The 55,119-nt window shown below is 63.8% G+C and carries 60 protein-coding genes (1 of these 60 only partly in view); 22 read left to right on the plus strand and 38 right to left on the minus strand.

Annotated elements, in window-relative coordinates; genetic code table 11:
• On the plus strand, positions 1-520 hold a 520-nt coding region (locus AC1D1Y_RS03605), incomplete at its 5' end, for a sulfite exporter TauE/SafE family protein (protein ID WP_477681139.1).
• A gap of 18 nt (positions 521-538) precedes the next feature.
• Here AC1D1Y_RS03605 and AC1D1Y_RS03610 read toward each other — a convergent pair.
• From AC1D1Y_RS03610 to cysC, 3 genes are all read right to left on the minus strand, one after another.
• Positions 539-3,235, minus strand: a complete 2,697-nt coding sequence (locus AC1D1Y_RS03610) for an ATP-binding protein (RefSeq protein ID WP_477681140.1) — start codon at positions 3,233-3,235, stop codon at positions 539-541.
• Entirely contained in the window at positions 3,216-4,319 is a 1,104-nt protein-coding gene (locus tag AC1D1Y_RS03615) for a sulfotransferase family protein (protein WP_477681141.1), read from the minus strand. Before AC1D1Y_RS03615 ends, AC1D1Y_RS03610 begins: the two co-directional genes overlap by 20 nt.
• 108 nt (positions 4,320-4,427) lie before the next feature.
• Positions 4,428-5,135, minus strand: a complete 708-nt coding sequence (cysC, locus tag AC1D1Y_RS03620) for an adenylyl-sulfate kinase (RefSeq protein ID WP_477681142.1) — start codon at positions 5,133-5,135, stop codon at positions 4,428-4,430.
• A 559-nt stretch (positions 5,136-5,694) separates the two neighbouring features.
• Between cysC and AC1D1Y_RS03625 the strand changes: the two genes are divergently transcribed.
• The 5 genes from AC1D1Y_RS03625 (at position 5,695) to AC1D1Y_RS03645 (ending at position 7,729) form a co-directional block, all read left to right on the plus strand.
• The gene (locus AC1D1Y_RS03625; protein WP_477681143.1) at positions 5,695-6,024 is read left to right on the plus strand and encodes an ArsR/SmtB family transcription factor; all 330 of its coding nucleotides are present in this window, start codon (positions 5,695-5,697) and stop codon (positions 6,022-6,024) included.
• The gene (locus tag AC1D1Y_RS03630) at positions 6,021-6,455 is read left to right on the plus strand and encodes an SRPBCC family protein (RefSeq protein WP_477681144.1); all 435 of its coding nucleotides are present in this window, start codon (positions 6,021-6,023) and stop codon (positions 6,453-6,455) included. Before AC1D1Y_RS03625 ends, AC1D1Y_RS03630 begins: the two co-directional genes overlap by 4 nt.
• Positions 6,456-6,476: 21 nt before the next feature.
• Positions 6,477-6,926: a DUF1801 domain-containing protein gene (locus AC1D1Y_RS03635; RefSeq protein WP_477681145.1), complete on the plus strand. Its 450-nt coding sequence runs from the start codon at positions 6,477-6,479 to the stop codon at positions 6,924-6,926.
• Between the two features lie 31 nt (positions 6,927-6,957).
• Complete coding sequence (locus AC1D1Y_RS03640; RefSeq protein ID WP_477681146.1) at positions 6,958-7,362, plus strand: DUF1801 domain-containing protein; 405 nt, start codon at positions 6,958-6,960, stop codon at positions 7,360-7,362.
• A gap of 160 nt (positions 7,363-7,522) precedes the next feature.
• Positions 7,523-7,729, plus strand: coding sequence for a DUF3606 domain-containing protein (locus AC1D1Y_RS03645; RefSeq protein ID WP_477679367.1), 207 nt, complete (start codon positions 7,523-7,525; stop codon positions 7,727-7,729).
• Between the two features lie 14 nt (positions 7,730-7,743).
• Here AC1D1Y_RS03645 and AC1D1Y_RS03650 read toward each other — a convergent pair whose 3' ends face one another.
• Positions 7,744-7,992 carry a hypothetical protein gene (locus tag AC1D1Y_RS03650; RefSeq protein WP_477681147.1) on the minus strand — a complete coding sequence of 83 codons (249 nt, stop codon included), beginning with the start codon at positions 7,990-7,992 and terminating at the stop codon, positions 7,744-7,746.
• 221 nt (positions 7,993-8,213) lie between these two features.
• Here AC1D1Y_RS03650 and AC1D1Y_RS03655 point away from each other — a divergent pair, with 221 nt between their 5' ends.
• From AC1D1Y_RS03655 to AC1D1Y_RS03665, 3 genes are all read left to right on the plus strand, one after another.
• Complete coding sequence (locus tag AC1D1Y_RS03655) at positions 8,214-8,402, plus strand: hypothetical protein (RefSeq protein WP_477681148.1); 189 nt, start codon at positions 8,214-8,216, stop codon at positions 8,400-8,402.
• Positions 8,403-8,410: 8 nt separating this feature from the next.
• Entirely contained in the window at positions 8,411-8,794 is a 384-nt protein-coding gene (locus AC1D1Y_RS03660; protein WP_477681149.1) for a VOC family protein, read from the plus strand.
• A 179-nt stretch (positions 8,795-8,973) separates the two neighbouring features.
• On the plus strand, positions 8,974-9,375 hold the full coding sequence (locus AC1D1Y_RS03665; RefSeq protein WP_477681150.1) for a GFA family protein: 402 nt from the start codon (positions 8,974-8,976) through the stop codon (positions 9,373-9,375).
• Between the two features lie 51 nt (positions 9,376-9,426).
• Here the strand turns inward: AC1D1Y_RS03665 and pdxR are convergent, their stop codons facing one another.
• A complete protein-coding gene (pdxR, locus tag AC1D1Y_RS03670) occupies positions 9,427-10,869 on the minus strand; it encodes a MocR-like pyridoxine biosynthesis transcription factor PdxR (protein WP_477681151.1) in 1,443 nt (480 codons plus the stop codon).
• Positions 10,870-10,898: 29 nt separating this feature from the next.
• Between pdxR and AC1D1Y_RS03675 the strand changes: the two genes are divergently transcribed.
• Positions 10,899-11,582, plus strand: coding sequence for a LysE family translocator (locus AC1D1Y_RS03675; protein WP_477681152.1), 684 nt, complete (start codon positions 10,899-10,901; stop codon positions 11,580-11,582).
• 36 nt (positions 11,583-11,618) lie between these two features.
• On the opposite strand, the gene AC1D1Y_RS03680 is transcribed toward AC1D1Y_RS03675, so the two are convergent.
• The 8 genes from AC1D1Y_RS03680 to mltG form a co-directional block, all read right to left on the minus strand.
• Positions 11,619-12,302, minus strand: coding sequence for a hypothetical protein (locus AC1D1Y_RS03680; protein ID WP_477681153.1), 684 nt, complete (start codon positions 12,300-12,302; stop codon positions 11,619-11,621).
• 109 nt (positions 12,303-12,411) lie between these two features.
• A complete protein-coding gene (locus tag AC1D1Y_RS03685) occupies positions 12,412-12,681 on the minus strand; it encodes a hypothetical protein (protein WP_477681154.1) in 270 nt (89 codons plus the stop codon).
• A 31-nt stretch (positions 12,682-12,712) separates the two neighbouring features.
• Positions 12,713-13,381, minus strand: a complete 669-nt coding sequence (locus AC1D1Y_RS03690; RefSeq protein ID WP_477681155.1) for an ankyrin repeat domain-containing protein — start codon at positions 13,379-13,381, stop codon at positions 12,713-12,715.
• Positions 13,378-14,178 carry a TatD family hydrolase gene (locus AC1D1Y_RS03695; RefSeq protein ID WP_477681156.1) on the minus strand — a complete coding sequence of 267 codons (801 nt, stop codon included), beginning with the start codon at positions 14,176-14,178 and terminating at the stop codon, positions 13,378-13,380. The genes AC1D1Y_RS03690 and AC1D1Y_RS03695 overlap by 4 nt, the downstream gene beginning before the upstream one ends.
• Before the next feature lie 110 nt (positions 14,179-14,288).
• Complete coding sequence (locus tag AC1D1Y_RS03700) at positions 14,289-14,669, minus strand: PilZ domain-containing protein (protein WP_436154617.1); 381 nt, start codon at positions 14,667-14,669, stop codon at positions 14,289-14,291.
• A 60-nt stretch (positions 14,670-14,729) separates the two neighbouring features.
• Complete coding sequence (locus AC1D1Y_RS03705) at positions 14,730-15,833, minus strand: DNA polymerase III subunit delta' (protein WP_477681157.1); 1,104 nt, start codon at positions 15,831-15,833, stop codon at positions 14,730-14,732.
• Positions 15,830-16,522: a dTMP kinase gene (gene tmk / locus AC1D1Y_RS03710; RefSeq protein WP_477681158.1), complete on the minus strand. Its 693-nt coding sequence runs from the start codon at positions 16,520-16,522 to the stop codon at positions 15,830-15,832. Before tmk ends, AC1D1Y_RS03705 begins: the two co-directional genes overlap by 4 nt.
• A gap of 2 nt (positions 16,523-16,524) precedes the next feature.
• A complete protein-coding gene (gene mltG / locus AC1D1Y_RS03715; RefSeq protein WP_477681159.1) occupies positions 16,525-17,532 on the minus strand; it encodes an endolytic transglycosylase MltG in 1,008 nt (335 codons plus the stop codon).
• Between the two features lie 84 nt (positions 17,533-17,616).
• Between mltG and ygfZ the strand changes: the two genes are divergently transcribed.
• Together ygfZ and AC1D1Y_RS03725 are read left to right on the plus strand one after the other, a co-directional pair.
• Positions 17,617-18,555: a CAF17-like 4Fe-4S cluster assembly/insertion protein YgfZ gene (gene ygfZ, locus AC1D1Y_RS03720; protein WP_477681160.1), complete on the plus strand. Its 939-nt coding sequence runs from the start codon at positions 17,617-17,619 to the stop codon at positions 18,553-18,555.
• Positions 18,555-19,376, plus strand: a complete 822-nt coding sequence (locus AC1D1Y_RS03725) for an NRDE family protein (RefSeq protein WP_477681161.1) — start codon at positions 18,555-18,557, stop codon at positions 19,374-19,376. Before ygfZ ends, AC1D1Y_RS03725 begins: the two co-directional genes overlap by 1 nt.
• Here the strand turns inward: AC1D1Y_RS03725 and AC1D1Y_RS03730 are convergent.
• Entirely contained in the window at positions 19,363-20,220 is an 858-nt protein-coding gene (locus AC1D1Y_RS03730; protein ID WP_477681162.1) for a YbgC/FadM family acyl-CoA thioesterase, read from the minus strand. The two genes, AC1D1Y_RS03725 and AC1D1Y_RS03730, sit on opposite strands and share 14 nt — an antisense overlap.
• A gap of 13 nt (positions 20,221-20,233) precedes the next feature.
• A complete protein-coding gene (locus tag AC1D1Y_RS03735) occupies positions 20,234-21,190 on the minus strand; it encodes an alpha/beta hydrolase (RefSeq protein WP_477681163.1) in 957 nt (318 codons plus the stop codon).
• 157 nt (positions 21,191-21,347) lie between these two features.
• Between AC1D1Y_RS03735 and AC1D1Y_RS03740 the strand changes: the two genes are divergently transcribed.
• Together AC1D1Y_RS03740 and AC1D1Y_RS03745 are read left to right on the plus strand one after the other, a co-directional pair.
• A complete protein-coding gene (locus AC1D1Y_RS03740; RefSeq protein WP_477681164.1) occupies positions 21,348-22,484 on the plus strand; it encodes an iron-containing alcohol dehydrogenase in 1,137 nt (378 codons plus the stop codon).
• Positions 22,485-22,808: 324 nt separating this feature from the next.
• Positions 22,809-23,912 carry a porin gene (locus AC1D1Y_RS03745; protein WP_477681165.1) on the plus strand — a complete coding sequence of 368 codons (1,104 nt, stop codon included), beginning with the start codon at positions 22,809-22,811 and terminating at the stop codon, positions 23,910-23,912.
• Positions 23,913-23,975: 63 nt separating this feature from the next.
• On the opposite strand, the gene AC1D1Y_RS03750 is transcribed toward AC1D1Y_RS03745, so the two are convergent.
• The 4 genes from AC1D1Y_RS03750 to AC1D1Y_RS03765 all read right to left on the minus strand — a co-directional run bounded on the left by AC1D1Y_RS03750 (position 23,976) and on the right by AC1D1Y_RS03765 (position 29,524).
• On the minus strand, positions 23,976-24,878 hold the full coding sequence (locus AC1D1Y_RS03750; protein WP_477681166.1) for a hypothetical protein: 903 nt from the start codon (positions 24,876-24,878) through the stop codon (positions 23,976-23,978).
• 192 nt (positions 24,879-25,070) lie between these two features.
• Entirely contained in the window at positions 25,071-25,895 is an 825-nt protein-coding gene (locus AC1D1Y_RS03755) for a hypothetical protein (protein WP_477681167.1), read from the minus strand.
• Between the two features lie 96 nt (positions 25,896-25,991).
• Positions 25,992-27,077 (minus strand): patatin-like phospholipase family protein, encoded by a 1,086-nt coding sequence (locus tag AC1D1Y_RS03760; protein WP_477681168.1) that lies wholly within the window; start codon positions 27,075-27,077, stop codon positions 25,992-25,994.
• Between the two features lie 80 nt (positions 27,078-27,157).
• Positions 27,158-29,524 (minus strand): Tex family protein, encoded by a 2,367-nt coding sequence (locus tag AC1D1Y_RS03765; RefSeq protein ID WP_477681169.1) that lies wholly within the window; start codon positions 29,522-29,524, stop codon positions 27,158-27,160.
• Positions 29,525-29,711: 187 nt separating this feature from the next.
• Here AC1D1Y_RS03765 and AC1D1Y_RS03770 point away from each other — a divergent pair, with 187 nt between their 5' ends.
• The 8 genes from AC1D1Y_RS03770 to serA all read left to right on the plus strand — a co-directional run bounded on the left by AC1D1Y_RS03770 (position 29,712) and on the right by serA (position 34,923).
• Positions 29,712-30,230 (plus strand): hypothetical protein, encoded by a 519-nt coding sequence (locus tag AC1D1Y_RS03770; protein WP_477681170.1) that lies wholly within the window; start codon positions 29,712-29,714, stop codon positions 30,228-30,230.
• An 88-nt stretch (positions 30,231-30,318) separates the two neighbouring features.
• Positions 30,319-31,086 (plus strand): DUF1223 domain-containing protein, encoded by a 768-nt coding sequence (locus AC1D1Y_RS03775; protein WP_477681171.1) that lies wholly within the window; start codon positions 30,319-30,321, stop codon positions 31,084-31,086.
• Between the two features lie 44 nt (positions 31,087-31,130).
• Complete coding sequence (locus AC1D1Y_RS03780; protein ID WP_477681172.1) at positions 31,131-31,625, plus strand: GNAT family N-acetyltransferase; 495 nt, start codon at positions 31,131-31,133, stop codon at positions 31,623-31,625.
• 65 nt (positions 31,626-31,690) lie between these two features.
• The gene (locus AC1D1Y_RS03785; RefSeq protein WP_477675413.1) at positions 31,691-32,035 is read left to right on the plus strand and encodes a GlpM family protein; all 345 of its coding nucleotides are present in this window, start codon (positions 31,691-31,693) and stop codon (positions 32,033-32,035) included.
• A 12-nt stretch (positions 32,036-32,047) separates the two neighbouring features.
• Positions 32,048-32,560, plus strand: coding sequence for a hypothetical protein (locus tag AC1D1Y_RS03790; RefSeq protein ID WP_477651855.1), 513 nt, complete (start codon positions 32,048-32,050; stop codon positions 32,558-32,560).
• 33 nt (positions 32,561-32,593) lie between these two features.
• Positions 32,594-33,079, plus strand: a complete 486-nt coding sequence (locus AC1D1Y_RS03795) for a rod shape-determining protein (RefSeq protein ID WP_477651856.1) — start codon at positions 32,594-32,596, stop codon at positions 33,077-33,079.
• Entirely contained in the window at positions 33,076-33,594 is a 519-nt protein-coding gene (locus AC1D1Y_RS03800) for an MOSC domain-containing protein (RefSeq protein ID WP_477681173.1), read from the plus strand. The genes AC1D1Y_RS03795 and AC1D1Y_RS03800 overlap by 4 nt, the downstream gene beginning before the upstream one ends.
• 99 nt (positions 33,595-33,693) lie before the next feature.
• Complete coding sequence (serA, locus tag AC1D1Y_RS03805; RefSeq protein WP_477681174.1) at positions 33,694-34,923, plus strand: phosphoglycerate dehydrogenase; 1,230 nt, start codon at positions 33,694-33,696, stop codon at positions 34,921-34,923.
• 2 nt (positions 34,924-34,925) lie between these two features.
• On the opposite strand, the gene AC1D1Y_RS03810 is transcribed toward serA, so the two are convergent.
• From AC1D1Y_RS03810 to AC1D1Y_RS03900, 19 genes are all read right to left on the minus strand, one after another.
• Complete coding sequence (locus AC1D1Y_RS03810) at positions 34,926-35,522, minus strand: DsbC family protein (protein WP_477681175.1); 597 nt, start codon at positions 35,520-35,522, stop codon at positions 34,926-34,928.
• Between the two features lie 45 nt (positions 35,523-35,567).
• Positions 35,568-36,407: an alpha/beta fold hydrolase gene (locus tag AC1D1Y_RS03815; protein ID WP_477681176.1), complete on the minus strand. Its 840-nt coding sequence runs from the start codon at positions 36,405-36,407 to the stop codon at positions 35,568-35,570.
• On the minus strand, positions 36,407-37,312 hold the full coding sequence (locus AC1D1Y_RS03820) for an SDR family oxidoreductase (protein ID WP_477681177.1): 906 nt from the start codon (positions 37,310-37,312) through the stop codon (positions 36,407-36,409). The genes AC1D1Y_RS03815 and AC1D1Y_RS03820 overlap by 1 nt, the downstream gene beginning before the upstream one ends.
• A gap of 83 nt (positions 37,313-37,395) precedes the next feature.
• Positions 37,396-37,851: a GNAT family N-acetyltransferase gene (locus AC1D1Y_RS03825; protein ID WP_477681178.1), complete on the minus strand. Its 456-nt coding sequence runs from the start codon at positions 37,849-37,851 to the stop codon at positions 37,396-37,398.
• A complete protein-coding gene (locus AC1D1Y_RS03830; RefSeq protein ID WP_477681179.1) occupies positions 37,848-38,786 on the minus strand; it encodes a glutathione S-transferase family protein in 939 nt (312 codons plus the stop codon). The genes AC1D1Y_RS03825 and AC1D1Y_RS03830 overlap by 4 nt, the downstream gene beginning before the upstream one ends.
• Before the next feature lie 27 nt (positions 38,787-38,813).
• A complete protein-coding gene (locus AC1D1Y_RS03835; RefSeq protein WP_477681180.1) occupies positions 38,814-40,454 on the minus strand; it encodes an isovaleryl-CoA dehydrogenase in 1,641 nt (546 codons plus the stop codon).
• A 177-nt stretch (positions 40,455-40,631) separates the two neighbouring features.
• Complete coding sequence (locus tag AC1D1Y_RS03840; RefSeq protein ID WP_477681181.1) at positions 40,632-41,648, minus strand: NADP-dependent oxidoreductase; 1,017 nt, start codon at positions 41,646-41,648, stop codon at positions 40,632-40,634.
• A gap of 52 nt (positions 41,649-41,700) precedes the next feature.
• Positions 41,701-42,156 (minus strand): PaaI family thioesterase, encoded by a 456-nt coding sequence (locus AC1D1Y_RS03845; protein ID WP_477681182.1) that lies wholly within the window; start codon positions 42,154-42,156, stop codon positions 41,701-41,703.
• 5 nt (positions 42,157-42,161) lie between these two features.
• Entirely contained in the window at positions 42,162-42,953 is a 792-nt protein-coding gene (locus tag AC1D1Y_RS03850) for an SDR family oxidoreductase (protein ID WP_074574258.1), read from the minus strand.
• 192 nt (positions 42,954-43,145) lie between these two features.
• Positions 43,146-43,376, minus strand: a complete 231-nt coding sequence (locus AC1D1Y_RS03855; protein WP_477681183.1) for a hypothetical protein — start codon at positions 43,374-43,376, stop codon at positions 43,146-43,148.
• On the minus strand, positions 43,376-45,199 hold the full coding sequence (locus AC1D1Y_RS03860) for an acyl-CoA dehydrogenase (protein ID WP_477681184.1): 1,824 nt from the start codon (positions 45,197-45,199) through the stop codon (positions 43,376-43,378). Before AC1D1Y_RS03860 ends, AC1D1Y_RS03855 begins: the two co-directional genes overlap by 1 nt.
• A gap of 91 nt (positions 45,200-45,290) precedes the next feature.
• Positions 45,291-46,466, minus strand: coding sequence for an acetyl-CoA C-acyltransferase (locus AC1D1Y_RS03865; RefSeq protein WP_477681185.1), 1,176 nt, complete (start codon positions 46,464-46,466; stop codon positions 45,291-45,293).
• Between the two features lie 48 nt (positions 46,467-46,514).
• A complete protein-coding gene (locus AC1D1Y_RS03870; protein WP_477681186.1) occupies positions 46,515-48,623 on the minus strand; it encodes a 3-hydroxyacyl-CoA dehydrogenase NAD-binding domain-containing protein in 2,109 nt (702 codons plus the stop codon).
• A gap of 205 nt (positions 48,624-48,828) precedes the next feature.
• Positions 48,829-49,524 carry an ABC transporter ATP-binding protein gene (locus AC1D1Y_RS03875; RefSeq protein WP_477681187.1) on the minus strand — a complete coding sequence of 232 codons (696 nt, stop codon included), beginning with the start codon at positions 49,522-49,524 and terminating at the stop codon, positions 48,829-48,831.
• Positions 49,524-50,309 (minus strand): ABC transporter ATP-binding protein, encoded by a 786-nt coding sequence (locus tag AC1D1Y_RS03880; protein ID WP_477681188.1) that lies wholly within the window; start codon positions 50,307-50,309, stop codon positions 49,524-49,526. Before AC1D1Y_RS03880 ends, AC1D1Y_RS03875 begins: the two co-directional genes overlap by 1 nt.
• The gene (locus AC1D1Y_RS03885; protein WP_477681189.1) at positions 50,306-51,598 is read right to left on the minus strand and encodes a branched-chain amino acid ABC transporter permease; all 1,293 of its coding nucleotides are present in this window, start codon (positions 51,596-51,598) and stop codon (positions 50,306-50,308) included. The genes AC1D1Y_RS03880 and AC1D1Y_RS03885 overlap by 4 nt, the downstream gene beginning before the upstream one ends.
• A gap of 11 nt (positions 51,599-51,609) precedes the next feature.
• A complete protein-coding gene (locus AC1D1Y_RS03890; RefSeq protein WP_477681190.1) occupies positions 51,610-52,563 on the minus strand; it encodes a branched-chain amino acid ABC transporter permease in 954 nt (317 codons plus the stop codon).
• 83 nt (positions 52,564-52,646) lie between these two features.
• Entirely contained in the window at positions 52,647-53,900 is a 1,254-nt protein-coding gene (locus AC1D1Y_RS03895) for a branched-chain amino acid ABC transporter substrate-binding protein (RefSeq protein WP_477681241.1), read from the minus strand.
• A gap of 330 nt (positions 53,901-54,230) precedes the next feature.
• On the minus strand, positions 54,231-55,119 hold the 3' portion of the coding sequence (locus AC1D1Y_RS03900) for a 3-(methylthio)propionyl-CoA ligase (RefSeq protein WP_477681191.1). Its footprint extends 740 nt past the window's final position; 889 of the gene's 1,629 nt are visible here — the last part of the coding sequence; its start codon lies off the right edge, out of view; its stop codon occupies positions 54,231-54,233.

Consider the following 55,119-nt stretch of genomic DNA (forward strand, 5'->3'; position numbering starts at 1 on the left):
CTATTCCACCGCGGGCGCGGCGGCGACGGCGGTGCAAAGTTTTGCCTGGATGACGGAACAGGCCGCCGTGGTCAAGCCGCTCTGGGTGCTGTTCCACCTGGCCGTTCTGGGCTGGGGACTGATGCTGGTGGTCAACGCCAGCCAGCCGGCCTGGGCCGACCGGGCAGGGCGATCGGCCTGGTCCCGGGTGGGAGCCGTGGCCGCTTCGCGCGGCGGCATGTTTTCGGTCGGCGCGCTGTGGGCCTTCATGCCTTGCAGCCTGCTGTATTCGGCGCTGCTGGTGGCGTCGTTGAGCGGCGGGCCGTTGCAAGGCGCGCTGGCCATGGCGGCTTTTGCCGTGGGCAGCGGCATCACGCTGCTGCTGGCGCCGCAACTGCTGGCAGGGCTGCGGCGTGCCGGCAACGGCCTGGGCGGGCAACTGGGCGTGCGCCTGGCCGGCGGCGTGCTGGTGCTGTCAGCCGTGTTCGGCCTGTGGGGCGACATGACGCATCGCATCGCGCAGTGGTGCGGGCTGGCGTGAGGGATATCAGGCTCGCCCTCAATGTAAAAAATGCGGCGGGGAGGGGCCGGCATGGGTCTGCACGGGGCTTGGGACGGCGGGAGGGTCTGCGGGAATCTGCAGAATACGCCGGATGGTACTTAACAGCTCAATGTTGGAGGTCCGGACCTTGAACAGGACAGCCTCGGCCTGTTTGCTTACCGTCAGGTCCGCGGCGCTGGGCGAAAACACGATCACCGGCGGCCGCGGATCGAGCGCATCAATGTCCTCCACCAGGTCCCAGCTTGACTCCTTGCCCAGCCCGAGGTCCAGCAGCACCAGGTCAAAGCGCTGCTCTTGCAGCAGGGCACGGGCTTCGTCCAGCGTAGCGGCAAATTTGAAGATGGCAAAATCCTGGGCCACCTCGGCAACGATGCGCTGGATATCGAGATCGTCTTCCACATGCAGTATGCGCGGCTTGCCGACCGGCATGCCGGCGACGGCCCGTCGTACGCTCTGGATCAGCAGGTCTTCATCAATCGGCTTTTGCAGCCAATCCGAAACCGTGAGCGGTTTGTGGTTGAACTGCAGCTGTCCTTCCTCGGCCAGGGCCGAGATCACCACGACCGGCAGCTTGCGTGTGCTTTCGTTGTCGCGCAGCGCACTGATGAAAGCCATGCCGTTCTGGCCCGGCAGTTTCAGGTCCACGGTCACGGCATCGTAGCTGCTCCGCGCAAGACAGGCCAAAGCTTGTTCCGCGCTATACGCCATCTCAGCCTCAAATCCGGCCTTGGCCAGCATCATGCTGATGAGCCTTGCCACGTCGGGGTCATCCTCGCAAATCAGGATGCGCGGCTGGAAGGCGTCAGCCTTGGCCCGGAACGGCTGCAGCAGCGGCACCGTGTTCTGCCATTCGGGCAACTCGAAGAAGAAGGTGGTGCCCGTTCCCACCGCGCTGCTAAAGCCTATGCTGCCGCCCATCTTCTCGATGAGCGCCTTGGAAATGTTGAGCCCGAGACCGGTCCCGCCTTTTTGCCGGGTGTCGGAAGAATCCGCTTGCGAAAATTTCTGGAAAATGCGGCCGCGAAACTCCTCCGGAATGCCGGGGCCGCTGTCCACCACTTCGACCCGAACACTCTGGGCCAGGCACGATACCCGCACCTCCACCGCCCCGCCCGGCGGCGTAAATTTCACTGCATTGGACAGCAGGTTGGTCAGCACCTGGATCATGCGGTCCCCGTCAATGCGCACCTGCAGCTGCGCATCGGGTGCCTGCAGCCGCAAGGTCACGCTGTATTGGCCCGCGAAACCCTCGTTGGCGGCCAGCACCTGCTGGACCAGCGGCCTGATGTCCATGACCTGCAGGTCCAGGCGCATCTTGCCGGACTCGATCTTCTCGCTGTCCAGCATGTCGTTGATCAACCGGATCAGGCGCTCACAGTTGCTCTTGGCGATGCCCACCAGGTTCTTCACGGCCTCAGGCAACTCACCGCCCACGCCGCCGAAGATCAGCCCGAGCGAGCCGCGGATGGAGGTGAGCGGGGTCCTCAATTCGTGCGAGACCGTCGAAATGAATTCGTTCTTCATGTTTTCGACCTTCTTGCGTTCTATCAGGTCGTAGGCAACGCAAAGAAAACCAGTGAGCGCGAGCTGCTCATCCCTCAGCGCCGTGACCGATACCATGACGGGCAAACGGCTGCCGTCCTTACGGATATAAGTCCATTCCCGCTCGTCTGCCGAGCCGCCGCGCGCCCTCGCAACGAGCGTTTCGAAACCGGCCTTGACCGGCTGTTTCAGTTCAATGCTTAGTTGTTGCGCTCGCTCTTCCATTTCGGTTTGGTCATGCAACAAGTCAGGCGTATGCCGGGCGAAGACCTCGTCGGCCGAGTAACCCAGCATGCGATGCGCGCCGTTGTTGAACAGCCGGATCATGCCCTTGGTATCGGTCGAGATGATGGAGAAATTGGCGCTATCCAGGATTGCCTGTTGCAGTTCCGTGCTTTCCGACAGCTGATGATTCAGCGCGCGCTCGACCTCCCGGGAGCGTTTGCGCACCACCAACCAGAACAGCAGCGCCAAGCCGAATGCGGTGGAGGTGGAGGCTGCAACGATGAATCGCGCCTGCTCCGACTGTGCATTGTTGCTCGCGACCAATTCTTGCATATTCGCGACCTGCTCGTCGGACAGCTGTTGTACCGCGGCCTGAAAGCCGTTCTGTGCATACATCAGTTCCTGCTCAATGATGCGGCTGACTTCGCGCTCGTCGCCGGCCATTTTTGCCCGGAATGCGTCGCTACGGATCTTCTGGTATTGCAAGCGCCGTTCGGTCGCCGCGAAAAAGGTTTCCGCAATCGGCCCCTCGTGCAAGGCTGCATCCAGTTTGCGCAGGATACCGTTGACTTTTTTGACCGTTTCGTCGATCTCGACCCGAACTTCCTTTTCAAGTACCGGGTCATTGATTTTGAGCAGAAGCAGCGTCCGCAAGGTGTTGGCCCGCGTCAAGCGATGCCATTCCTTGATCTGCCGCTCCACCGTCAGTCCCGCGTCCACGACCTCATCGTTGACGCGCTCCAGCTTCATGATCCACCACACTCCGGTGATGGCGATCAACGCGGTGAATGCCAGCATGGAGCCCAAGCCGACAAGGAGCTTTCCTTTGATGCCGCCGAATTGCCAATGTTTCATCGCAGTTTCTTTATTTCGCATCCAATTTCGCCATGTTCGCCATAGAGGAATTTCACGCAATGCGTGCCGCATCGCGGACCTTGGCTGCATCGGCGATCGGCAAATTTTCCAGGCGATTGCGCACCTGCTGCAGATAGTCCAACCGGAAACGGCGCAAAATGAAATCCCGGTAATCGTTGTGCTCCAGATCGCGCCAGGCGCACCGCTTCGCCACCTCGGAACATTCACGGGAGCGCGCCATCATGCTGTCGCTGATCACCGCCTGTGCATCGGTCATCCGTTCATAGCCATACAGCGCCATGTAGTCGCGCGCCAAGGTTTCGATCACTTCGATTTCTTTCATCGACAGTTGCGTTTTGAACTTGTCCGTGTTGGCGGCTATCGGCGCGAAACAATTCGAAGCCCAGAGCGCCGACATGTGGGATAGCTGTTGCGCCTCGTGCGAACGCGTTACATCCAGCATTTGCGGCAGGTACTCGATGCCGAAAAAGCGGCAGACCTTGCGCAGCGTGCTCTCTTGATCGGCAAGAAAATCTTCATAGCGGACGGTAAGCACCCGTTCCGGATAACGCTCGGCCAGTGACAGCGCCACACGATACGCATCAACCCATGCCTTCGCGTTCAGGGTGGTATCGAAATCGTGGATGATGGCGCGGGTCATTGAGGCGACCTGCGCGCGCGGATCTCGCACGACATTCAGGAACAGCAGCTGCGGAAACAGGCTCATCAACTCGTCCGCGTAGTGCACGCTGTCGAGCGATTTATCCATGACAATTCCTGCGTCATGCTGCTCCCCGGCGCGTAGCAGCAACTCCCAGACGATGCGATGCACGCTGCGCCGTTCGTGGCGTATCGCCTCGAATATCTGCCTCGGGTCAAATGCCACGTTTGACCACTTTACCGGGCTTGCTGCCTGCAAGCCCACCACATCCACCACCATGCGGAAGTAAGCCTGGTCATCGGAAAGATCGCCATAGAGCGGCACCAAGGCCATGAAATCCACGATATGCAGCGGATAGGGCGAGTAAAAATGTGGATTGAAGTTCAGGCGCAAGCGCAAAGCATGGCTGCCGCAGCGCCGCAGCGGAATCATCAGTACCGGCCGTGGGCGAGAGTGCACAGCGGCGCCGACGTCCTTTGCTCCTGCTACTTCCATATGCCTGCTCCCGTTATTGTCTATATTGAATGTGGTGAAGTATTCAACATAAAAAGGCCAAAGAAATTTCCGGCCAATCAGCCATGAGGACCGCTCTGTGTTGCTGGCTCATGTGAAGCAGCGCTCCGAAACAAGGTCGAGCAAGGTCTGGGTCGAATCTTTCAGGGGCAGTGCGTCGGTGTCGAGCACCAAATCAGGTATTAGCGGTGTTTCGTAGGGAGACGAGATGCCGGTAAATTCCGCAAGCTGTCCGGCGCGAGCCCGTACATAGAGTCCTTTCGGGTCGCGCTGCTCGCAGACTGTTGCCAGCGTACTGACATGGACTTCAATGAATCGCGCATCGCCGATGATGGCTTGAGCCATTTTCCGGTCGTCCCGGAACGGCGAAATCAAGGCGGTGATCACGATCAATCCGGCTTCATTCATCATGTGCGCGACTTCGGCCGTGCGTCGAATGTTCTCACGTCGGTCCGGCGCGGAAAATCCCAAGTCTTTGCTCAGTCCATGCCGGAGGTTGTCGCCGTCCAGAACGAAGCAAGGATGGGCAAGATCCAGCAGCATTGTTTCCAATGCGTATGCGATCGTGGACTTTCCCGCGCCGCTCAATCCGGTCAACCAGATCGTGGCCGGCGCGTGCCCGAGCAAGGCTTGCCTGCAGTGCTCGGTGACTGTGCCGGAATGGTAGAAAATATTTGTGCCAGGCAGGCCGCCGCCCTGTACTGAAGGCTGTACGGCTACTGCAGCAACGTCAGTCGCGGAGTCCTTCGTATGCATAGACGTTCCCATGCTGGGAGTTCCTCGTTTGAATGCGTTCATCCAATCTGGATGTTGCGCAAGCGCAATATCGGCATGTCAATATCGGACAGCAACGCGAAAAATCACAAAAGCAAAACAAAGATACTCTGCGATCGTTATTAGTCAATACTACCTTCGTCTATGTGGAAGCTTGAATTGCGCTGAAGGCGCACAAGCTGAGCATCAAATCTCGCAGGCGCTTCGTGCGCACCACCAACAGCGATCATGACTCGCGCAATACGCGAGCGACACACATACCGGCGAGCACTGCGGAAGCCCGGACTTCGCGGCTCAATGAGTGCACCGGCCAATCCGCACCACAAGGTACGGGCCGGGAGCTTCATGAAGACAGTACTACCTTCGTCTACGTGAAAGTTGTTAGGCAATATTACCTTCGCGTTTTCGGCCTGGTATCCCCTTAAACCGGACCGCTCATCATCGGAGACTGATCGCGGGCGAGGCCTTCACCCCCCGCAGTGCCGTCGTAGTCACGGAAATCCAGCCGGCCAAATAAGCCGGTTTCCCTGCCGGCCTTCTGCCGGGGTTGACAGATCAATAACCATCGAGTTATGCTTTCGACATGCCAACAGCAACCATCGCGGACGAAGTTTTCAAGGCGCTTGCCGATCCGACACGGCGGGCGATTTTTGAACGCCTGGCCCGTGACGGTACGCAGACCGTGCGCGCCTTGACGGACCGCGCGGGTGTGTCGCAGCCGGCCGTATCCAAACACCTGCGTGTCCTGAAACAGGCGCGGCTGGTGAACGACAGGCGCGATGGGCGCGAGACGCACTACAGCGCCGAACCRCTGGCGCTTGCGCCGCTGCGCGACTGGATGAGCGACTACGGCGCGTTCTGGCATGACCGTTTTGATGACCTTGAATCATTATTGAAAAGGATGGACCAATGAGCGCAACCCAAACCCCGATCCAAAGCCAGGCTTCCACTGAAACCCGCTCCGTCGTTGTCGAGCGCGAGATCCCGTACCCACCGCAAAAGATCTGGCGCGCACTCACGCAGCCGCAGCTGATCGCCGAGTGGCTCATGAAAAACGACTTCCAGCCCGTGGTCGGCCACGGCTTCAAGCTCAGCGCCGACTGGGGCGCCGTCGACTGCGAGGTGCAGACTGTTGAGCCCGAGAAAACGCTGTCCTATACCTGGGCGGCCTATGGCCTCGAGAGTGTGGTCACCTGGACCTTGACGCCCACAGGCACGGGCACCCGTTTGCGCATGGAGCAGGCGGGTTTCCGGACCGACCAGGAACAGGCCTACCAGGGCGCAAAACACGGCTGGCAGCAGTTCTTTGCCCAGCTGGAGCAGGTCCTGGCACGCCCAGCCTGAGCTTTGACGCGAGGCCCTGAAATGAACGCCATGGCCAGAAAGACAGCCGGTGCGCCAGCCAAGTCCGCGAAGCCCGTCCTGCTCTCGGGCGGCAACCCGCAGATCGCGAAAGGCGAGGGCGACGCTCCCGTGCAAGCCTATATCACGGCCATGCCGGGATGGAAAAGCGATGTCGGGCGCCGCCTCGACGCGCTGATCACGCGCACCGTCCCCGGCGTGCGCAAGGCCGTCAAGTGGAATTCGCCGTTCTACGGCCTTGAAGGGCAGGGCTGGTTCCTCAGCTTTCATTGCTTCACGCACTACGTCAAGGTGGCCTTCTTTCGCGGCCTGTCGCTGCGTCCCGTACCGCCTGTCGAATCCAAAAGCCAGGACACGCGCTACCTCCACATCCAGCAGGACGGGCAGTTCGACGAAGCCCAACTGGCCGCCTGGATCCAGCAGGCCAGCGAATTGCCCGGCGAAAAAATGTGAACGGCACAACCCAGAAGAAAGCGACATCACCATGAAAAAAGCGATGGCGAGCGATACGGCGCAAGACAAGGACGGCGGTTCCGTCTCCGCGCAGATAGACGCAAAGATCAAGGCCCTCGACGACTGGCGCGGCGAGACGCTCGCGCGTATCCGCAAGATCATCCAGCAGGCCGTGCCTGAGGTGGTCGAGGAACTCAAGTGGCGCGGCGTTCCGGTGTGGTCGCACGGCGGCATCATCTGTACCGGCGAGACCTACAAGAGCGCCGTGAAGATGACCTTCGCCAAGGGCGCCAAGCTCGAGGACCCTGCAGGTCTTTTCAATTCCAGCCTCGAAGGCAACACCCGGCGCGCCATCGATATCCATGAAGGCGACAAGATCGATGAAAAGGCCTTGAAGGCGCTCATACGCGCCGCCGCGGCGCTGAACAAGCCCTGATCCGACCCGGTTTACGTCGCATCCCGGCCTGCGTCTCCTCTAATTAGAGGATGCGACACCGCCCAAAAGATAGGAAAGTCGCGTAAAAGGATTAATCCTTGACTGGCAACGGCCAAGGCCACCCTCGGCATCCTGTAATTTCCCATCTGAAGGGAGAAACATGACGGCTTCGCGAGTTCCCCCAACAGCCGACGCGGGCAAGCGCATCAGCCTGCTGGATCCGCTTGCCGTGCGCGACTGGTGCGCCGAGCTGCAATGCACGGAGCTTGAACTGCGGGCGGCTGTCTATGCCGTGGGCAGCGAGCCCGAAGAGGTCCGCCGCTACTTTGGTCGCGGCCGGAAAACGCCGGCGGTGATCGAGGACTGAGAGCCTTCAGTCCGTCAGTACCGGGAGTCGTCCCGGGCGTCCGGCGACCACTCGGGGATGCCGGCTTCGAGCCGGCGCAGCGCGAGGCGGTGTTCCACGTCCTCGCACCATTGCTGGAATTCCTCGGGCGCGGGCCCTGCTCCCTTCTGGAAGGCAGCCATCTTTTGCATAAACACCTGGTAGCGCCGTGTGCGTTCGAGCTCTTCATGCTGCTCAACTCTCACAGCGGCGCGCAGCGTTTCCATGACTTTGGAATTAGCCATACGCCCCTCCTGGGCAGTCAAGAAACAGATAAGAAAACACCGTTGGAACTGGGATTTTCTAGAGAAGGTCAATAGGGTTGCAACCGGAAAATTGTGAAAAAGTTTTTCTTTCTATGGGGAAGGGCTCCTCCATTTGGAGGTTTTTTTTGTAGGTTCCGGCTGAGCCGGTAAAACGTTTTTCGCCGACAAAACGAACTACTTTAGTTTGCGAATGATGCGGCATGAATACTTTATTCCACCCCCCTGTCATCGAGGTCCCCGCGCCCGAGGAGCAGCAGGAAGCGTCCAGCACCGCTGAACTGCTTCTGGCCCTGGCGTTGGGTGTGTGTGCTCTCGCGGCGGTACGCCTGGCGGGGTTCGCGGCATTTGCCATCGCGCAGCTGCTGGGACAGCTGTGGGGCCGGGGTTAGGGGACAAAATGCACAGAAGCCGGCTGGCCACCATCGTCATCGATTGCCAGTCCGAGGAACCGGATGCGGCGGCCGCCTTCTGGTCCAGGGCCTTGGGCTGGACATCGGAAAAACTTCCCGATCCCGAAAACGCGAACTACCGGCAGCTGGCCACGCCGCCGGGTGAGGTCACCGTGCTGGTGCAGTCCGTCAACCATCCCAGCCGCGTGCACATCGACATCGAGACCGACGACATCGAAGCGGAAGTCCAGCGCCTGGAAGGCCTGGGCGCACGCCGCGTCGCGCACATCAAGCGATGGTGGGTGATGGAAGCGCCGACCGGCCAGCGCTTTTGCGTGGTGCGCCCGCAGCGCTCCGACTTTGAGCGCAATGCCAATGTCTGGGACGACTAGCCGGAGTGCCCCCAGCCCCTGCCATCCGTTTTTCCGGATGCGGCTTTTTCCTACATGGCGCGGCCCGGGTGCTGGCTATATTGGGTTGGCGATTTGATCCGATCGCACTCTCATTTGGAATGAGAAATTTCCGGCCCGGACCATCCGGGCTTTTTTTTGGGCGTCAGGCCGGAGCAGCCATGCAGGTTCATGGAAGTTGCCATTGCGGGGACATTCGCTACGAAGCCGAAGTGGCCCCCGAAGAGACGGCGATCTGCCATTGCACGGATTGCCAGAAGCTCACGGGTTCCGCTTACCGGGTCTCCGTGCCCGCAAGAGGGGGTTCATTCCAGCTCGTCGCGGGCGAGCCCAGAATCTATGTCAAAACCGGCGACAACGGTGCAAGGCGGGCCCAGGCCTTTTGCCCGCGATGCGGCTCGCCGCTCTACACCTACGCGGCCGACGATCCCGGGATTTACGGGCTGAGGGTGGGTTGCATCGCCGAACGCGAAGCGCTGGTTCCGACGGCGCAGAAATGGTGCCGCTCGGCGCTGCGGTGGACCGAAAACATTGCGGGCGTGCCAGGGCGGGAAGGGGACTAAAACTAGAGGGTCGAAGGCCGCGCCAAAAAGCTCACCTTGGGGCAGGGCGGTTTAGCTCAACAGCTTCACCAGCGCCTGTACCCCGGGGACCACCACCTCGTCGTCGCCGATCAAGCCCAGCCCGAAGGTTAAGCCGTTGTAGCGAAGCCGCCGCTGGCCGGAGCGGTCCAGCGCTTCTACCGCTATCCCCGCCTCGGTGGCCACCCGTGCCGTCTCATACGCTTCGAACTGCGGTGCGAGCATCGCGCTCACGTGCAACCCGGCCGACGACGGCAGCGGTATCAGCAAACCTTCCGCATGCTGCTCGATGGCCTGCAACAAGGCGCCGCGCCGCCCAGCATAGACGCGCTGCATGCGCCGCACATGCCGTGCGAGATGCCCTTCGCGGATAAAGGCGGCCAGCGCCAGCTGGGTCAGCAGGGGCGGCGCGCCCTGAGTGGCGTGCAGCGCCGCGGCGAGCCGCTCACGGGCCCAGGGCGGCGCCACCACGAAGCCGACGCGCAGGGCAGGGAACATCACCTTCGAAAAAGTGCCGACATAAAACACCAGGCCCTGGTCATCGAGCGAATGGAGAGCATCGAGCGGACGGCCGCCGAAGCGGAATTCCCCGTCGTAGTCGTCTTCGATCACGACGGCCTGGTGTTGCCGCGCATGTTCAAGCAGTTGCGAGCGGCGGGCCAGCGACATCGCGGTGCCGACCGGGAACTGGTGTGAGGGCGTAACGCAGATCACGCTGGCCTGCGGCGGCAGGCGGTCGACGCGCAAGCCTTCGTGATCGAGCGGGACGCGCTGCAGTTGCGCGCCGCGAAACGCCATGGCCGCGTGCAAGGGCGCATAGCCCGGGTCCTCGACGGCTACCACCRTGGCCTGCGGCGTGACGAGCACGTCGGCCAGCAGGGCGAAGGCATGCTGTGCGCCCGAGGTGATAAACACGTCGCCGGCGCTGCAGGCCACCGCGCGCGACAGGGATACATGGGCGGCTATCGCTTCGCGCAGCAGGGGGTCGCCGGCGGGATCGGTATAGGCCCGGGGCGCACGCGCGAAGTCGTGCTGGGCGCGGGCGCAGAGGCGGCGCCAGGTGTCCCAGGGCAGCTGTGAGTGGTCCGGCAAGCCGACCCTGAAGTCGAAACGCGGCCCGGTGGACATGGCCTCGGTGGACCACGGTGCCACCTTTTGCCAGGCGTCGGGCAGGTCGGCCCAAGCCAGGGCAGGTGAGTCGGATGGCTGCGCCGCGGGCACGCGCGCCGGCACCGCGGCCGCGACAAAGGTGCCCGCACGCTGGCGGGACAGCAGATAGCCTTCGCTCGCCAGCTGTTCGTAGGCGGCAACCACGGTGTTGCGCGACACACCGAGCCTGGCTGAGAGTTCGCGCGTGGTAGGCAGGCGCAGGCCCGCGRCCAGTCGGCCGTCGATGATCGCGGCCCGGATCTGGCGGTGCAGGGCGGCGAAGCGGTCCCGGGACCCGGCCGCCGGCATGTCGATGTTGAATTCCATGCGTGTTATGGACCTGGTAAATTTCAGAATTGTGGATCTTCAACGGTACCATATTCGATGCCATCCTCGGCCCCAACAAGGAAGGTGATGCATTGATGGATACCGCGCTCGTCCTGCTCTCGCTGTTCGTGATCGACAGCCTGGCCATCGTCAGTCCCGGCCCGAACATCCTGCTGGTCGTGCATGCGGCCGCCGAACGTGACCGGCGCGGCGCTTTGCTGATAGCAGTCGGCCTGGCCAGCGCCGGCGCGATGTGGGCGCTGGTCGCGGTCACGGGCCTGACGGCGGTTTTCGAGCTGGTGCCATCGCTGCAGACGGCGATCCGCATCGCCGGCGCGGCCTACCTGCTTTACATTGCCGTCCGCCTGTGGCGTTCGCACGCGGGACCCAAACCCACGGTGACCATTTCCGGACGCGAGGCGGAGCCGGCACACAAGGCGCTGCTGCGCGGTGTTGCCACCGGCCTGCTGAACCCAAAGTCGCTGGCTTACTTCGGCAGCATCTTCGTGCTGCTGGTGCCACCCGATGCCGGCTGGCCGCTGCGCGCCGCGGCGGTCGCGCTGGTGCTGTTTGATGCGCTGCTGTGGTACAGCCTGGCCGCCTGCCTGTTCTCGACGCCGCGCGTGATCGAGGGCTATATGACGCTGCGCCGGCCGATAGACCGCGCCTGTGCCGCGCTGATGGCGGCGTTCGGGATCAAGCTGATGCTGTGAACTATCCGGAGTACGGGCTGGGGTAGCGGGGCCCGCTCACTCGAAGAACACGGTGCAGGCCGACCAGCTCACCACTTCCGGGGAGGAGGAAGCCGGCGTAGGCGTGCCGACCAGCGAAGTCAGGTGCAACACAGGCCATTTCGAGCCGGGAAGTGCTTGCCCGTGCACCTTGGCCACTCGTATCCATCGCTTGCCGGGGTCGTCGCCAACCGTCGTTTCGTTGTAGTCCAGGCGGCCAAGGGGGCGTGAATCCGAAGGCTGGCCTGCCGGGCGCCGGAGCTGCCGAGGCATGTTCACGTCAGGGCCCGCATCGTAGCTGGACGAACGTGTGTGTTCCAGGATATGTCCGGCGAGGCGCAGATCGCCAGGCTCACGCTTCAGCGGCCTGGAATCCACAAGCCAGAGGTCCGCGGGCGCATCACGCAGGACGTTGGTCGGCGAATGCGGCGAGGCCGCGTGCAGCCTGAACACGCCCTGAGCCTTCCCGAGATAGCTCACAGTGAAAGGCATGCGGCGGATGGTGACCGACGCGCCGTTCGATTCCACGGGACGGTCGTTCTGGCTTAGCTGGATATCACCGCAGCGCGTGTTGACCGGCTCGGGGCGATCAGAGGCGCAACCGGCAACAAGCGCCACGCAAACAGCGATCAGGCTGGCCGTCCTTGCCGTCCTGCCAGGAAACGCGGCCATCTGTGCCGGCCAAAGTAGGGTGCGATTCATGCGGACCTTTCGGGGCTTGGGTTGTACGTCGTGTCGATCTGAATAAGACTTAACATAATATACATCGTGGAATCTAAAGGAATGCACAAAGGCTTCACCCAAAGGCTGTCTACGGCTTGGACCTTGCTGGCTGGCCATGGCCTTGCCTGGCCGCACGAATCGCAGCGGCCCGCTTGCGGATCGAATGGATGCAGGCGAAAACACCTCCTATGGCCAGAAAGAACTGGAACCAGAAAGCGAACCAGAACCAGCCGGGGTCATTGGCAAGGCGGATGATCCTTGTGGACCGGCCAAAGCCTATCTCCGTGGTCATCAATGAATTCAGGCAGGCGTAGCCCAGCCAAAGCATCGCGGCGAGCATGACCAGGTCACCCAGCATGGCCAGCGCCTGCCGCCACGTCATCGCCAGTTCACCATTGCCCGGCCGGCCGCTTGGCGCGGATCGCGGCGGCTATCGCTTCGACCGAGTCCGGGCGGTTGCCGCGCTCGGCGAACTGCACGGCGGTCAGGCCTTGCTGGTTCTTGAGCTGCGGGTCGGCGCCTTCCTGCAGCAGCAGCTTGACGGCCGCGGCCGTGCCGTACATGGCGGCCATCATCAGCGGCGTCGTCCCGTTGGGCGATTCAGCGTCGATGTAGGCGTTGTTTTCCAGTAGCAGGCTGATGAGGGCCAGGTGGCCGTTGGTGGCGGCGTAATGCAGAGGCGTCCAGCCGGTCTTGTTGACGTCGGCGCCCTTCTTGATCAGCTTTTCCGCCAATGCCTGGTGGTCCTTGAGGACGGCCAGCATGAGGGCGCTTTCACCCTTGCTGTTGAGGGCGTTGACGTCGATTTTCGGCCAGTCGATCAACACCTCGGCGGAATTGAGCGAAGGCTCGCGCAGGGCGATGAACAGGCCGGTCTGGCCGTTGGGATCGACCGTATTGGGGTCAAACCCGCGCCGCAGCAGGTTCTGGATGACGGCGGGATTGTCCTGTTTGATGGCCAGGAAGAAGTCTTCATAGGAACCGGCGTTCGAAGAAGAAAATCCAGCAATAACAATAAGATAAATTATCTTCTTAAAGTGATGAATGAGGTTTTTCATGGTGCTTTGACCCCATTGAACAGCTGCTCGAAGTTGCGGCTGGTGGCTTCGGCGATGGCCTCCAGCGGCTTCTGGGTCAGTTCGGCGATCTGTTTGGCGACGAAGGGCACGTAAGACGGGTTGTTGGTTTTGCCGCGGTAAGGCATGGGCGCCAGGTAGGGGCTGTCGGTCTCTATCAGCATGCGGTCCAGCGGCACGAACTGGGCGACTTCACGCAGGTCGGCTGCATTCTTGAAAGTCAGGATGCCGGAAAACGAGATGTAAAACCCGAGGTCCAGGGCCGCGCGGGCCACGGCCAGGGTTTCGGTGAAGCAATGGAAAACGCCGGTGGCGGCACCGGCCTGCCCCACGCTCCCGCCCTCCTCTTTCAGGATGGCAATCGTGTCGTCGGAAGCGCTGCGGGTGTGGATGACCAGCGGCTTGGCGGTCTGCCGGGCCGCGCGTATGTGGACCCTGAAGCGTTCGCGCTGCCATTCCATGTCGGCCACGGTGCGCTCGCCCAGGCGGTAGTAATCGAGCCCGGTTTCGCCGATGCCGACCACCTTGGGCAGGGCGGCGCGCTCCAGCAGGTCGTCCAGGCTGGGTTCGCGCACGTCCTCGTTGTCGGGGTGCACACCCACGGTGGCCCAGAAGTTGTCATAGCGCGTGGCCAGGCCGTGGACGGTCTCGAACTCTTCCAGGGTGGTGCAGATGCACAACGCCCGGTCGACCTGGGCGTCCTGCATGGCCTGGCGGATCTGCGGCAGCTGGGCCTGGAGCTCGGGAAAGCTTAAATGGCAGTGGGAGTCGGTGAACATTTCCGGAATGGCTCCAGGCTCTGGATAGGTGCTGCTGCCCCTCTATATATACAGAGGAACAGAGTTTGAATGCATGAAAACCGGGGCGGCCGGCGCAGCCGCCGGCTGGCTTAAATCGTCTGCGTGGGCCTATCGGAGGCCAGGTGCGCGCCGAGGATTTCTTCGATCTTGATCTTGAGCAGGCGGGATTTTTCGTCGGACGGAAAACGCACGCCCACGCCCTGGGTGCGGTTGCCGGCCGCCCTGCCTGGGGTGACCCAGGCGACCTTGCCGGCCACCGGGTAGCGCTGCGTGTCTTCGGGCAGCGTCAACAGCACGTAGACGTCGTCGCCGAGCTTGTAGTCGCGTGCCGTGGGGATAAAAACGCCGCCTTCCTTGAACAGCGGGATGTAGGCGGCGTAGAGCGCCGCTTTTTCCTTGATGGCCAGCTGGACGACGCTGGGCCGGGCGCCGGCGGCTGCGGGGGAACTGGCGGGGGGCAGTGTGCTCATGGCTTTAGTTTATCGGTTTGGGAGGGGCGATGTCCGGAATTGCAGCAAGAATGGCCGGCTTTATTTGGCGTTGAGCGCCTGCCGGGCGCGGCTGACCAGGGATTCGAGCATCAGGCCCGGGTTGTAAGGATGCTCGACGGTGCGGGCAATGGCCGACAGCTCGCGTGACCAGCTGGCCAGCGCATACAGCCCGGCGCCGGCCTTGCCGGCAGCGGCGGACAGGTCGGCGGCATTGAAAAACCGCGGTGCGGCGCCCATGCGCACGGCCAGCACGTCGTGGCAGAGCTTTTGCAGGGCGTCAACCGCCTGCGCGGGCGCCCAGTCCGACAGGGCGCTGACATCGCCGCGCGCCATGGCTTTGGGCAGGGCCTGCCAATGCTGGGCGGATTCGCCGGGCGGGCTCTCCTGCGCCCAGGCCAGTGCATCGGCGGGGCGCCCGCCGGCCGCGACCAGCAGGGTTTGAAGGTCGGCCGGCTTGGGCGCTGGTGCGGCTTTTTTGGGGGCACCGCCCTCGCCCGCCTGGCTGGTCTCCTGCTGGAGCCAGCCCAGTGCCAGCTCAAAGTCCGGCCAGACCATGGTGTGGCCCAGGCAGCGGCTGCGTATGGTGGGCAGCAACTGGTGCGCCGCGTCGGTGGCCAGGATGAACTTCACGGCGCCGGGAGGCTCCTCAAGTGTCTTGAGCAGGGTGTTGGCCGTGACGTTGTTCATGCGCTCGGCCGGGAACACCAGCACCACCTTGGTCGTGCCGCGCGAACGCGTGAACTGGGTGAAGGACACGGCTTCGCGCGCGGCGTCGACCTTGATTTCCTTGCTGGGCTTGCGCTTCTTGCTGTCGAGCTCGTCCTGGGTTTTTTCGTCCAGCGGCCAGCCCAGGGCCAGCGACAGGGTCTCGGGCATCAGCATGCAGAGGTCGGCATGGGTGTGCACGTCGACCGCGTGGCAGCTGCCGCAATGGCCGCAGGCGCCCTGCGGCGTGGGCTCCTCGCAAAGCCAGGCGCGGGCAAGCGCCAGCGCCAGTTCGAATTGGCCCAGGCCGGATGGCCCGCTGAGCAGCCAGGCGTGGCCGCGCTGGGCCAGCAGGCTTTCAAGCTGGGTTTGCAGCCAGGGCGCCAGCGGCGGGTTGTTTGATTCAGCCGGGGCGTTCACGGTATCGCTGTCGCTCATGGCAGCCAGCCCTTGGCCATGAAGACCTGGCGCACCGCCTGCCAGACCTCGTCGCGGCTCTTGGCGGCGTCGATGCGGGCGAAACGTTCGGGGTGGTTTTTCTGCCGGTCGGCATAACCTTGCGCCACCCGGCGGAAAAACTCCACCGGCTGGGCCTCGAACTTGTCAGGCACGCGCGCGCCGGCCAGGCGCAAGGCGGCTTCTTCAGGCGCCAGGTCGAACCAGACGGTCAAATGCGGCTCGATCACGGTTTCGACTTCGGGCTTCATGGGCGAGTTACCGGCCGGGTCGCCCAGCAGGCCTTCGTCGGACTGCACCCATTGCTCCAGCGTGGCCAGCAGCTTCAGGTCAAAGCCGCGCCCTGCGCCCTGGTAGGCAAAGGTGGCGTCGGTGAAACGATCGCACAGCACCACGTCGCCGCGCAGCAGCGCCGGGGCGATCACGTTGACGATGTGGTCGCGCCGCGCCGCGAAGATCAGCAGTGACTCGGTCAGCGGGTCCATGGCCTCGTTGAGCACCATGGCACGCAGCTTCTCGGCCAGCGGCGTGCCGCCAGGCTCGCGCGTCGGCGTCACCGCCCTGCCCTCGGCCCTGAAAGCCTCGGCCAGGCCGGCGATGTGCGTGGACTTGCCGGCGCCGTCTATGCCTTCGAAGCTGATGAAGAGGCCGCTGAGAGGTCTGGTGCTCATGGTCACTGGCCTCTTATGTACTTGTTGACCGCACGGTTGTGCTCATCGAGGCTGCCGCTGAAATGGCTGCTTCCGTCGCCGCGCGCCACAAAGTAGATGGCTTTGGTCGGCGCCGGCTGCACGGCTGCCAGCAGCGCGGCCCGGCCCGGCATGGCGATCGGCGTGGGTGGCAAGCCGGCGCGGGTATAGGTGTTGTAAGGGGTGTCGGCCAGCAGGTCGCGCTTGCGCAGGTTGCCGTCGAACTTGCTGCCCAGGCCATAGATCACGGTCGGGTCGGTCTGCAGCAGCATGCCCAGGCGCAGCCGGTTGGTGAAAACGCCGCCTATCTGCGCCCGGTCCGACGGCTTGCCGGTTTCCTTTTCGACAATGCTGGCCAGGATCAGCGCCTCGTCGGGGGTTTTAAGCGGGGTGTCCGGGTTGCGCAGGGCCCAGGCGGCGTCCAGGCGTTTGTCCATGGCGCGCGCCGCGCGCTTGAGCACGGCCAGGTCGCTGGAGCCCTTGGCATAGGTATAGGTGTCGGGGAAAAAGCGGCCCTCGGGGTGCACGCCCGGTTTGCCCAGTTTTTCCATGATGGCCTCGGGCGCCAGGTTGAGCGTGTCGGGCGACAACTGTTCGGCCTTCTGCAGCGCCGCGCGCACCTGGTTGAAGTTCCAGCCTTCGACCAGCGTCACGCTTTTGAGGGCTTGATCACCCCGCACCAGCATGCTGAGCAGCTTTTGCGGCGTGGTGCCGGGCGCCAATTCATAGCTGCCGGCCTTGATCAGCCGACCCTGACCCGAAAAGCGGAACCAGGCATGGAGAAAAATCGCCGGCACATCGGCGCCGCTGGCCACGATGACGTCTGCCACACCGCTGGCAGGGGTGCCGGGTTCAATTTCCAGATCCACCACCTGGCTGCCGGGCGGCAACCGCAGGGGAATCGGCTCGTTCAGCCACCACAGGGCCGCACCGAACAACAGCAGGGCGCCGGCAAATACCAGGATCAACAGACTTGTAAAGACACGACGCACAACCCAGCTACCTTTTCAGTACAGAACGCAAAAGCTCAGGCCTATGATAATTCAGCCCATCTCCCCACCGACCGTGAAGACCCCATGACCCTGCCCAGCACCGCCTCCCCGATTTCCGGCATCACCGAACTGACGCACCTGGGCGTGATCCGCGTGGCGGGCGACGACGCCGTCACCTTCCTGCAGGGCCAGCTGACGCAGGACGTGGCGCTGATGGGTGAGCAAGAGGCGCGCCTGGCCGCCTTTTGCAATGCCAGGGGCCGCATGCAGGCCAGCTTTGTGGTTTTTAAACATGGCGCGGACCTGCTGCTGGTCTGCAGCCGCGACATCCTGCCGGCCACGCTCAAGCGCCTGTCGATGTTTGTGCTGCGCGCCAAGGCCAAACTGAGCGACGCGAGCGCCGAATTCGCCTTGTACGGCGTTGCCGGAGCCGCCGTGGCGCAGGTCGCGGGCCGTGCCGGTGCGCTTTGGGAAAAGATGGATCTGGGTGACGCCAGCCTGGTGTTTTTGCACCCCGGCGCCGGCCAGGCACGCGCGCTGTGGTGCGCACCGGCCGGGGCGCCCGCGCCGCAGGGCTCACCCATCAGCCTGACCGATTGGCAATGGCTGGGCGTGCGCTCCGGCATCGCGATGATCACCCAGCCGATCTTTGAAGCCTTTGTGCCGCAGATGCTCAATTACGAATCCGTGGGCGGCGTGAACTTCAAGAAAGGCTGCTACCCCGGCCAGGAAATCGTGGCGCGCAGCCAGTTCCGCGGCACACTCAAGCGGCGCGCCTATGTGGCCCACACCGCCGGCACGCCTGCGGTGGGGCAAGAGGTGTTTCATGCTTCCGATGCCGGGCAGCCCTGCGGCATGGTTGCCGCGGCGGCGCCCAACCCGGCTGGCGGATTTGACGCTATCGTGTCCATGCAGACCTCCGCGGCGGCCGATGCCGCCGCCGGCCGGCTGACTTTGGGAAGCGCTTCAGGTGAAATCCTCGCCCTGCTCCCCCTGCCCTACGCGCTGCTCGAAGACATCTGATGTGCCTGGTTGCGTTTGCGATTGGCGCCTCAGCTCGATGGCCGCTGGTGATCGCGGCCAATCGTGACGAATTCCTGGAGCGGCCCACGCTGCCGCTGGCGCGCTGGAAAACCGCCTCGGGCCAAGAGATCATCTCCGGCCGCGACTTGCGCGCCGGCGGCACCTGGATGGGCATCACGCCTGCCGGCCGCATCGCTTTTTTGACCAATGTGCGGCAAGCCCAGCCCGACGCCGCACCACGTTCGCGCGGCGAACTGGTCACGCGCTGGCTCGAAGGCAGCGGCGATGCGGCGGGTTTTGTGGCGTCGCTCGAAGACAAGGGGGCGGCCTTTGGCGGCTTTAACCTGGTGCTGGGCGACTTGCGGCAAAAGGCCTGGACCTGGGCCACCAACAAATATGAGGGCGCGCCTGCCTTGCATGCCCAGGCTTTGTCGCCTGGCCTCTACGGTCTTTCCAACGCCGGGCTGGACACGCCCTGGCCCAAAACCCTGGAACTGAAGCGCGTGCTGGCGGCCGCCTTGCAAACCGGCGATGGCCATGAGGGCCTGCAAAAGCTGCTGTGGACGGCGCTGGGCAGCCGGCAGCGCGCCTTGCCTGAGGACCTTCCGCACACCGGCGTGCCACCCGACCTGGAGGAAGCGCTCTCAAGTGCTTTTGTGGAAGTGCCGGAGCGAGCCTATGGCACACGCTGCAGCACCGTGCTGCTGGCGACGGCGTCCGGCGCCGGGTGGAATATCGAGCTGGAAGAACGCACCCATGGTCGCGAGGACCCGGCCGTCGCCGCAGTACATCGCGAGCAATTCAGCATCAAGGCGCCTTGACCATCTCGATGTGCGGAATGCCGACTTCCTCAAACGGCTCGCCGCGCGGCAAGAATCCAAGGCGCTGGTAAAAGCCCTCGGCGCTGCGCTGGGCGTAGAGCATCACTTCGCCGTCACCGCGGCTGCGGGCCGCTTCCATCAAGGCATTCAGGATGTCCCGGCCGACGTTGGAGCCGCGCAGCGCGCGGTGCACCGCCATGCGGCCTATCTTGCCCACGCCGTCCGCGTGGCGGACCAGCCGCCCCGTCGCAATGCCCTGCCCCAGGCCGTTGTAAGCCACGGCATGCAGGGCCGTGCTGTCGGCCTCGTCCCATTCCATCTCCATGGGGATGCCCTGCTCCTGTACGAAGACGGCGGTGCGCACCTTGCCGGCGTCGGCGCCCAGCGCGGCCCAGTCGCCGGTCTTGATCCGCAGCATGGCCTCGCCGGCTTCATAGCCCGTCAGCACGCAGCGCAAGACCTCGGGTACGGGTTTGGAGGTCTGCGAGGCCGGGTCGGCAAACACGTACACCAGCTCGCAGCTGATCAGCAGTTCATCGCCGCGGAAGATCGCGCCCGAAAACGCCATGGACGAATTGCCGATGCGCGAACACTTGAGCGCCACGTCGATCTGCTCGTCAAAACGGGCCGAGCCGTGGTATTCCACGGTCGCTTTCTTGACGTAGAGGTCTCCGTCCAAGTGCACCATGGCCTCTTCATACGGCAGCGCCAGCGCGCGCCAGTAGTCGGTGATGGCCGTGTCGAAGTACATCAGGTAGTGGGCGTTGAACACGATTTTTTGCATGTCCACCTCGGCCCAGCGCACCCGCAAGCGGTGAAAAAAGCGGAAGTCCTGTCGTTTCATGCTTGTCGTCTCCTTATGGATCCAGCCCGAAGGCGCCGCGCAGCGCCGCCGCCGCGTCGGCCTGGGCGCGCCGAGCCTCGGGAATGATGCGGCCCATCTTGATGAATTCATGAGTCACGCCGCGGTAAATCTCCAGGTCCACCGCTACTCCGGCGATGCGCAGCTTGTCGGCATACATCACGCCTTCGTCGACCAGCGGGTCGCATTCGGCCAGGCCCACCCAGGCCGGCGCCACGCCGTCCACGTCGGGTGCGTTGAGCGGCGCGAAACGCCAGTCGTCGCGGTCCGCCGGGCTGCGTACGTACTGCCCGAAGAACCAGGTGATGTCGGCCTCGTCCAGCACAAAACCCTCGGCGAAGGTCTTGTGCGAAGGCGTGTCCTGGTGGGCGGTGCAGCCTGGGTAAATCAGCAGTTGCAGGGCCAGCGGCAAGCCGGCGTCACGCGCCAGCACCGCGCACATGGCGGCCAGCGTGCCGCCCGCGCTGTCGCCGCCCACGGCGATGCGGGAGGCGTCCAGTCCGAGTGAGGCGGCATTCGCGGCCAGCCACTGCAGTGCGTCCCAGGCGTCGTTGGCCGCCGTCGGGAACTTGTGCGCCGGCGCCAGACGGTAGTCGACCGACACGACGGCGATGCCGGCCAGCAGGCTCAGCTGCCGGCACAGGATGTCATGCGTGGCGACGCTGCCCACCGTGAAACCGCCGCCGTGGAAGAACAGCAGCACCGGCAGGATCTGGTTCGACGGGGCATACAGCCGTGCGCCCAGTAATTCGCCGTCGCGCGCGGGGATGCGCAGGTCCTCCACACGGTCCAGCGCGGGCTTGGGGATTTCCAGCACGCCGGCGCCGGCCTCGTAGGCGGCCCGGGCCTGGTCCGGGGTCAAGGTATGGAACGGCGGGCGATTGGCGCGGGCGATGCGGCTGAGCACGTCGCGCATGGCGGGGGTCAACAGGGTTTGCGGGTTGGGCGGCATCAGTGAAAGGCGGGGATCAAAACGCGGGCACTATCGCCGAGGTGACGGGAATCGGGGTTGGCGCGCGGGGGATTCGGGCGGAATGCCTTGAAAGCCATTAAAGTCAGCGCAAGGACCCGCATAGCCCCACATCGTACAACGCAGAAAGACAGCCCGCATGGCCTTCATTTATTACGTCACCCAGATCCAGTTCGAGTTCGGCGCCGTGAAACTGCTCAAGCAGGAATGCGAGCGCGTGGGCATCACGCGCCCGCTGATCGTGACCGACCCCGGCGTCAAGGCGGCCGGCATTTTGCAAAAAGCGCTGGACGCGCTGCCGGGCATGAAGGTCACGGTGTTTGACCAGACGCCCTCCAACCCGACCGAGGCCGCGGTGCGTGCCGCGGCCGAACTCTACAAATCCAGCGGCTGCGACGGCCTTATCGCCGTGGGCGGCGGCTCGGCGATCGACTGCGCCAAGGGTGTGGCCATCGCGGCCACGCATGAAGGCCCGCTGACCACCTACGCCACCATCGAAGGCGGTTCCCTCAAGATCACCGACCGCGCCGCGCCGCTGATCGCCGTGCCCACCACCAGCGGCACCGGCAGCGAGGTCGCGCGCGGCGCCATCATCATCGTGGACGACCACCGCAAGCTGGGTTTCCATTCCTGGCACCTGGTGCCCAAAACCGCGATCTGCGACCCCGAACTCACGCTGGGCCTGCCCGCCAAACTGACGGCCGCCACCGGCATGGACGCCATCGCGCATTGCATGGAGACCTTTATGTCGGCGGCCTTCAACCCACCGGCCGACGGCATCGCGCTGGACGGCCTGGAGCGCGGCTGGGCGCACATCGAGCGCGCTACCCGCGACGGCAGCGACCGCGATGCGCGTTTCAATTTGATGAGCGCCTCCATGCAGGGCGCCATGGCCTTCCAGAAAGGCCTGGGCTGCGTGCATTCGCTGAGCCACAGCCTGGGCGGCGTGGACCCGCGCCTGCACCACGGCACGCTGAACGCGATGTTCCTGCCGGCGGTGGTGCGCTTCAACGCCCAGGCCGAGTCGGTGCAAAAAGACAATCGCCTGAACCGCATGGCACGCGCCATGGGACTGGCCTCAGGCGGCGACATTGCCGAGGCCATCCGCGACATGAATGCCCGGCTGGGCCTGCCCACCGGGCTGGCCGCGATGGGCGTTCAGCGTGAGCAGTTCGGGCAGATCATCACCGGCGCGCTGGCCGACCATTGCCACAAAACCAACCCGCGCATTGCCAGCGCGGGGGAATACGAAGAGATGCTGGCGGCTTCGCTCTAGCGCCCTGCCCGCCCGTGCCGCCTTATCAGCAGGCGGCAAGACCTGCACCCGCTCCTTGCGTCCGGTGCCACAGACTGCGACCCCGTTCCGCACTCCAGCAATCAGGACCGGAAGCGGAAATCCCGGATATGGTTACGTTTAATAACCATAAACGAGCGACTTGGCAAGAGTCTATTTACTTATCTTTTATAACCAAAATACCGTTACGCTTGGCCCGTGGTTAACGATTTCCACGCAATCGGCTGCGGCGGGTTGCGGGGCGCAGGGATCCGGGAGGGCGCCAGGTCGGTAAGCACGCCAGATCAACAACATACAGGAGACATCATGAAAACCCAATTGTTCGCACTCTCGGTGCTGTCGGCGGCCTGCTGCACGGCCCAGGCCCAAAGCTCCGTCACGGTCTATGGCGTGCTCGATTCCTTCCTCGAGCTGGCGTCCGCGGGCAATGGCACCGTGACGCGCATCTCCAGCGGCGGCGCCATGGGCTCGCGCTTCGGCTTTCGCGGCTCGGAAGACCTGGGCGGCGGCCTGAAGGCGAACTTCATACTGGAAGCCGGTCTCCTGCTGGACACCGGCGCCAGCACCGGCACCGCCACCGTCCCGACCAGCACCGTCCCGACGGGTGCCTCCTATATGTTCCAGCGCCTGGCGACGGTGGGCCTGAGCGGCGATTTCGGCGCCGTCAACATCGGCCGCCAGTACACGCCGCACTTCGGCACCATGGCGGCATTCGACCCGGCCGGCTTCACCATGTCGGGGGCCTTGAACTACTATGCCGGCCCGGGCGTCGGCATCAATGGCGGCTCGCTCGCCGATGCCACCACGCGCCGCGACAACTCCATCCAGTACACGACGCCGACCTGGGGTGGCTTCAAGGCCAATGTGTTTTACGCCTTCGGCGAATCGACCGGTGTGGGCCAGCCCAAGTCCACCGGCAACACGCTCAACATCGCCGCCGGCTACAGCAGCAGCACGCTGTCGGCACAAGTCAGCTACCTCACGGAAAAAACTATTTACATCGTCGGCAACACCGACAAGTACACCGACCTGGCGGTTTCCTACGATTTCGGGGTGATCAAGCCTTCGGCCATCTTTGTGCGCCGCCGCGGTGACGCGGCCACCGCGCCCGCGCTCGATGCCTACCAGGTCGGCGCCTCGGCCCCCCTGGGTACGGGCAAGCTGATCGCCACCTACGGCCGGCTCAAAAACAAGACCACGGCGAATTCGGATTCCAAGGCCATCGGCGTGCGCTACGACTACCCGCTGTCCAAGCGCACCACGATTTACGGCGGCGCGACCAAGATCAGCAACCAGGCCGCTGCCGGCTACACGATCAGCGGCGGTGGCGGCAGCTCGCCGGGCCTGGCGCTCTCAGCCGTCGGCCAGAGCCCGAAGTCGGTGTACCTGGGTATTGCGCACATGTTTTAAGAAGCTGTCCGCGCCCTGAAGGGGGCGCGGCGCGCTCAAAGCGGGCCCAGCTGCCCCAGGCCTTCACCCGGCCCTGCGAATCAGGCCGATACCGCGTAATGCATCGTCAAAATGCATCAGCATGTTGCCGCGCAACGGCCATGAGGGGGCGGCAGCATCCATGCGCAGGGACAGCTTCCAGTCGTAAGGCCAGAAATCACCATCATCGGCTTTTGCAGTTTGCACAAAGCAACGGTGCAGCAGCAATTCACGAGCCTCATCAATAGTCAACCCATACTCTTGAAGGTGATCGACGACATTGGCTGGTGTCGCAGCCAAATCAATTCGCCCGTCCACATTGAGAAAAGCATACTGATCGATCAGGTAGTTGCGGTGATAGCTGGTGCGCCAACGCGAGTTACTCCCCCAACCATGCGACAAGTCAGAAGCCCGCCGTGCACGACGCTGGTTGCAAAAATACAAAACGCCAGCATCGGCAATGCCTTTGACTATGCCCCGCGATGGGTTGTTCGGGATAGAGATACCGCAGCGAGAAAACACCAATTCGCCCCAACGCAGACCAGGCCACAGCGTTTGCATGGGGGCGTTGGCTGATTCATCTGTAACATCGGCCACTTCACACAGCGCCGGGATGAATTCGGCGCCCGCATCAAACGTTTGCATTCCTAAACTCGCCCAGAATGCCTTGTATTCGGCAGGTGACAACCTTGCATCCTCGAGCGCACAGATCAACTGGTCATTCAGGACGCTTAACGCAAACATTTCCTGCAGTTCAATCTGAAATTCGTCCTCAGGCAGCGCGCCGGGTAACGAGGTTCCCAATTTACGCCAATGAGTCATCGCCATGAGCGCATCACGGGCGATGATCAGGTTGGGCTGCAACACCTCAGCAAAGGGAGCCTCGCCCCGGTAGTTCATCCACTCCAGACACATYACGCGAAAACTCTCGCCCGTTTGCATCACCATTGGCTGTTTCCTTCGAGTTATTTCACTGTATTTCGGCGGAGATGTAGGGGACAACGCTCTGAAGATAGGGGTGATGGTCGGCGCATGAAGCTGCTCAACAGGCCTTAACCTGAAGGGACTGGATTTGCGCCATATCCGGCAGCGCCAGCAGACCTGCCATTCCCCGGCCAGTTGCGTGCCGGCATGGTTTCCTTAAAGTCCGCAAATACCGGTGCATTCACTGGTTGACATCGCGACCATGATTTTCTCAAAGAGAGGTCGAAGAACCAATGACTCTTTAATTCGGCCAGACTCCATAAATGCGATCAGTTGCTTGCGTTGTGCAGGCTTGATGATCGATGCGTATTGCACCGCGTTCCTGGCGAGCGCCTCCATGATATGGACTGCATGGGGCTCGTCGACCTCCGCGTCGTTCACCGCCTTGAGAAAACCATGGTACGCACCAAAAGCGCCATTTCTCGCGTCCTGCGCGCCGGCTCGGCGAATTGGCGTAATGTCTTCCGGTTTGAGGGACGTCAAATACTCACCGAGCAACGACACCTGTTTGGCCATGCAGTTCAGCTGAAAGGTGTGCAAAAGTTCGAGTTCCCGCGAATAGGTTCTCAGATTCAGCAAGACTGCCTTTACGGCTTTGTCGACTGCCTCTGCGTCGCCTTCCGTCGGTTTCAAGAGATTCACGTTTACGAAGGTATACAACTTAACCAGCGTCGAGGTCTGCACGCACATCTCAAGAAGCGCGGGTAGTTCTTGCGTGGCATAGGTCTGTGCATCCAGAAAATGCTCAGTGTTTGAAAGCACCTTCAGAAGGCGTGCGACATTTTTATCACGAAGCTGCGGCATTCGCGGCCCTTCGGCAAGCGACACATCGGCAAGTTGCAAAAACTCTACGTAGGCGACTTCGTAATCGACAAAGTTTCCGGCTTGTGCGCCTGCACAGGCGCCTGACCACAGTGCAATCGACAAAACCAGTTTTACCCATACACCGTGATAGCCGGCGTTGCACCTAAAAATCTGCATGATTTCCCTCAAATTCCAGTTATTTCTGTTCGACGTGCAGGCTGAGCCACTGGTGCCGGTGCAGAGAACGCTTCTTGTTGTGGGCAGTTGATCAGGTCAGATAGCCTGCAACTGAGACATATCCGGCCGCGCCAGCCATTCCTGCCACTCCTCGGCCAGCTGCGCGCTGGCCGCGGTTGCGGTGCTCCAGGCCTTGACCCTGGCCTGTAAATCCGGCCCGTAGCGCACAAAGTCCGTGCGGTCGGGCAGCTTGCCATTGGGCAGGGTCTTGATCCAGTCCGGGTCGGGCGCCAGCAGCACCATGTTGTCCAGGAAGTGCGTGGCCTTGTGGCGCCATTTGAGGCCTTTGTCCAGCCAGCCCGGCACCACGGATTTCTGGAAATGCGGGTAAAGCACCAAGCCCGCCCCGGCTGCACCCAGCTCACTCGCGTAATTCAGGTGCAGGTGGTAGTCAGTGATACCGCCGTCCCAGTAAGCGCCGGGCGGCCCGCCGGGCACGTTGTGCACCGAGCGCAGCACAAAAGGAATCGAACAGCTGGCCTGCAGCGCGAGCTTGAAGTTGTCCTCGTTGAGGTCAACCTGCCGTGTGCGGTAGTCGCTGGTGGCAAAGGGCAGTTTGGCATCGGGCGTGGAAAACACCACACGCTCCAGCCAGGCGCCCATGGCCTTGCGGTGCAGGCTGTTGGTGAGGAAGGCGCCCAGGTAACCCAGCGGCGTGGCCAGCTTGTGCTCGCGGCCCAGCAAATGCCGCCCGCGTGAGGTCACGATGTGCAGCCGGTAGCGCGGGTGTTGCAGCACCTCATGCACGCGGCCGCGATAAAACTCTTTGAGGCTCTGGCCGAATTGCTCGCTCACGAAATCCGCCGTCGGGCGTTTCTGGCCGGGCTGCAGTTCGTAATGCTGGTGGATGTAGTCGTGCTCCAGCCGCGCAAAACCGGCCGCCGGGTCGTTCAGGCAGGCCGTGGCCATGCGCCAGGCGCCTATCGAAGCGCCCACCAGGTGCACCGGGTGATCGGTTTTTGCGAGCCAGTCGCCAAAGATAAAACGGTCCAGCGCGCCCAGGATCAGGCCCTTGGGGCCGCCGGCCGCACCTGGCACCACGCCGATGTCTTTGGGTTGCAGGCCGTGCTGTTCGATGTGCCGGCGCGCCTTGGGGCCGGCGTAGATGCGAAGGGCTTTCATGGGGGCTTTGAGTGCAGCCGTATTGGAGCATCAGGCAAGGCGCGAGGCTGTCCTTTATGGGACCGCCGCGCCCTCCCCGCTTACTTCTTGAGCGCCGCCAGTTTGCTGAAGGCTGACTCCATGGCCGTGGCAGCCGCCGGTTGCGGTGCGCCGGTGCGCCCGCCGCCATAATTTCCGCCACGGTTCTGCCCGCCGGGCGGCCGTGCGCTTTCAAAGCGGTTGTCGCGCGGGCCGTCACGGCGCGCCGGCGCGGCGTCCAGCTTCATGGTCAGGCCGATGCGCTTGCGCGCCACGTCGACCTCGGTCACGCGCACTTTCACGATGTCGCCGGTCTTGACGACTTCGCGCGCGTCGTTGACGAACTTGTTGGCGAGCTGGCTCACATGGACCAGGCCGTCCTGGTGCACGCCGATGTCGACAAAAGCGCCGAAGGCCGCGACGTTGCTGACCGTTCCTTCCAGCGTCATGCCCTCTTTCAGGTCCTTGATGTCTTCCACGCCCTCGTTGAAGCGCGCCACCTTGAAGTCGGGGCGCGGGTCGCGGCCGGGTTTTTCGAGCTCGGTAATGATGTCTTTGACCGTGATCACGCCGAACTGCTCGTTGGCGAACAGCTCGGGCTTCAGGGTCTTGAGCATCTCGGCGCGGCCCATGAGCTCAGCCACCGGCTTGCCGGTGTGGGCCATGATTTTTTCAACGACCGGGTAGGTTTCGGGGTGCACGCCCGTCATGTCCAGCGGGTTGCTGCCGCTGCGCAGGCGCAAAAAGCCCGCGCTTTGCTCAAAGGTCTTGGCACCCAGGCCGGTCACCTTGAGCAAATCGGCGCGCGAGCCGAAAGCGCCRTTGGCWTCGCGCCAGCGCACCACCGACTTGGCGACGGTCTGCGACAGGCCCGAGACGCGCGCCAGCAGCGGTACGCTGGCGGTGTTCAGGTCCACGCCCACACTGTTCACGCAATCCTCGACCACGGTGTCCAGGCTGCGCGCCAGGTCGCTCTGGTTCACGTCGTGCTGGTACTGGCCCACCCCGATGGACTTGGGATCTATCTTCACGAGTTCGGCGAGCGGATCCTGCAGGCGGCGCGCGATGCTGGCTGCGCCGCGCAGGCTCACGTCCACGTCGGGCATTTCCTGCGAGGCGAATTCGCTGGCCGAATACACCGAGGCGCCGGCCTCGCTGACCACCACCTTGTCGATCACCTGCTCAACCTTGGCCATGCCCTTGATCAGGTCGGCGGCGAGCTTGTCGGTTTCGCGGCTGGCCGTGCCGTTGCCGATGGCGATCAGGTTCACGCCGTGCTTTTCGCAGAGCTTGGCCAGGGTATGCAGCGAGCCGTCCCAGTCCTTGCGCGGCTCGTGCGGGAAGACGGTGGAGGTCTCCACCAGCTTGCCGGTGGCGTCGACTACCGCCACCTTGACGCCGGTGCGWATGCCSGGGTCCAGKCCCATCACSACGCGCGGGCCGGCGGGCGCYGCCAGCARCAGGTCGCGCAGGTTGTCGGCAAACACCTTGATCGCSACCTTCTCGGCSTCTTCRCGCAGGCGGGTGAAGAGGTCGCGCTCCAGCGAAAGGCTGAGCTTGACGCGCCAGGTCCAGGCCACGGCCTTGCGGATCAAGTCGTCGGCCGGGCGCGCCTTGTGGCTCCAGCCCAGGTGCAGCGCGATCTTGCCTTCGGCGATGCTCGGTTTGCCTGGCTCGGCTAGCTCGGGCAGCAGCAGCTTGGCGTCCAGGATTTCCAGGCCGCGGCCGCGGAACACGGCCAGTGCACGGTGCGAAGGCACGCGGCCGATAGGTTCGTCATAGTCGAAGTAGTCGCGGAACTTGCTGTTGTCTGTGTTGTTCTCGTCCTTGCCGGTGACCAGTTTGGAGCTGAACAGCCCTTCGCTCCACAGCCAGTTGCGCAGCGACTGCACCAGGCCCGCATCTTCGGCCCAGCGCTCGCTGAGGATGTCGCGCACGCCGTCCAGCACGGCCTGCACAGTGGTGAAGTCGTCGCCGCTTTCGTTCTTCTCGGCCTTCACAAAGGCCGCGGCCTCGTCGGCCGGCACCAGCGACGGGTCGGCGAACAGCTTGTCGGCGAGCGGCTCGATGCCGGCCTCGCGCGCGATCTGGCCCTTGGTGCGGCGCTTGGGCTTGAAGGGCAGGTACAAGTCTTCCAGGTCCTGCTTGGTGGCGGCGAATTCGACCGCCGCGCGCAGCTCGGGCGTGAGCTTGCCCTGCTCCTCGATGCTTTTGAGCACCGCCTCGCGGCGCTCTTCGAGCTCGCGCAGGTAGCCGAGCCGGTATTCGAGTTCGCGCAGCTGGATGTCGTCCAGCCCGCCGGTGGCCTCCTTGCGGTAGCGCGCGATAAAGGGAACGGTGGCGCCGCCGTCGAGCAGCTCCACGGCCGTCTTGATCTGGTGTTCCTGGACTTTGATTTCTGCCGCGATCTGGCGGATGATTTTTTGCATGTCGGGAAAAAGGGCTGAAAAGCTGGAAAGAATGAAACAGGAATGAGCGGCCAGGGCGCGGGGTTTCGCGAACCCACAAACTGACGCCAAGGGTCGGCATTGTCCCACAGGCAAAACGGGACATCCCTTCGAATAATGGGTAGCGGCTGAAAAGCAATTTCTTACATTTATTCAAGGGGAGACGGACATGAGAATTCGCACGATATTGCTGGTGGTGGGCATCCTGCTGCTGTCGGGCCTGGTGGCCCTCAATCTGGACGAGTTCACGCGCGTGAGCATGCTGAGCCTGGGCTTTACCACCGTGCAGGTCTCGCTGGGCCTGCTGATGTTGCTGCTGCTGGTAATCGCCACCGTGGTCTTCCTGGCCACCACGCTCTACATGCAAAGCACCCACCTGCTGGAAACCCGCAAGTACTCGCGCGAGCTCAACACCCAGCGTGAACTCGCCGACAAGGCCGAAGCCTCGCGCTTCACCGAACTGCGCAGCTACCTGGAAGTCCAGGCGCTGGCCGCGCAGCACCGCGAAGCCGCCGCGGCCACCGTGCTGGCCGAACGTTTCGCCCAGCAGCAACAGGCCTTGCTGGCGCGGCTCGAGCAAATCGACAACAGCGTGGCGGCCCATGTGGGCCAGCTGGAAGACCAGCTTGAGCGCCGCAACGGCATGGGCAGCTCGCAAAAAGACCACCTGACCATGCCGCTGGTGTAAGAAACCCCGGCATCGCGCGACCAATGGCCACCAGCAGGCGGCCGCACTTTTCGGGTGCGGCGCCTGTTCAATGCCCCTGGAGATGCCCATGCCAACCCGTTCAAACCCACGTATCCATTCGATCCATTCGATCACGGCCCTCACCTTGCTGTCCGTGAGTTGCGGCGCCTTCACGGCGCAAGACGCCTGCACCACTGCATCGGGACCGACCGTCACGCCGGTGATAGAGCTCTACACCTCCGAGGGCTGCAGTTCCTGCCCGCCCGCCGACAAATGGGCGTCCTCGCTCAAGGGTTCGGGCATGGTGGTGCAGGCCTTTCACGTCGGTTATTGGGACTACATCGGCTGGGTCGACCGCTTTGCCGCGCCGGCCTACACCAAACGCCAGCACGAAGTCGCCGAGCGCAACAAGCTGCGCAGCGTCTATACCCCGCAGGCAGTGCTCAATGGCCAGGATCTGCCCGCCTGGGGGCCCAGGCCGCCCGGCGGCAAGGAGCCGGCGCGCGCGGCCATCGTGCTGACGCGGCTGGGCGCCGACCAGTTTGAAGCCGTGGTGACGCCGGTGGCCGCGCGCCAGCTGTCGCCTTCATGGTCGGCCTACTGGACCGTCACCGAACACGGCCACAACTCCAAAGTGCAGGCCGGCGAAAACACCGGCGCCTTCCTCAAGCACGACTTCGTGGTGCGCCAGTACACCCAGGCAGGCGACTACAAAAGCGAGGGCGCCTCGCCACAAAAGCTCAGCTTCCGCAGCATCGCCGCCACGCCCGGCCATGAACGCCAGGTCAACCTCGTGGTGTTTGACCCCAAGACCGGCAAGACCCTGCAGGCCGTGAGCCTGCAATGCCCCGCCTGAAGACTTTGTGACCAGGTCCGGCAGGCCTGCCGCACAATGGCGCAATGGAATCCTCGCCCGCGCCCTCTTCTTCTTCGCCGCCGGGCCTGCGCCCGCCTGAGGCCGCCGACTACCTGGCGCTGGGCGGCTGGGTCAAGGATGCCGACACCTGCCTGCGCTGGGCCGGCCCCAGGCTGAAATATCCGTTCAAGCCGGCACGGCTCGCGCAATTGCTGGCCGAGCCAGGCGCCCACAGCTTTGTGATGAGCCGCGGCCCGACGGCGCCGGCGCTGGGGTTCGGGCAGTTCTGGGTGCGCGATCCCGGGGCGGCGCACCTGGCCCGCATCATCCTGGCCCCGCAAGCGCGCGGCCAGGGCCTGGGCACCACGCTGTGCGAGTTGCTGATGGCCGAAGCCGCGCGCGCCACCGGCGCAAGCGCCTTCACCTTGCGTGTCTACCGCGACAACGACCCGGCGCTGGCCATTTACGAACGCCTGGGTTTTGTGGGGGTGCCGGGCCTGTCGGATGAGCGGGTTCTTGCCATGCGCAAGGAATCCTAGGCCCTGCCACCGTTCGCTAAACTGTGGMGCATGCCCTACTTCCGCCCCGCGCGCCCTCTTCGCGCATGATGTCCTTGTTCCTCAAATGCCTGCTGGGCGCGCTGGCCGTGCTGCTGATCGCCCTGTTGTCCCGATCGCGCAACTTTGTCATCGCGGGCCTGGTGCCGCTGTTCCCCACCTTCGCGCTGATCGCCCATTACATCGTGGGCAGCGAACGCCATGCCGCCGACCTGCGCGCCACCGCGCTGTTCGGCCTGTGGTCGCTGCTTCCTTATGCGGCCTATCTGCTCACGGTCTACTGGCTCAGTATCCGCGCCTCGCTGACGGTGACGCTGGCCGCCGCCACGCTGGCATGGGTCGTGGCAGCCGGCGCATTGCTGCTGGGCTGGAGCCGCGCCTACCCCACATGAAATGAAAGCCGCATGAACAGGCTCAAAAAAATACTCCGGGGATTGCTGCTGGCATCCGTCGCGCTGTTCCTGCTGTTCGAGGAATGGGGTTGGGAGCCACTGGCCGCCGCTTTCGCGGCGCTGGGCCGGCTGCCGTGGTGGGCGCGGCTGGAACGCTTCATCACCCGCCTGCCGCCCTGGGCTGCGCTGCTGGCCTTCGGCGTTCCCGTGCTCGCGCTGATCCCCCTCAAGTTGCTGGCGCTTTACCTCTTCGGCCAGGGCCACATCACCACAGGCCTGGGCTTGATTCTTGCTGCGAAACTGGCGGGAACGGCCATGGCAGCCCGCCTGTTCCAGCTCACGCAACCGGCGCTGATGCGCATGGCCTGGTTCGCCCGGCTTTACACACCCTGGAAAGCCTGGAAAGACAAGGTCATCGCGCAGGCCAGGGCCTCCTGGGCCTGGCGAGTGGCGCGCCGCTTGAAGGGCCGGGTCAAGCTGGCGGGCGCCAGGCTGCTGGCGGCGCTCAAAGCCGCGCTGTCATGATGAAAATTCAAGCCCACTGAAATTTTTCGCACCATGTTCGACCTCTTCAAACCTCCTCTGTACATACGTCTCTCGCCGTTTCGCCTGACGGTGCGTAACGTCAAGACGGGTGAGTTCATCTCCGAAGTGCCCGAGATCGCTGTCTCGCGCGGGCCTAAGCCCAAGGTGCTGGGCGCAGGCGACGAGGCGGCGCCTTACAAGTCCAGCAAGTCGGCTGAGGTGCTCAACCCTTTCAGCCACCCGCGTTCGCTGGTGTCCGACTTCACCCGGGGCCAGCAACTGCTCAAGGCCTTTGTGAAGAAGCTGCCCAAGAGCTATGTCTTCGCCGCATTGCCCCGCATGGTCGTTCATCCCCAGGGCGAACCGGCCGGCGGCTTTACGCAGATAGAGATACGGGCTTTGCACGAAATGGCCCTGGGCGCCGGCGCCTCGGAGGTCACGATCTGGCAGGGCCAGGACCTCACCGATGAACAGGTGCTGTCGCGCAACTACCCATCCACCGGCCGAGTACTCGAGTGACAACAGGCTCCGCGGACCTGCGCGCGTTGACTCGCGCGTTCCCGCATGCGGGCCGGCTGGAGCGAATTTTCCTGCGGCCTGATCGACGTGTTCCAGTGCTCGCCGTGGAAAGCGCGCTGGCGATCACGGGCCGCGGCCTGGAAGGCGACCGCTACGCCACTGGTGCGCAGGGCGGCAAACGCCAGGTCACCTTGGTGCAGGCCGAACACCTTCCCGTGCTGGCTTCCCTGGCCCGGCGGGAAGCGGTGGATGCCGCGGACCTTCGCCGCAACCTCGTGGTGGCCGGCCTGAACCTGCTGGCGGCCAAATCGCTGTTCAAGGACCAGCCCATGGTGCTGCGCATAGGCGCCGTGGTGCTGGAGATCACCGGCCCCTGCGAGCCTTGCTCTCGCATGGAGGAAGTGCTTGGCGCCGGCGGGTACAACGCCATGCGCGGCCATGGCGGGCTGACGGCGCGCGTGCTGCAGGGCGGCCCGCTACGGGTGGGCGATGCGGTGCTGTGTGAGCCGGGCTGAACGTGTTGCGCTAGCCTGACTGCCCAAACCGTGTGCCGGTATGGGTATTTGGCATGCGTCATACTGGCTGGCCCTTTACTCACCATCTTGCCTGCCTCCATGAACAAAACCTCGGTCGACAAGCACAAAATCAAATTCCTGCTGCTCGAGGGCATACACCCCTCCGCCGTGGAAGTTCTCAAGGCCGCGGGTTATTCCAACATTGAAAGCCTGTCCGGCGCCCTGCCCGACGAGGAGCTCAAGGCCAAGATCGCCGACGTGCATTTTGTCGGCATACGCTCGCGCACCCAGCTCACGGCCGAGGTGTTCGCCCAGGCCGGCAAGCTCGCCGCCGTCGGCTGCTTTTGCATAGGCACCAACCAGGTCGACCTGGTCGCAGCGCGCGAACGCGGCATCGCGGTCTTCAATGCACCGTTTTCCAACACACGTTCGGTGGCCGAACTGGTGCTGGCCGAGGCGATTTTGCTGCTGCGCGGCGTGCCTGAAAAAAGTGCGGTCGCGCACCGCGGCGGCTGGCTCAAGTCGGCAGAGAACGCCTATGAGATCCGCGGCAAGACCCTGGGCATCGTCGGCTACGGCTCCATCGGCACGCAGCTCTCGGTGCTGGCCGAGGCGCTGGGCATGCACGTCGTGTTCTTCGACGTGGTGACCAAGCTGCCGCTGGGCAATGCCCGGCAGGTGGCCCAGCTCAAGGACCTGCTGGCCCAGTCCGACGTGGTGAGCCTGCACGTGCCCGAAACCCAGGCCACGCAGTGGATGATGGGCGCGGCCGAGATCGCCGCCATCAAGCCCGGCGGCGTGCTGATCAACGCCTCGCGCGGCACCGTGGTCGAGATCGAGCCGCTGGCCCAGGCCCTGAAAAACAAAAAACTGCTGGGCGCCGCCATCGACGTCTTCCCCGTGGAGCCACGCAGCAACAAGGACATCTTCGAATCTCCCCTGCGCGGCCTGGACAATGTGATCCTCACACCGCATGTGGGCGGCTCCACCATGGAGGCCCAGGAAAACATCGGCATCGAGGTCGCCGAAAAACTCGTGAAATACAGTGACAACGGCACCTCGACGTCCTCCGTCAACTTCCCCGAAGTCGCCCTCCCCGCCCACCCCGGCAAACACCGCCTGCTGCACATCCACCGCAACGTGCCCGGCGTGCTCTCGGAAATCAACAAGGTGTTCGCCGGCAACGGCATCAACATCGCCTCGCAGTACCTGCAGACCAACGAAGCCGTCGGCTACGTCGTGATCGACATCGACGCCGCGCACTCCGACATGGCACTGGCCAAACTGGCAGAAGTACCAGGGACGATTCGCAGCCGGGTGCTGTTCTAGGCCTACTGCGCCGACACCTGCAAACCCAGCAGTTCCGCCAGCGCGGCCGTCGGCAAGGCGCCTTCCTGCGACACCACCGCGCCGGTCTGCGCATGGGTGCCGACGATGCTGGGGATGCCGCTGAAGCCCAGGCGGGTCATGAGCGCGGTGTTTTTGGCGACGGCGTCTTTTTGCGGGTCTATGCTGCTGGCCGCGCTGATGCCGCCTCGCCCTGCTTTCATGGAAGCCTCATGCTCGTCCATGGCGGCCACGGGGTCGCCGGAGGCCAGCAGGGTCGCGCCTTGCGCGGTGCTGGCGGCGTTGAGGATGCCGACGGGAATCCAGACAAACTTGGCCTGGGACTTGAGTGGCTTGGCGGCCTCCCACAGCACGGCGCAATGCGGGCACTGCGCGTCGAAGAAGACGTAAACGGTGCGCCGGCTCATCTGCGAGCCGACGGTAAACCCTTTGGCCTCGGCCGCGATGGCTTCCACCGAGATGGGTGCGGCTGTTGCTGCAGCCTTTTGCGCGGCGGTGTCGGGGGCGTCATTGCAGCCAGCGAGCAGCAAGGTGCAGGCCGCCAGCGTGGCGGCGAAAAAAGAAGGCAAGGATTTGGGCATGGTGTCGGCCGTCAGTGAACGAGGACCAAGAATAGCCCAGGCGCGCTATTTCGACAGCGCGTCCGCCAATTCACCCGCCAGCATGAAGAATTCCGGCGAGCGCAGCACCGACACATGGGTGGCGTTCATGGCATAGGTCACGCGGGTCTTGAGGCCGCGGGCCTGCAGGGCCCTGGCGTAGCTTTCGCTGAACAGGGGCAAGGTGTTTTCATCCTTGTTGCCGACCACCAGGCTGAGCAGCGTGCCGGACGGTACCTTTCCTGCCTCGGCCAGCGGCGAGAGGCTGGTCCAGGCGCCCTTCTTGCCGGCCGAGCTGCCGCGCCATTGCCGCCACGCGGGCACGTCACAGGGGCAGGCGGCAAGCAGGTAGGCGTCGGCGCTGCTCGGAAAACGGCCGGCCAGCAAGGCCGCCATGGCCGCACCACCCGAATGGCCAACCAGCAGGATCTTTTTGCCGGGGTTCAGGCCGCGCAACTGGCCCAGGGCCGCTGCGGCGATGTCCACGTTTTGCGGCGTGTAATCGTCGTCGCCGGGGCTGGACTGGCCGTCCGACGTACCGAGGTCGCTGCGATAGCCGGGCCGTTGCATGGCCACGGTGACGGCCTGAATTTTTTCCGCGAGCATGGCGGCCGCGCCGCTGTCGGTCTTCAACTCCGTGCGCCCGCCGTTGTCGCCGTGCAGGAAGACGAGCAGCACCTTGGGCGTGACGCGGGCCGAGGCCTGCGCGGGCGCCAAGGTGCGTATCACCAGGCAATGCCGGCTGTCCCCTGCCCGCTCCACGCCGTCGGCCTTTTTACCGTCAGGGCAGGTCGCCTGCTGCGCTGAAACGGCCCAGGGCAAACCTGCTAGCAGCAGGCTGGCCAGAGCCAGGCAGATACGCCGCATCAGGCGCCGCGCAGCGCGGCTTTCAGCTGTTGGCCGATCTCGGGTTTGTCGGCAAACGGATCGGTCGGGTTGCGCGCCTGTAGCACGTCCTCRAGGCGCGTTTGCACCGAGTTGATGGCCTTGGGATGGCTGTAGATGTAGAACTGGTTGTTTGCGATGGCGTCGAAGACCAGCTTTGCCACGTCGGCGGCGGTGACCTTGCCGGAGCCCACGGCCTTGCCCGTCATGGCCTGCTGGATCATCTGGCTTTTGGTGGGCTTATCGCTGGCCAGCTCGGCCGGGCGGTTGCGGTGGCTCATGCCTATGCCGGTGGCCACAAAGAAGGGACACAGGACCGAGGCGCCGACCTGGTCGGTGACGAGGCCCAGGTCCTGGTACAGAGTTTCGCTCAAGGAAACCACGGCATGCTTGCTGACGTTGTAGACGCCCATATTGGGTGGGTTCAGCAGGCCGGCCATGCTGGCGGTGTTGACGATGTGGCCTTGCCAGGCCGGGTCCTTGGCGGCGGCTTCCAGCATCATGGGCGTGAAGATGCGCACGCCGTGCACCACGCCCATGACGTTGACGCCCATCACCCATTCCCAGTCCTTGAGGCTGTTTTCCCAGATCAGGCCGCCTGCGCCCACGCCGGCGTTGTTGAAGACGAAGTGCGGCGCGCCGAAGCGCTCGAACACGGCTTTGCCCATGGCTTCCATTTGCGCGGCGCTGGAAACGTCGAGCTTGAAGGACAGCACCTGGGCGCCTGCGGCCTTCATTTCCGCTTCGGCCTTGTCCAGTGCATCCTGCTGCACGTCGGCCAGCACCAGGTTCATGCCGAGCTTGGCGCCCAGGCGTGCGCATTCCAGGCCGAAGCCGGAGCCCGCGCCGGTCAGCACTGCCGTTTTGCCTTTGAAGTCGGTGATCATTGCGTGTCTTCCTTGATGTCTTGAATACGAAAATTGTCCATGAGACAGGTCCCTGCGCGTGTCACGCAGGCAACTCAGGCCAATCAGGCACCTCGCAGCATTTCAATGTGCGGTATGCGGTCTTCGATATAGGGCTCGCCGTTTTTCACAAAGCCGTGCTGCTGGTAGAACTTCTCCAGCCGCGCCTGCGCGCCTATGCGTATGGCTTGCGGGCCCCAGTGCGCCTGCAGGCGCTCAATCGCCTCTTTCATCAGCACATGGCCGATTCCGCCGCCGCGCGCCGAGGCGTGGGTGACAACGCGGCCTATGCTGGCCTCGGCAAACTTGGCGCCGGCGGCAAAACAGCGCGCATAAGCGGCCAGCCGGCCGTCCCGCACGCCCAGCAGATGCATGGCCTCGGTGTCGGCGCCGTCCAGGTCCTGGAAGGCGCAAGCCTGTTCGAGCACAAAGACCTCGCTGCGCAGCTGCAGCAGTTCGTAAAGCTCCAGCGTGTCCAGCGCGCTGAAGGGCAGAAAACGCCAGGTGATGATGCCGGTCATTCGGGGGTGGCGGCTTTCAGCGAATAGCCTATGCGCGGGAAATGCACGTGCACCGTGCCGGCGCGCGGATCATTGCGGCGCAGCGTGTAGTGCATGCGGGTGGCGGCGATCAGCTCGCCTTCTGTGGGCTCGGGGCCGAAGCTTTCGCTGCTGATACGCACCAGCGTGCCGAGCGGGATGCCGTGTTCGTCCTGGAACAGGTCGTCGTGCAGCGGCGCGGGGGTGGCAGCGGCGGCGGCCGCGATGGCGTCGCCGGAACTGGATTTTTCAGAACTGCCGTGGCCTATGGCCGCCATGCGGTCCATCCAGTCGAGCACGGCGGGCGTGAGCTTGAGGATGCCCGCGAGCACCGGGGTTTGCGTGCGCGTGAACCACAGCGGGTGGTACATCGCAAAATCGGCGATGCAGGGCACGTCGCCCAGCACAAAAGGCCTGTCGTCCAGCATGTCGGAGATGCGCCGCAGGTAGGACTTGTAGGCGGCCGCGGCGTCGCTGGAGCGCAGGCGCGGCATGCCGAAGCTCATGGCCTTGCGGTCTTCGCCGAAAGCGCGCGCGGCTTCGGGCGGCGCTTTTTCAAAAATCTGCGCCGCGCCTTTGGGCTGGGTGTTGAAGGCCATGGAGGTCCAGAACAGCGTGTTGTCGGCCCAGTGCGCGAGCGTGCGCGCCAGGCCCTTGCTGGGCTCGGGGTAGACGCTGGGCATGGGCTGCAAATGCTCGAGCACATCGCTGATCATCGCGGTGTCGCAATAAATGTCGGCGCCGATTTGCAGGATGGGCGTCTTGCGGTAGCCGCCCGTGAGCGCCACCACGTCGGGCTTGGGCATGATCATCGGGATGATGACGGACTTCCAGGCCAGGTTTTTGTAGCCCAGCATCAGCCGTGTTTTTTCGGCGAAGGGCGACGAGGGATAGTGGTGAAGAATCAGCTCGCTCATGGGTGTCTCCAGGATGTTTGGGTTGATTCAGCGGGGCATGGCCCGGGCGATGATGGCGWCGAAATCCGTGCCCGCGCCCAGTGTGCCGAAGGACTGGCCCCAGTTGCCGGCCAGGCGCGAATCACAAAAGGCGGCAAAAACGGCCGCGGGCGCCGTCTGCAACAGCAACGCGGCCTGCACGGCCAGCGCCACGTCCTGCGCSAGGCGGCGTGCCTCGATTTCAGTCGCTATCTCTTCGATGCGCGTCGGCAGCGCCGCGGCCAGCTTGTCCAGCGCCGGGTGCGCGCCTTTGGCGGCGGACAGCTCCTGCGCCAGCGCGGCCACGGCGTCGGCCTTGCGCAGGGCGCGCAGCAAATCGAGCGCCATGATGTTGCCCGCGCCTTCCCAGATGGAGTTGAGCGGCATCTCGCGGTAGACGCGGGCCATGATGCCTTCGCCGCCCTCCTCCACATAGCCGTTGCCGCCCAGGCATTCCATGGCCTCCTGCGCGAAGTGGCTGCCGCGTTTGCAGATCCAGAACTTGGCGACCGGTGTCAGCAGGCGCGCCATCGCGGCCTCGTGCGCGTCGCCCGGGCGGTCGAAGGCGCGGGCCAGGCGTATTGCCAGCGCCGTGGCGGCTTCGGATTCCAGCGCCAGGTCGGCCAGCACGTTGCGCATCAGCGGCTGGTCCACCAGCAGCTTGCCGAAGGCCTTGCGCTGCGAGGTGTGGTTCAGCGCCAGGGACAGCGCCTGGCGCATCAGGCCGCTGGTGCCCAGCGCGCAGTCCAGCCGCGTCATGGTGCCCATCTCGAGGATTTGCGGGATGCCGCGGCCCTCGCCGCCGACCAGCCAGGCCTGCGCGCCTTCGAACTCCACCTCGGAGCTTGCGTTGGCCTTGTTGCCGAGCTTGTCCTTGAGGCGCTGGATGCGGATGGCGTTGAGGCCGCCGTCGGGCAGCACGCGCGGCAGGAAAAAGCAGCTCAGTCCGCTTTGCGTCTGGGCCAGCACCAGGAAGGCGTCGCACATGGGCGCCGAGAAAAACCATTTGTGGCCGGTGATGGCATAACGCTCGCCCCAGCCGTCGAGGCCCGCGGGCTCTGCCCGCGTGGTGTTGGCCCGCACRTCGGAGCCGCCCTGCTTYTCSGTCATGCCCATGCCCATGGTGAGGCCGGCCTTGGCCTGCCACAGCTTGAGTTCAGGGTCGTAGGCGCGGCTGGCCAGCCTGGGAGCCCAGTCGGCGTAGATGGCCGTGTTGCCGCGCAGCGCGGGTGTGGCCGCGTAGCTCATGGAGATGGGGCACAGGGTGGACGGTTCGAGTTCGGTGAAGAGCATGAAGCCGGCGGCGCGCCTGGCATGCGGGCTGGCGTCTTCATCACTCCAGGGCGAACCATGCAGGCCCGCGCCCGTCGCGAGCTTCATGAGCTCGTGATAACTCGGGTGAAACTCCACCTGGTCCACACGCCGGCCGAAGCGGTCGTGGCTGTGCAACACCGGCCCGTGCACATTGGCCAGGCGCGCATGGGTCTGCATCGCGCTGCTGCCCAAGGTGGCGCCGAGCTGCCTCAGCGCTGTGGTGTCCAGCGCGGGCGCGTTGAACTTCAGCGCATCGCGCAGCGGCCGGTTGGTCTCGAACAGGTTGTAGTCAGCCAGCGGCGCGGGCTGGTTGAAGACTTCATGGGTGGGGTTCATCACTTTCCTTTCCACAGCCTGGTTCGATCACGGTGCGTGAACGTAGCGACTCTTCATGCCAGCCGGGGCCGCGGGACTGGCTTTGCCAGACCGCAGGCGCAGCGACCCCTCTCGTCATGAAAGGGGCAGGAAGACGCCGCAGGCTACACGCAGTGCGCGACCGTGGGGGCCACATATCTAGATGAGCTTGACGATCTGCTTGCCGAAGTTTTTACCTTTGAGCAATCCAAGAAAGGCCTCGGGGGCCGATTCAATCCCTTGCGCCACGGTTTCGCGCGGGCGCAGCTTGCCGGTGCCCACCAGCGTACCGAGTTCCTTGAGCGCTTCGGGCCAGACTTCCATGTGCTCGGCCACGATAAAACCTTGCAGCTTGAGGCGGGCGGTCAGGATCAATGCCGGGTAGGCCAGCGGCATGGGCCGGCCGTCGTAGCCGGCGATCATGCCGCACAGCGCGATGCGGCCGAAGGCGTTCATGCGCGGCAGCACGGCGTCCAGCACCATGCCGCCGACATTCTCGAAATAGCCGTCGATGCCGTCGGGGCAGGCATCGCGCAAGGCCTTGGACAGCGAGGCCGCATCGGCGTGCAGCTTGTAGTCTATGCAGGCGTCAAAGCCGAGTTCATCAACGGCATATTTGCATTTGTCGGGTCCGCCCGCGATGCCCACGGTGCGGCAGCCGCGGGCTTTCGACAGTGCGGCAAAGGCGCTGCCCACGGCGCCGGTGGCGGCACTGATCACCATGGTCTGGCCGGCTTTGGGTTCGATGATTTTGACCAGGCCGTACCAGGCGGTCACGCCGGGCATACCGACCGCGCCCAGGTAATGCGACAGCGGCACGTGGGTGGTGTCGACCTTGCGCAGCGCRCCGGGCTGGTCGGCGCTGACCACGCTGTACTGCTGCCAGCCGCCCATGCCGACGACCTTGTCGCCGGGCTGGAATTTGGGCGAGCGGCTTTCGACCACCTCGCCGGCCGTGCCGCCAATCATTACCTGGCCCAGCGGCTGCGGTGCGGCATAACTTTTGGTGTCGTTCATGCGGCCGCGCATATACGGGTCCAGGCTCAGGTAGTGGTGGCGCACCAGCACCTGGCCGTCCTGCAGGGGCGGCGTGTCGCTGGAGACCAGCATGAAGTTGCTCGCGCTGGCCTCGCCGGTGGGACGGTTGTCGAGGWGGATTTGCTGATTGATRGGCATGGGGGTCTCCTGTTGTGTATTGGGTGCCGCGGCTGCGGCATGACTGCGGATATCAGTCCGTGGAAATCGCGCCACCGGAGGAATCCGGTTTATCGGCCGCGGGCTTGCGTTTGACGTACTTGAAAGTTCCGGTCGAATGCGCGCAGGCCTGGCCCAGCACATCGTAAAGCGTGGCCTCGGTAAAGGCCATGGTGGCCGTGCGGTGCATGAGCCGGCCCCTGGCCGTCAGCCGGCTGCCGTCGCCGGGCGCCGGACGCATGAAGCTGGTTTTCATCTCGATGGTGACCACGCCCATGTCTTTCTGCACGCTGCGCGCGGCCGTGGCCATGGTCACGTCCAGCAGCGTCATGATGGCGCCGCCGTGCGTCACGGCGAAAGAGTTGAGGTGCTCGGCTTTGGGCGCATAGCCTATGGCCGAAGCGCCGCCCGTGAACAACTCGAGCTCAAAGCCCAGGTGATTGACAAAGGGGATGTCGGCGCCGAAGTCCATGACTTCCTCCCAGCCCATTTTGTTCAGCCGCCAGTGACGACGGACACGCCGCCGTCCACCGCCAGCCACTGGCCCGTGATGTGTTTGCCGGCGTCCGAGGCGTAAAGCACGCACAGGCCTTTCAGGTCCTCGTCATCGCCCAGGCGGCCCAGCGGCGCGTGCGAGGCGAGTTTTTCCTCGCCCAGCGCTTTCAGCGTGCCCACGGTCATCTTGCTCGGGAAAAAGCCTGGGCAGATGGCGTTGACGGTGATGTTGTACTTGCCCCATTCGCAGCCCAGCGCGCGCGTGAAGTTGACGACGGCGCCCTTGGAGGTGTTGTAGGCCACGGTGGTCATCTCGCGCGGGTTGCCGCCCAGGCCGGCGATGGAGGCCACGTTGATGATGCGGCCGGACTTGCGCGCGATCATGCTGTGCTTGGCGATGTGCTGGCTCAGGATGAAGTAACCGCGGATGTTGAGGTTCATGACCTTGTCCCAGGCTTCGACCGGGTGGTCTTCGGCGGGCGCGCCCCAGGCGGCGCCGGCGTTGTTGACCAGGATGTCGACGTGGCCCAGGCGCTTGATGGCCTCGTCGGCCAGCGCGCGGATGTCTTCTTCTTTCGAGCAGTCGGCGGCAATCCAGTCGACGTCAATGCCGGCGGCTTTCAGTTCAGCGGCGGACTCGATGAGGTCTTCAGCCTTGCGCGAGCTCAGGATGACCTTGGCGCCGGCTTCGCCCAGCGCCTGGGCCAGTTGCAGGCCCAGGCCGCGCGAGCCGCCGGTCACGAGGGCGGTCTTGCCTTTGAGGTCGAACAGTTGCTGGATGGTACGGGTCATGGAGGGTCTCCTGGAGTGTTGTTCATGCATCGCCCTTTTATGCCGGGCGTGGATGATGATGTTGAAATGAGGTTGGTGTCAGGCAGCCGCGGCTGCGATGTTTTCACTTGCGTTGGACTTCGCCATATTGGCACAACATCGAGGCCGTCGCAGTCCCTGCTGTCATGGCGGCGACTTGGCTTTGGGCGCCGCTCAGGGCCCCACGTTGATGCGCGAACGCACGTAGATCAGCACAAAACCCACCGCCGCGACGACCCCGCCGGCGACCACCATGGACCAGCCGATGGCGTCGTCCACGCGTTCGACCGACAGGCCCAGCACCAGCGTCAGCAGCCCGCCGTAGATCAGCACCCAGATCAGGGCCTGCAGGCGCGCCACGTTCTTGTTGGAAACAGGGTCGGCGGACGGTTTGAAAAATGCCATTAAAAAGCCTCCTCGGGCAGGTCGGCGCAGGTCAGGTCGCGGTTTTCAACCACCTTGAGCCAGGCGTCGATCTTCGGTAATTCGTAATGATAAAAGTAGCGCATGGCCCCCATTCTTCCCGTGCGCGGTGCATCCTGCGGTAAGGAAAGGCTGGCCAGCGCCACGTCCAGCCACAGCCACGCCAGCACGGTGTGGCCGAAGGCCTGCATATAGGGTACCGCATTGGCCAGGGCCTCGCCCGGCTCGCCGGTGGCCCAGGCCGCCTTGGTGGCGCTGCCCACGTGCTGCAGCGCCTTGCCCAGCGCATTCGCGTGCACCGCGAGTTCGGGCCGCTGTATGGCTTTTTCAATCGTGGCGTTGATGCGTCCGGCCAGCAGCTGCAGCCCCCTGCCCCCTTCCATYAGCACCTTGCGGCCCAGCAGGTCCATGGCCTGGATGCCGTGCGTGCCCTCGTGGATCATGTTCAGGCGGTTGTCGCGCCAGTACTGCTCCACCGGGAAGTCGCGCGTGTAGCCGTAGCCGCCGTGCACCTGGATGGCCAGGGAATTGGCCTCCAGGCACCATTCGCTGGGCCAGCTTTTGGCGATCGGCGTCAGCACCTCGAGCAGCAGGCGCGCGTCGTCGGCGGCCTGGCCGCCGGCCGTGTGGTGTTCGTCGACCAGGCGCGCGCAGTACAGCTCCAGCGCCAGCGCGCCTTCGCAATAGGCTTTTTGCGCCAGCAGCATGCGCTTGACGTCGGCGTGTTCGATGATGCGGATCTGCGGCTGGGAGGCGTCCTTGCCGCCCACACCCACCGGCCGGCCCTGCGGCCGGTTTTTGGCGTAATCAAGGCTGGCGTAATAACCCGCCATGCCCAGCATGGTCGCAGCCGTGCCCACGCCTATGCGCGCCTCGTTCATCATGTGGAACATGCAGCGCAGGCCTTCATGCGGCTTACCCACCAGGTAGCCGACGGCGCCGGCCCGGCCGTCCACCGGATACTTGCCTTCGCCGAAGTTGAGCAGCGTGTTGGTGGTGCCGCGCCAGCCCAGCTTGTGGTTCAGGCCCGCCAGCGCCACGTCGTTGCGCACGCCGGTGAGTTCACCTCGGGTATCGACCATCTTCTTGGGCACGATGAACAGCGAAATGCCGCGTGTGCCGGCGATCAGTTTGCCGTCCGGCCCCGGTATTTTGGCCAGCACCAGGTGGATGATGTTGTCGGTGAGCTCGTGCTCGCCGGCCGAAATCCACATCTTGTTGCCCTTGAGGCGGTAACGCGCACCCAGCGGATCGGCCTCAAAGCCCTCACCGTCGGGCACGGCCCGCGTGGTCACGTCGCTCAGCGAGGAGCCGGCCTGCGGCTCGGACAGACACATGGTGCCCGAGAAGCGGCCCGAGAACTCATTCTTGGCGAAAACTTCCTTTTGCAGCTCGGTGCCATGCACCATCAGCAGGTTGGCGTTGCCGGTGGTCAACAGGCCCGAGCCTATGCTGACCGAAGCCATCGCGAAGAAGGCATTGGCCGCCGCTTCCACGGTATAGGGCAGCTGCATGCCACCGACGTCATAGTCCTGTGCGGCGCTGAGCATGCCGGATTCGGCATAGGCTTTCTGCGCGTCGTGTGTGGCTTGCGGGAGTATGACTTTTTCGCCGTCGAAATGCGGCTCCTGCATGTCCACCGTGCGGTTGAAAGGCGCGTATTTCTCGCGCGCGATGCGCTCGCAGGTGTCGAAGACCGCATCAAAGGTCTCGCGCGAATGGTCGGCGAAGCGCGGGCGCTGGTTCAGCGACTCGGCGTCCAGCCAGTGGTAAAGCAGGAAGTCGAGGGTGGGCCTGAGGCTCATGACGGCCTCCCCGGCGCAAGGGCGGGCGGCAAGGCAGGAAACGCCTGCCCTTTCTGAAGGAGCAGGGTTTCATTCATGGTGTTCGCCCGGTTTAAAGGACTTCGTAAACGCCGGCCGCGCCCATGCCGCCGCCGATGCACATGGTCACGCAGACGCGCTTGGCGCCGCGGCGCTTGCCTTCGATCAGCGCGTGGCCGGTCAGGCGCTGGCCGGTCACGCCGTAAGGGTGGCCGACGGCAATCGCGCCGCCATTGACGTTGAGCTTGTCCATCGGGATGCCCAGCTTGTCGGCGCAGTACAGCACCTGCACGGCGAAGGCTTCGTTGAGTTCCCACAGGTCGATGTCGCTGATCTTCAGGCCCAGCTTGGCCAGCACCTTTGGAATGGCGAAGACCGGGCCAATACCCATCTCGTCGGGTTCACAACCGGCGACGGCAAAGCCGAGGAAGCGGCCCAGGGGCTTGAGGCCCTTCTTTTCGGCGAGGGTTTCGTTCATGACGACCACGGCACCGCCGCCGTCGGAGAACTGGCTGGCATTGCCGGCCGCGATCACACCGCCGGGAATGGCCGGCTTGATGCCGCTGATGCCTTCCTTGGTCGTGCCTTCGCGAATGCCCTCGTCCTTGCTGACGGTGACCTGCTTGGTGGTCAGGCCCATGATTTTGTCGGCCACACCGGCCGTCACGGTGATGGGCGCGATTTCGGCTTCAAACAAGCCGGCGGCCAGCGCGGCCGTGGCTTTTTGCTGGCTCAGCGCGCCGTATTCGTCCATGCGGTCGCGCGAGATGTTGTAGCGCTTGGCGACCTGCTCGGCGGTCTGCAGCATGTTCCAGTAGATCTCGGGCTTGTTCTTGGCCAGCCAGCTTTCCTGCAGCATATGGGTGTTCATTTCCTGCTGCACGCAGGAGATGCTTTCGACGCCGCCGGCCACGTAGATGTCGGCTTCGCCGGCGATCACGCGCTGGGCCGCCAGGGCGATGGTCTGCAGGCCGGACGAGCAGAAACGGTTGACCGTCATGCCCGASACGGTGACGGGGCARCCGGCGCGMAGSGCGRYYTGGCGCGCGATGTTGGCGCCGGTMGCRCCTTCGGGTGTGGCGCAGCCGATGATCACGTCATCGACTTCTGCCGCCTCGATGCCGGCGCGCTTGAGCGCGTGCTCGACGGCGTGGCCGCCCAGGGTGGCGCCATGCGTCATGTTGAAGGAGCCCTTCCAGCTTTTGGCCAGGGGGGTGCGTGCGGTGGAAACGATTACTGCTGAAGTCATGGAAATCTCCGGAATCTGGTGCGTTGTCTGAACGTTGATCTAGGCGGATCAGGTGGACTGGTTGAAGGTTTTGCCTTCGGCCGCCAGCTTGGCCAGCAGCGGCGCGGGCTTCCAGAATTTGGCATCGTCCAGCGGGTTCTGGGCGAAGCGGTTCATGCTTTGCACCACGTTGAAGAGGCCGAGCTGGTCGGCGTACAACATGGGGCCGCCGCGGTAGACCGGGAAGCCGTAGCCCATGATGTAGACCATGTCGATGTCGCTGGCCTTGGAGGCGATGCCCTCTTCCAGGATGTGCGCGGCTTCATTCACCAGCGAGAACACCAGGCGCTGCACGATTTCCTCGTCGGATATCTTGCGCGGCGTGATGCCCAGCGATTTGCGGTGGTCCTCGATCATCTTGACGACCTCGGCGTTCGGGATCGCGTCGCGCTTGCCGGGCACGTAGTCGTACCAGCCGGCACCGGTCTTCTGGCCGAAGCGGCCCTTTTCACAGAGCAGGTCGGCCGTTTTGCTGTACTTCATRTCMGGCTTTTCSGWRTAGCGGCGCTTGCGGATGGCCCAGCCRATGTCGTTGCCGGCCAGGTCGCCCATGCGGAASGGSCCCATGGCMAWGCCGAATTTCTCSAYGGCCTTGTCGACCTGCTCGGGCGTGCAGCCTTCGTCGAGCAGGAAACCGCCCTGGCGGCCGTACTGCTCGATCATGCGGTTGCCGATAAAGCCGTCGCAAACGCCCGACACAACCGCTGTCTTCTTGATCTTCTTGCCCACGGCCATCACGGTGGCCAGCACGTCCTTGCCGGTCTTGGCGCCGCGCACCACTTCCAGCAGCTTCATCACGTTGGCGGGGCTGAAGAAATGCAGGCCGACCACGTCTTGCGGGCGCTTGGTAAAGTCGGCGATCTTGTTGACGTCGAGTGTGGAGGTGTTGGAGGCCAGAATGGCGCCCGGCTTCATCACGCGGTCCAGTTCTTTAAAGACTTTTTCCTTGACGCCCATCTCTTCAAACACCGCCTCGATCACGAGGTCGGCGTCTTTCAGGTCGTCGTAGCTCAGCGTGGTGCTGAGCAGGCCCATGCGCTGCTCGTACTTGTCCTGCTTGAGCTTGCCCTTCTTGACCTGGGCTTCGTAGTTCTTCTGGATGATGCCCAGGCCTTTGTCCAGCGCCTCCTGCTTCATCTCGAGGATCTTGACCGGGATGCCGGCATTCAGGAAGTTCATCGCGATGCCGCCACCCATGGTGCCGGCGCCGATCACGGCGACCGAATTGATCTCGCGCTTGGGCGTGTCTTCCGGCACGTCGGGGATCTTGGAGGCGGCGCGTTCGGCCATGAAGATGTGGCGCAGCGCGCGGCTTTCGGGCGTCCACATCAGGTTGATGAAGAGCTCGCGTTCAAAGGCCATGCCGTCTTCGAACTTCCGCTTGGTTGCGGCTTCCACGGCGTCCACGCACTTGAGCGGCGCGGGGAAGTTCTTGGCCATGCCCTTGACCATGTTGCGGGCGAACTGGAAGTAGGCGTCGCCGTTGGGATGCTTGGCGCGCAGTTCGCGCACCAGCGGCAGCGGCCGGGTGTCGGAAATCGATTGCGCGAAGGCCAGGGCTTCCTGGGCCAGCGACTCGGGCGAGGCAGCGAGCTTGTCGAACAGCTTCTGGCCGGGGATTTGCGCGAGCAGTTCGCTCTTGACGGGTTCACCACTCACGATCATGTTCAGGGCTGGCTCCACGCCGAGCACGCGCGGCAGGCGCTGCGTGCCGCCGGCGCCGGGCAACAGGCCCAGCTTGACTTCAGGCAGGGCGATGTTGGTGCCGGGCGCCGCGATGCGGTAGTGGCAGCCCAGGGCCAGTTCCAGGCCGCCGCCCATGCAGACCGAATGGATGGCCGCGACGACGGGCTTGGCGGAATTCTCGACCGCGCGGATCACGCTGAGCAGGTTGGGCTCGGACAGTGCCTTGGGCGTGCCGAACTCCTTGATGTCGGCACCACCCGAGAAAGCCTTGCCGGCGCCGGTGACCACGATGGCCTTGACGGCCGCATCGGCATTGGCTTTTTGCAGGTTGTCGGTCAGGCTCAGGCGCGTGTCATGGCCCAGGCCGTTGACGGGAGGGTTGCTCAGGGTGATGACGGCCACGCTGCCGTGAACTTCGTAAAGGGTGGTCATTGCTGCTTCTTTCCTTGATGGGAGTTTCAGTTGTTCAGTTGTCTCGGCTGGCGTTGAGCCCTGCAAGCCCTGCGCGGCCGTCAAAAAAGTACGACCGTTCTTTTTCCATTGTAGGGGGCGTTTGTGACGGCACAAGTCCCGGGTTGGACTGTTTGGTCTATTTTTGTCCCAGCGGTGACATGCCCACCGCAATCCACACGGTTTTTTACACCTCGAGCCATTCCTTGCGGATGTAGGCGTCGGCCCGCAGGCCGTCGGGCGTGCCGTCAAACACGATGCTGCCGTGGCCCATGACCAGCGCGCGGTCGGAGATCGCCATGGCAATCGTCAGCTTCTGCTCGATCAGCAGCACCGAAATGCCCTTGGCCTTCAGCGTCTGCAAATACTGGCCCACCAGTTCGACGATCTTGGGCGCCAGGCCCTCGGTGGGCTCATCGATGATGATGAGGTCGGGGTCGCCCATCAGCGTGCGGCACAGCGTGAGCATCTGCTGCTCGCCGCCCGAGAGCACGCCGGCCTCGGTGTGCTGGCGTTCGCGCAGCCTGGGGAACATCTGGTACATGTCTTCAAACGACCAGCGCGAGCCCTTGCCGGAGCCCTTCTGGCCCAGCAGCAGGTTCTGGTGCACCGTGAGCTTGGGGAAGATGTCGCGGTTTTCGGGCACATAACCAATCCCCAGGTGGGCGATCTGGTAAGCCTTCTTGCCGACGATCTCCTGCTTTTTCCAGAGGATGGAACCCTGGCAGTCGACCAGGCCCATGATGGCCTTGGCCGTGGTGGAGCGCCCCGAGCCGTTGCGGCCCAGCAGCGCGACGATCTGGCCGGGCTGCACGTCGAAATGCACGCCATGCAGCACGTGGCTTTTGCCGTAGAAGGCGTGGAGGTTTTGTATATGCAGCATCAGTGGCCACCTCCATGTGCTTGGGCATCGGCGACGGACGAGCCGAGATACGCTTCTTGCACACGCTGGTCGGCGCGCACGGCTTCGGGCGTGTCATAGGCAATGATTTCGCCGTAGACCACCACCGCGATCTTGTCGGCCAGGCCAAACACCACGCCCATGTCGTGCTCCACCGTCAGCAGGGTCTTGCCCACGGTGACTTCCTTGATCAGGCTGATGAAGCGGCTGGTCTCCGAGCGGCTCATGCCGGCCGTGGGTTCGTCGAGCAGGATGACGTTGGCGCCGCCGGCGATGGTGATGCCGATTTCGAGCGCGCGCTGCTCGGCGTAGGTCAGGTTGGTGGCCAGTACGTCGCGTTTTTTGTCGAGCTTGATCATGGCCATCAACTGCTCGGCGCGCTCGTTGGCGTCGTCGAGGTCGGCCAGGAAGCGGAAGAAGGTGTATTTGTAGCCYAGGCTCCAMAGCACRCCGCAGCGCAGGTTYTCRAACACGCTGAGCTTGGGGAAGATGTTGGTGATCTGGAAGCTGCGCGACAAACCCAGGCGGTTGATTTCAAACGGCTTCTTGCCGTCGATCCGCTGGCCGTTAAGCAACACTTCGCCGCTGGTGGGCTCAAAGCGGCCGCTGATGAGGTTGAACAAGGTCGACTTGCCGGCGCCGTTGGGGCCGATGATGGCGACGCGCTCACCGGCCTGCACCTGCAGGTTGGCGCCGCGGATGATTTCGGTCTTGCCGAAGTTCTTGCGCAGGTCTTTGAGTTCAAGCGAACAGGTGATGGCGCTCACAGCAGTTCCCTCCGCTTGATTTCTTTTTCAATGTCATCTTGTATCTGGCCCCATTGCGTGAGGAATTGGCGGCGAGTGAGCTCGAACAGGCCTAGCCCGGTGGCCAGCACAAAACCCGCGCCCAGCCAGCTGTTGAGGTTGGTCGCGTTGAGGCGCACGCCCATGAAGCCGAGCTCCGGGCCCAGCGCCGCGTTGAGCTGCAGGTGGTAGACCATCTCCACCATGGCGGCCGCGCCGGCCAGCGCAGCGAAGGCCGTCACGGCCAGGCCCAGGTAGCCCACCCACAACTCCCTGAGCCTGCCGAAGGAGGCTATGCGCAAATTCATCATGATCAGGCTGGCGATACCGCCGGGCGCATACATCACCATGAAAAGGAAGACCAGGCCCACGTACAGCAGCCAGGCCATGGACAGTTCCGACAGCAGGATCAGCGCCAGCACCAGCAGGCCGGCGCCGATGATGGGGCCGAAAAAGAAGGTCGCCCCGCCCAGGAAGGTGAACAGCAGCAGGCTGCCCGAGCGCACGGCGCTCACGACTTCGGCGGTGACGATCTCGGAATTGATGGCCGCCAGCCCACCACCTATGCCGGCGAAAAAACCAGCGAAGATGAAGGCGTAGTAGCGCACGCGCTGAGTGTTGTAGCCGATGAACTCCACACGCTCGGGGTTGTCGCGCACGGCGTTCAAAATCCGGCCCAGCGGCGTGCGGGTAAAGGCGAACATGGCTGCCGTACAGATGAAGCAGTAAAAAGCAATCAGGTAATAAACCTGGATCTGCGGGCCGAAGCTGATGCCGAACACCGGCTTGCCGTAGGCCCGGTTGGTGGTGATGCCGCCCTCCCCGCCGAAGAACTCGGGGAACATCAGCGACATGGCGAACACCAGCTCGCCCACGCCCAGCGTGATCATGGCAAAGGTGGTGCCAGCCTTCTTGGTGGTGACGTAGCCGAACAGCACGGCGAAGAACAGGCCCGACAGGCCGCCCACCAGCGGGATCAGCGGCAGCGGGATGTAGAACGTGCCTTTGGCAGCCAGGTTCATCGCATGCACGGCCAGGAAGGAACCCAGCCCGGCATAGACCGCATGGCCGAAACTCAGCATGCCGCCCTGCCCCAGCAGGATGTTGTAGCTCAGGCAGATGATGACCAGGTAGCCGGCCTGCGACAGCATGGTCAGCGCCAGGCTGCTCTTGAACATCATGGGCGCGACGATGAGCAGCAACGCGTACAGCGACCACAGCAGCCAGCGGCCGACGTTGTAGGGTTTGAATTGGTGGTACGGGGTGGACATTTCTTGCAGCCTCATCCTTCCCGCGTACCGAGCAGGCCCTTGGGCCGGAAGATCAGGATCAGCACCAGGAACAGGAAGGGCAATATCGGCGCCACCTGCGAAATCGTGAGCTTGAGCAAGGGGTAGCCAAAGGTTTCAGGCGTCACCACGTACTTGAAGTGCCCCAAAAGCGTGATCAGCGACTGGTCCATCTGGATCGCGAAGGTCTGGATCAGGCCTATCAGCAGCGAAGCCAGGAAGGCGCCGCTCAGCGAACCCATGCCGCCCACCACCACAACCACAAAGATGATGGCGCCGACCGAGCCGGCCATGGCGGGCTCGGTGATGAAGGTGTTGCCTCCTATGACGCCGGCCAGGCCGGCCAGCGCCGCGCCGCCGCCGAAGACCAGCATGAAGACGCGCGGCACGTTGTGACCCAGCGCCTCCACGGTTTCAGGATGCGTGAGCGCGGCCTGGATGACCAGGCCTATGCGGGTGCGCGTGAGCAGCAGCCAGATGCCGGCCAGCATGGCCAGCGAGATGAACATGATGAAGGCGCGCGATTTCGGGAAGTTGGTGCCGAACACCGTGAACAGCRGCCCCTGCAGGCCTTCGGGCAGCACGTAGTTGACGGCCGAGCGGCCCCAGACCAGCTGCACCAGCTCCAGCAGCAGGTAGGACAGCCCGAAGGTGACCAGCAGCTCGGGCACGTGGCCGAACTTGTGCACCTTGCGCAGGCAAAAGCGCTCGAAGGCCGCGCCCATCACAAACACCAGCAGCGGCGCCACCAGCAGCGACCACCAGAAGCCTATGACCTGCGAGGTGCTGTAGGCGATATAGGCGCCGACCATGTAGAAGGACGCGTGCGCGAAATTGAGCACGCCCATCATGCTGAAGATCAGCGTCAGGCCGGAACTGAGCATGAACAGCAGCAAGCCGTAGCTGAGGCCGTTGAGCATCGCGATGGTGAAGGATTCCAGATTCATCGATAAGCGCCTGTTGGAAAAAGCCGGATGAAAAAAAGGCCCGAACTCGGATCGGGCCTGTGTCCGTCAGCGGGACGCCGGGATCACCCCGGGCGCTTCATCTGGCACGAGGTGGGCGTGCTGGCCACATAGGGCTCATAGTATTTGACCGGCACAAAGGTGTAGCCCGTGTTCTCGGCATCGTAGGGGTATTTGCCGCCGGCTTTTTCCCATTTGTCGATGTAGAGGCCCTGCTGCAGCTGGTGGTCGGTCTTGCGCATCTCGACGTCGCCGTTGAAGCTCTTGAAGCGCAGGCCTTCCATGGCCTTGGCCACTACGGCCGGCTCGGTCGACTTGGTCTGCGCCATCGCTTCGGTCAGGATGGTGAAGGCGTGGAAGATCGCGCCGGTGTAGAAGTCGTCGTTAAACTTCTTCTTGTACTCGGCCTGGATCTGCTGGATCTCGCCGCCCATGTTGAGGTGGTTGTAGGACACCATGTAGACCCGGCCGGCCGAGGCCGCGCCCAGCGCGGTCGGCGTGCCGGTGACGCCGGCGTAGTAGGTGTAGAACTTGACGTTGTTCAGGCCCGCCTCGTTGGCGGCCTTCACCAGCAGCGAGAGGTCGGAACCCCAGTTGCCGGTGATCACGGTGTCGGCGCCCGACTGCTTGATCTTGGCGATGTAGGGTGCGAAGTCGCGCACCTGCGCCAGCGGGTGCAGGTCCTCGCCGACGATCTGGATGTCGGGGCGCTTGCTGGCCAGGTTGGCTTTGGCGAACTTGGCGACCTGCTGGCCGTGCGAGTAGTTCTGGTTGATCAGGTAGACCTTCTTGATGTCCTGCTGGTCCTTCATGAAGGCCGTCAGGGCTTCCATCTTCATGGAGGTGTCGGCGTCCAGGCGGAAGTGCCAGTACTCGCACTTGCTGTTGGTGAGGTCGGGGTCCACCGCGGCGTAGTTGAGGTAGACGACTTCCTTGCCGGGATTGCGTTCGTTGTACTTGGACAGCGCGTCCATGATGGCCAGCGCCGGGCCGGAGCCATTGCCCTGCACCACGTAGCGCGCACCCTGGTCGATGGCGGACTTCAGCGCGTTGGTGGTTTCCTGCGGGCTCAGCTTGTTGTCGATGCCGATGATCTCGAACTTCACGCCGGCCTTGTTCTTTTTGCTGAACTGCTCAGCCAGGAACTGGAAGCCTTTGAGCTGGTTGGTGCCGACTGCCGCCATCAGGCCGGACAGCGGGTCCAGCCAGGCGATCTTGACGGTCTGGTTCAGGTTGACCGCACCGCCGGCGGCGGGCGCGGCGGTGGCAGCCTTGGCCGGTGCGGCGGCCTTGGCTGCCGGCGCCTGGGCCAGCGTCATGCCGCTGTAAAGCATGGCGGACACCGCCATGGCAACGCCGGCGTGCCGAGCGAAAAATCGGGTTTGGGTTGTCATCCCTTGTCTCCTGAAAATTATGAATTTGCGAACGAAATCTAACGGGGGAACCGGCACAGGTTAGGTCAAAAAATGTTGCACTGCGTCAGGGAATGCCCTAGCCGATGTCACAGATGTGACCAGAGCTAAAGCCCCCACGTTCGTTCACTTCGTGTAACTCTCTGCCCCCCGAGGGGGCGCTGCGCCTGCGGTCTGGCAAAGCCAGTCCCGCGGCCCCCGCTTGATTAATACCCCTACTCCACTCTAAGGCCGCGCTTAGGACGGTGGCAATTTGTAATCCTTCAATTGCTCGCGCAGCTTGGTCTTGAGCATCTTGCCGGTGGCGCCCAGGGGGATGGCGTCGACAAAAACGACGTCGTCGGGGATTTGCCATTTCGCGGTCTTGCCCTCGTAGAAGCGCAGCAACTCTTCGCGCGTGACGTCCATGCCGGGCTTTTTGACCACCGCCACGATGGGCCGCTCATCCCACTTGGGGTGGGTCACGCCTATGCAGGCGGCCATGGCCACGGCCGGATGCGCCACGGCGATGTTCTCGACCTCGATGGAGCTGATCCATTCGCCGCCTGACTTGATGACGTCCTTGCTGCGGTCGGTGATCTGCAGGTAGCCGTCGGGGTCTATGGTGCCGACGTCGCCCGTGGGGAACCAGCCGTCCACCAGCGGGTCGCCGCCCTCGCCTTTGAAGTATTCGCGCACGATCCACGGGCCCTTGACGTAGAGGTCACCGAAGACTTTTCCGTCCCAGGGCAATTCCTTGCCGTCGGGGTCGACGATCTTCATGTCGACGCCATAGATGGCACGCCCCTGCTTGAGGCGTATCTTCATTTTTTCCGCGTCGGACAGCGCGTCGTGCTTGTTCTTGAGATTGCACAGCGTGCCCAGCGGGCTCATTTCGGTCATACCCCAGGCGTGCAGCACTTCGACGCCGTAGTCTTCGCGGAAGGCATTGATCATGGCCGGCGGGCAGGCCGAGCCGCCGATGACGGTGCGCTTCAGGGTCGAGAATTTCAGGCCGGGGGGTTTCATATGGGTCAGCAGCATCTGCCACACCGTGGGAACGCCGGCCGCATAGGTGACCTTCTCGGCCTCGATCAGCTCATAGATCGACTTGCCATCCAGCGCCGGGCCCGGGAACACCAGCTTG

Source organism: Polaromonas sp. P1_G1 (genome assembly GCF_056405595.1).

Coding starts and splice junctions, on each gene's coding strand:
- AC1D1Y_RS03895 (WP_477681241.1), bottom strand. CDS start 53,900: ATGACGCTGGCCCAGGCGCCGGCAGCCAAGGCCGCCGCACCGGCCAAG.
- AC1D1Y_RS03635 (WP_477681145.1), top strand. CDS start 6,477: ATGAACGCCATGGCCAGAAAGACAGCCGGTGCGCCAGCCAAGTCCGCG.
- tmk (WP_477681158.1), bottom strand. CDS start 16,522: ATGAGCACCAGACCTCTCAGCGGCCTCTTCATCAGCTTCGAAGGCATA.
- AC1D1Y_RS03825 (WP_477681178.1), bottom strand. CDS start 37,851: ATGACCGGCATCATCACCTGGCGTTTTCTGCCCTTCAGCGCGCTGGAC.
- AC1D1Y_RS03695 (WP_477681156.1), bottom strand. CDS start 14,178: ATGTTCACCGACTCCCACTGCCATTTAAGCTTTCCCGAGCTCCAGGCC.
- AC1D1Y_RS03705 (WP_477681157.1), bottom strand. CDS start 15,833: ATGAGCGACAGCGATACCGTGAACGCCCCGGCTGAATCAAACAACCCG.
- AC1D1Y_RS03885 (WP_477681189.1), bottom strand. CDS start 51,598: ATGTCCACCCCGTACCACCAATTCAAACCCTACAACGTCGGCCGCTGG.
- AC1D1Y_RS03735 (WP_477681163.1), bottom strand. CDS start 21,190: ATGCCGCCCAACCCGCAAACCCTGTTGACCCCCGCCATGCGCGACGTG.
- AC1D1Y_RS03810 (WP_477681175.1), bottom strand. CDS start 35,522: ATGCCCAAATCCTTGCCTTCTTTTTTCGCCGCCACGCTGGCGGCCTGC.
- AC1D1Y_RS03740 (WP_477681164.1), top strand. CDS start 21,348: ATGGCCTTCATTTATTACGTCACCCAGATCCAGTTCGAGTTCGGCGCC.
- AC1D1Y_RS03785 (WP_477675413.1), top strand. CDS start 31,691: ATGATGTCCTTGTTCCTCAAATGCCTGCTGGGCGCGCTGGCCGTGCTG.
- AC1D1Y_RS03700 (WP_436154617.1), bottom strand. CDS start 14,669: ATGAGCACACTGCCCCCCGCCAGTTCCCCCGCAGCCGCCGGCGCCCGG.
- AC1D1Y_RS03845 (WP_477681182.1), bottom strand. CDS start 42,156: ATGGGCTGGGAGGAAGTCATGGACTTCGGCGCCGACATCCCCTTTGTC.
- AC1D1Y_RS03730 (WP_477681162.1), bottom strand. CDS start 20,220: ATGAAACGACAGGACTTCCGCTTTTTTCACCGCTTGCGGGTGCGCTGG.
- AC1D1Y_RS03725 (WP_477681161.1), top strand. CDS start 18,555: ATGTGCCTGGTTGCGTTTGCGATTGGCGCCTCAGCTCGATGGCCGCTG.
- AC1D1Y_RS03665 (WP_477681150.1), top strand. CDS start 8,974: ATGCAGGTTCATGGAAGTTGCCATTGCGGGGACATTCGCTACGAAGCC.
- AC1D1Y_RS03755 (WP_477681167.1), bottom strand. CDS start 25,895: ATGCAGATTTTTAGGTGCAACGCCGGCTATCACGGTGTATGGGTAAAA.
- AC1D1Y_RS03645 (WP_477679367.1), top strand. CDS start 7,523: ATGACGGCTTCGCGAGTTCCCCCAACAGCCGACGCGGGCAAGCGCATC.
- AC1D1Y_RS03630 (WP_477681144.1), top strand. CDS start 6,021: ATGAGCGCAACCCAAACCCCGATCCAAAGCCAGGCTTCCACTGAAACC.
- AC1D1Y_RS03610 (WP_477681140.1), bottom strand. CDS start 3,235: ATGCGGCACGCATTGCGTGAAATTCCTCTATGGCGAACATGGCGAAAT.
- AC1D1Y_RS03690 (WP_477681155.1), bottom strand. CDS start 13,381: ATGAAAAACCTCATTCATCACTTTAAGAAGATAATTTATCTTATTGTT.
- AC1D1Y_RS03830 (WP_477681179.1), bottom strand. CDS start 38,786: ATGAGCGAGCTGATTCTTCACCACTATCCCTCGTCGCCCTTCGCCGAA.
- AC1D1Y_RS03875 (WP_477681187.1), bottom strand. CDS start 49,524: ATGCTGCATATACAAAACCTCCACGCCTTCTACGGCAAAAGCCACGTG.
- AC1D1Y_RS03660 (WP_477681149.1), top strand. CDS start 8,411: ATGCACAGAAGCCGGCTGGCCACCATCGTCATCGATTGCCAGTCCGAG.
- AC1D1Y_RS03795 (WP_477651856.1), top strand. CDS start 32,594: ATGTTCGACCTCTTCAAACCTCCTCTGTACATACGTCTCTCGCCGTTT.
- AC1D1Y_RS03640 (WP_477681146.1), top strand. CDS start 6,958: ATGAAAAAAGCGATGGCGAGCGATACGGCGCAAGACAAGGACGGCGGT.
- AC1D1Y_RS03850 (WP_074574258.1), bottom strand. CDS start 42,953: ATGACCCGTACCATCCAGCAACTGTTCGACCTCAAAGGCAAGACCGCC.
- AC1D1Y_RS03780 (WP_477681172.1), top strand. CDS start 31,131: ATGGAATCCTCGCCCGCGCCCTCTTCTTCTTCGCCGCCGGGCCTGCGC.
- AC1D1Y_RS03775 (WP_477681171.1), top strand. CDS start 30,319: ATGCCAACCCGTTCAAACCCACGTATCCATTCGATCCATTCGATCACG.
- AC1D1Y_RS03685 (WP_477681154.1), bottom strand. CDS start 12,681: ATGCTGGGTGACCTGGTCATGCTCGCCGCGATGCTTTGGCTGGGCTAC.
- AC1D1Y_RS03680 (WP_477681153.1), bottom strand. CDS start 12,302: ATGAATCGCACCCTACTTTGGCCGGCACAGATGGCCGCGTTTCCTGGC.
- AC1D1Y_RS03615 (WP_477681141.1), bottom strand. CDS start 4,319: ATGGAAGTAGCAGGAGCAAAGGACGTCGGCGCCGCTGTGCACTCTCGC.
- cysC (WP_477681142.1), bottom strand. CDS start 5,135: ATGAACGCATTCAAACGAGGAACTCCCAGCATGGGAACGTCTATGCAT.
- serA (WP_477681174.1), top strand. CDS start 33,694: ATGAACAAAACCTCGGTCGACAAGCACAAAATCAAATTCCTGCTGCTC.
- ygfZ (WP_477681160.1), top strand. CDS start 17,617: ATGACCCTGCCCAGCACCGCCTCCCCGATTTCCGGCATCACCGAACTG.
- AC1D1Y_RS03650 (WP_477681147.1), bottom strand. CDS start 7,992: ATGGCTAATTCCAAAGTCATGGAAACGCTGCGCGCCGCTGTGAGAGTT.
- AC1D1Y_RS03745 (WP_477681165.1), top strand. CDS start 22,809: ATGAAAACCCAATTGTTCGCACTCTCGGTGCTGTCGGCGGCCTGCTGC.
- AC1D1Y_RS03815 (WP_477681176.1), bottom strand. CDS start 36,407: ATGCGGCGTATCTGCCTGGCTCTGGCCAGCCTGCTGCTAGCAGGTTTG.
- AC1D1Y_RS03855 (WP_477681183.1), bottom strand. CDS start 43,376: ATGGCATTTTTCAAACCGTCCGCCGACCCTGTTTCCAACAAGAACGTG.
- AC1D1Y_RS03655 (WP_477681148.1), top strand. CDS start 8,214: ATGAATACTTTATTCCACCCCCCTGTCATCGAGGTCCCCGCGCCCGAG.
- AC1D1Y_RS03790 (WP_477651855.1), top strand. CDS start 32,048: ATGAACAGGCTCAAAAAAATACTCCGGGGATTGCTGCTGGCATCCGTC.
- AC1D1Y_RS03760 (WP_477681168.1), bottom strand. CDS start 27,077: ATGAAAGCCCTTCGCATCTACGCCGGCCCCAAGGCGCGCCGGCACATC.
- AC1D1Y_RS03770 (WP_477681170.1), top strand. CDS start 29,712: ATGAGAATTCGCACGATATTGCTGGTGGTGGGCATCCTGCTGCTGTCG.